General features: G+C 45.3%; 51 protein-coding genes. 30 read left to right on the top strand and 21 right to left on the bottom strand.

The genetic code is table 11. From position 1 onward, the window contains the following. The first annotated feature begins 379 nt into the window (after positions 1 to 379). Positions 380 to 787: a hypothetical protein gene (locus JHD45_RS20585; RefSeq protein ID WP_199478387.1), complete on the top strand. Its 408-nt coding sequence runs from the start codon at positions 380 to 382 to the stop codon at positions 785 to 787. A gap of 1,048 nt (positions 788 to 1,835) precedes the next feature. On the opposite strand, the gene JHD45_RS20580 is transcribed toward JHD45_RS20585, so the two are convergent. The 3 genes from JHD45_RS20580 to JHD45_RS20570 all read right to left on the bottom strand — a co-directional run bounded on the left by JHD45_RS20580 (position 1,836) and on the right by JHD45_RS20570 (position 5,270). After that, complete coding sequence (locus JHD45_RS20580) at positions 1,836 to 2,834, bottom strand: DUF2955 domain-containing protein (protein ID WP_199478386.1); 999 nt, start codon at positions 2,832 to 2,834, stop codon at positions 1,836 to 1,838. Continuing rightward, entirely contained in the window at positions 2,834 to 3,739 is a 906-nt protein-coding gene (locus tag JHD45_RS20575; RefSeq protein WP_199478385.1) for an efflux RND transporter periplasmic adaptor subunit, read from the bottom strand. The genes JHD45_RS20580 and JHD45_RS20575 overlap by 1 nt, the downstream gene beginning before the upstream one ends. Positions 3,740 to 3,851: 112 nt before the next feature. Beyond that, a complete protein-coding gene (locus JHD45_RS20570; RefSeq protein WP_199478384.1) occupies positions 3,852 to 5,270 on the bottom strand; it encodes a coniferyl aldehyde dehydrogenase in 1,419 nt (472 codons plus the stop codon). A gap of 116 nt (positions 5,271 to 5,386) precedes the next feature. On the opposite strand from JHD45_RS20570, the gene JHD45_RS20565 reads away from it, so the two are divergent. From JHD45_RS20565 to dnaJ, 6 genes are all read left to right on the top strand, one after another. Continuing rightward, positions 5,387 to 6,274: a LysR family transcriptional regulator gene (locus JHD45_RS20565; RefSeq protein ID WP_199478383.1), complete on the top strand. Its 888-nt coding sequence runs from the start codon at positions 5,387 to 5,389 to the stop codon at positions 6,272 to 6,274. Between the two features lie 162 nt (positions 6,275 to 6,436). After that, on the top strand, positions 6,437 to 7,270 hold the full coding sequence (locus JHD45_RS20560) for an oxidoreductase (RefSeq protein ID WP_199478382.1): 834 nt from the start codon (positions 6,437 to 6,439) through the stop codon (positions 7,268 to 7,270). Between the two features lie 9 nt (positions 7,271 to 7,279). After that, a complete protein-coding gene (locus tag JHD45_RS20555) occupies positions 7,280 to 7,867 on the top strand; it encodes a TetR/AcrR family transcriptional regulator (protein ID WP_199478380.1) in 588 nt (195 codons plus the stop codon). 247 nt (positions 7,868 to 8,114) lie between these two features. Then, complete coding sequence (gene grpE, locus JHD45_RS20550) at positions 8,115 to 8,693, top strand: nucleotide exchange factor GrpE (protein ID WP_199478379.1); 579 nt, start codon at positions 8,115 to 8,117, stop codon at positions 8,691 to 8,693. 100 nt (positions 8,694 to 8,793) lie between these two features. Beyond that, positions 8,794 to 10,725 carry a molecular chaperone DnaK gene (gene dnaK, locus JHD45_RS20545; protein ID WP_199478377.1) on the top strand — a complete coding sequence of 644 codons (1,932 nt, stop codon included), beginning with the start codon at positions 8,794 to 8,796 and terminating at the stop codon, positions 10,723 to 10,725. Positions 10,726 to 10,945: 220 nt separating this feature from the next. Further along, entirely contained in the window at positions 10,946 to 12,073 is a 1,128-nt protein-coding gene (gene dnaJ, locus JHD45_RS20540; RefSeq protein ID WP_199478376.1) for a molecular chaperone DnaJ, read from the top strand. 131 nt (positions 12,074 to 12,204) lie between these two features. Here the strand turns inward: dnaJ and JHD45_RS20535 are convergent, their stop codons facing one another. Next, a complete protein-coding gene (locus tag JHD45_RS20535; RefSeq protein WP_199478375.1) occupies positions 12,205 to 12,816 on the bottom strand; it encodes a uridine kinase family protein in 612 nt (203 codons plus the stop codon). 424 nt (positions 12,817 to 13,240) lie between these two features. Between JHD45_RS20535 and JHD45_RS20530 the strand changes: the two genes are divergently transcribed. The 6 genes from JHD45_RS20530 (at position 13,241) to gcvA (ending at position 19,021) form a co-directional block, all read left to right on the top strand. After that, complete coding sequence (locus JHD45_RS20530; protein ID WP_233407971.1) at positions 13,241 to 13,774, top strand: uridine kinase; 534 nt, start codon at positions 13,241 to 13,243, stop codon at positions 13,772 to 13,774. Positions 13,775 to 13,823: 49 nt separating this feature from the next. Next, the gene (locus JHD45_RS20525; protein ID WP_199478373.1) at positions 13,824 to 14,153 is read left to right on the top strand and encodes a DUF3392 family protein; all 330 of its coding nucleotides are present in this window, start codon (positions 13,824 to 13,826) and stop codon (positions 14,151 to 14,153) included. Between the two features lie 260 nt (positions 14,154 to 14,413). Next, positions 14,414 to 15,787, top strand: a complete 1,374-nt coding sequence (locus JHD45_RS20520; protein WP_199478372.1) for a glyceraldehyde-3-phosphate dehydrogenase — start codon at positions 14,414 to 14,416, stop codon at positions 15,785 to 15,787. A gap of 163 nt (positions 15,788 to 15,950) precedes the next feature. Continuing rightward, positions 15,951 to 16,820, top strand: a complete 870-nt coding sequence (locus tag JHD45_RS20515) for a DUF2167 domain-containing protein (RefSeq protein WP_199478371.1) — start codon at positions 15,951 to 15,953, stop codon at positions 16,818 to 16,820. Positions 16,821 to 16,832: 12 nt separating this feature from the next. After that, positions 16,833 to 17,540, top strand: a complete 708-nt coding sequence (locus tag JHD45_RS20510; protein WP_199478369.1) for a site-2 protease family protein — start codon at positions 16,833 to 16,835, stop codon at positions 17,538 to 17,540. 536 nt (positions 17,541 to 18,076) lie between these two features. Next, positions 18,077 to 19,021 carry a transcriptional regulator GcvA gene (gene gcvA / locus JHD45_RS20505; protein ID WP_199478368.1) on the top strand — a complete coding sequence of 315 codons (945 nt, stop codon included), beginning with the start codon at positions 18,077 to 18,079 and terminating at the stop codon, positions 19,019 to 19,021. 126 nt (positions 19,022 to 19,147) lie between these two features. Here gcvA and glpD read toward each other — a convergent pair whose 3' ends face one another. Both glpD and JHD45_RS20495 read right to left on the bottom strand, forming a co-directional pair. After that, on the bottom strand, positions 19,148 to 20,647 hold the full coding sequence (gene glpD / locus JHD45_RS20500) for a glycerol-3-phosphate dehydrogenase (RefSeq protein ID WP_199478366.1): 1,500 nt from the start codon (positions 20,645 to 20,647) through the stop codon (positions 19,148 to 19,150). A 275-nt stretch (positions 20,648 to 20,922) separates the two neighbouring features. Next, entirely contained in the window at positions 20,923 to 21,696 is a 774-nt protein-coding gene (locus JHD45_RS20495; protein WP_199478364.1) for a DeoR/GlpR family transcriptional regulator, read from the bottom strand. A gap of 322 nt (positions 21,697 to 22,018) precedes the next feature. Here JHD45_RS20495 and JHD45_RS20490 point away from each other — a divergent pair, with 322 nt between their 5' ends. After that, positions 22,019 to 22,321 carry a hypothetical protein gene (locus JHD45_RS20490; protein ID WP_199478361.1) on the top strand — a complete coding sequence of 101 codons (303 nt, stop codon included), beginning with the start codon at positions 22,019 to 22,021 and terminating at the stop codon, positions 22,319 to 22,321. Between the two features lie 88 nt (positions 22,322 to 22,409). Here JHD45_RS20490 and JHD45_RS20485 read toward each other — a convergent pair whose 3' ends face one another. The 3 genes from JHD45_RS20485 to JHD45_RS20475 form a co-directional block, all read right to left on the bottom strand. Further along, positions 22,410 to 22,925, bottom strand: a complete 516-nt coding sequence (locus tag JHD45_RS20485; RefSeq protein WP_199478359.1) for a DUF501 domain-containing protein — start codon at positions 22,923 to 22,925, stop codon at positions 22,410 to 22,412. A gap of 40 nt (positions 22,926 to 22,965) precedes the next feature. Then, entirely contained in the window at positions 22,966 to 23,376 is a 411-nt protein-coding gene (locus JHD45_RS20480) for an energy transducer TonB (RefSeq protein WP_199478357.1), read from the bottom strand. 315 nt (positions 23,377 to 23,691) lie between these two features. Then, positions 23,692 to 25,113: a PLP-dependent aminotransferase family protein gene (locus JHD45_RS20475; protein ID WP_199478355.1), complete on the bottom strand. Its 1,422-nt coding sequence runs from the start codon at positions 25,111 to 25,113 to the stop codon at positions 23,692 to 23,694. A 241-nt stretch (positions 25,114 to 25,354) separates the two neighbouring features. Between JHD45_RS20475 and JHD45_RS20470 the strand changes: the two genes are divergently transcribed. The 8 genes from JHD45_RS20470 to JHD45_RS20435 all read left to right on the top strand — a co-directional run bounded on the left by JHD45_RS20470 (position 25,355) and on the right by JHD45_RS20435 (position 33,293). Further along, positions 25,355 to 27,334 carry a methyl-accepting chemotaxis protein gene (locus tag JHD45_RS20470; protein WP_199478354.1) on the top strand — a complete coding sequence of 660 codons (1,980 nt, stop codon included), beginning with the start codon at positions 25,355 to 25,357 and terminating at the stop codon, positions 27,332 to 27,334. Between the two features lie 123 nt (positions 27,335 to 27,457). Beyond that, complete coding sequence (locus JHD45_RS20465) at positions 27,458 to 27,937, top strand: peroxiredoxin (protein WP_199478352.1); 480 nt, start codon at positions 27,458 to 27,460, stop codon at positions 27,935 to 27,937. Positions 27,938 to 28,264: 327 nt separating this feature from the next. Beyond that, a complete protein-coding gene (locus JHD45_RS20460; protein ID WP_199478351.1) occupies positions 28,265 to 29,278 on the top strand; it encodes an amidohydrolase family protein in 1,014 nt (337 codons plus the stop codon). A gap of 32 nt (positions 29,279 to 29,310) precedes the next feature. Further along, positions 29,311 to 29,988, top strand: a complete 678-nt coding sequence (locus JHD45_RS20455) for a 4-carboxy-4-hydroxy-2-oxoadipate aldolase/oxaloacetate decarboxylase (RefSeq protein ID WP_199478349.1) — start codon at positions 29,311 to 29,313, stop codon at positions 29,986 to 29,988. Further along, the gene (locus JHD45_RS20450) at positions 29,981 to 31,069 is read left to right on the top strand and encodes a 4-oxalomesaconate tautomerase (RefSeq protein WP_199478347.1); all 1,089 of its coding nucleotides are present in this window, start codon (positions 29,981 to 29,983) and stop codon (positions 31,067 to 31,069) included. The genes JHD45_RS20455 and JHD45_RS20450 overlap by 8 nt, the downstream gene beginning before the upstream one ends. A 56-nt stretch (positions 31,070 to 31,125) precedes the next feature. After that, positions 31,126 to 32,001 (top strand): amidohydrolase family protein, encoded by an 876-nt coding sequence (locus JHD45_RS20445; protein ID WP_233407970.1) that lies wholly within the window; start codon positions 31,126 to 31,128, stop codon positions 31,999 to 32,001. A 78-nt stretch (positions 32,002 to 32,079) separates the two neighbouring features. Beyond that, positions 32,080 to 32,442, top strand: a complete 363-nt coding sequence (locus tag JHD45_RS20440; protein ID WP_199478345.1) for a protocatechuate 4,5-dioxygenase subunit alpha — start codon at positions 32,080 to 32,082, stop codon at positions 32,440 to 32,442. Then, on the top strand, positions 32,442 to 33,293 hold the full coding sequence (locus JHD45_RS20435; protein ID WP_199478343.1) for a class III extradiol dioxygenase family protein: 852 nt from the start codon (positions 32,442 to 32,444) through the stop codon (positions 33,291 to 33,293). The genes JHD45_RS20440 and JHD45_RS20435 overlap by 1 nt, the downstream gene beginning before the upstream one ends. Positions 33,294 to 33,440: 147 nt before the next feature. On the opposite strand, the gene JHD45_RS20430 is transcribed toward JHD45_RS20435, so the two are convergent. Beyond that, positions 33,441 to 34,760, bottom strand: coding sequence for a methyl-accepting chemotaxis protein (locus JHD45_RS20430; protein ID WP_199478341.1), 1,320 nt, complete (start codon positions 34,758 to 34,760; stop codon positions 33,441 to 33,443). Between the two features lie 301 nt (positions 34,761 to 35,061). Between JHD45_RS20430 and JHD45_RS20425 the strand changes: the two genes are divergently transcribed. Beyond that, positions 35,062 to 35,625 (top strand): methylated-DNA--[protein]-cysteine S-methyltransferase, encoded by a 564-nt coding sequence (locus JHD45_RS20425; protein WP_199478339.1) that lies wholly within the window; start codon positions 35,062 to 35,064, stop codon positions 35,623 to 35,625. On the opposite strand, the gene JHD45_RS20420 is transcribed toward JHD45_RS20425, so the two are convergent. Next, the gene (locus JHD45_RS20420; protein ID WP_199478338.1) at positions 35,600 to 36,553 is read right to left on the bottom strand and encodes a LysR family transcriptional regulator; all 954 of its coding nucleotides are present in this window, start codon (positions 36,551 to 36,553) and stop codon (positions 35,600 to 35,602) included. The two genes, JHD45_RS20425 and JHD45_RS20420, sit on opposite strands and share 26 nt — an antisense overlap. A 201-nt stretch (positions 36,554 to 36,754) precedes the next feature. Between JHD45_RS20420 and JHD45_RS20415 the strand changes: the two genes are divergently transcribed. Together JHD45_RS20415 and oadA are read left to right on the top strand one after the other, a co-directional pair. Continuing rightward, positions 36,755 to 38,170: an acetyl-CoA carboxylase biotin carboxylase subunit gene (locus tag JHD45_RS20415; RefSeq protein ID WP_199478337.1), complete on the top strand. Its 1,416-nt coding sequence runs from the start codon at positions 36,755 to 36,757 to the stop codon at positions 38,168 to 38,170. A gap of 18 nt (positions 38,171 to 38,188) precedes the next feature. Continuing rightward, a complete protein-coding gene (gene oadA / locus JHD45_RS20410; RefSeq protein ID WP_199478336.1) occupies positions 38,189 to 40,000 on the top strand; it encodes a sodium-extruding oxaloacetate decarboxylase subunit alpha in 1,812 nt (603 codons plus the stop codon). Positions 40,001 to 40,164: 164 nt separating this feature from the next. On the opposite strand, the gene JHD45_RS20405 is transcribed toward oadA, so the two are convergent. From JHD45_RS20405 to JHD45_RS20395, 3 genes are all read right to left on the bottom strand, one after another. Then, complete coding sequence (locus tag JHD45_RS20405) at positions 40,165 to 41,154, bottom strand: aldo/keto reductase (protein WP_199478335.1); 990 nt, start codon at positions 41,152 to 41,154, stop codon at positions 40,165 to 40,167. 114 nt (positions 41,155 to 41,268) lie between these two features. After that, positions 41,269 to 42,216, bottom strand: coding sequence for a Gfo/Idh/MocA family oxidoreductase (locus tag JHD45_RS20400; protein ID WP_067019142.1), 948 nt, complete (start codon positions 42,214 to 42,216; stop codon positions 41,269 to 41,271). 268 nt (positions 42,217 to 42,484) lie between these two features. Next, a complete protein-coding gene (locus tag JHD45_RS20395) occupies positions 42,485 to 43,702 on the bottom strand; it encodes a LysR family transcriptional regulator (protein WP_199478334.1) in 1,218 nt (405 codons plus the stop codon). 241 nt (positions 43,703 to 43,943) lie between these two features. Between JHD45_RS20395 and JHD45_RS20390 the strand changes: the two genes are divergently transcribed. The 3 genes from JHD45_RS20390 (at position 43,944) to aroQ (ending at position 46,315) form a co-directional block, all read left to right on the top strand. After that, positions 43,944 to 44,798, top strand: a complete 855-nt coding sequence (locus JHD45_RS20390) for a shikimate dehydrogenase family protein (protein WP_199478333.1) — start codon at positions 43,944 to 43,946, stop codon at positions 44,796 to 44,798. Between the two features lie 109 nt (positions 44,799 to 44,907). After that, a complete protein-coding gene (locus tag JHD45_RS20385; RefSeq protein ID WP_199478332.1) occupies positions 44,908 to 45,840 on the top strand; it encodes an AEC family transporter in 933 nt (310 codons plus the stop codon). A 19-nt stretch (positions 45,841 to 45,859) separates the two neighbouring features. Next, entirely contained in the window at positions 45,860 to 46,315 is a 456-nt protein-coding gene (gene aroQ / locus JHD45_RS20380) for a type II 3-dehydroquinate dehydratase (protein WP_199478330.1), read from the top strand. A 124-nt stretch (positions 46,316 to 46,439) separates the two neighbouring features. Here the strand turns inward: aroQ and JHD45_RS20375 are convergent, their stop codons facing one another. The 5 genes from JHD45_RS20375 to JHD45_RS20355 all read right to left on the bottom strand — a co-directional run bounded on the left by JHD45_RS20375 (position 46,440) and on the right by JHD45_RS20355 (position 52,715). Beyond that, a complete protein-coding gene (locus tag JHD45_RS20375; RefSeq protein WP_199478328.1) occupies positions 46,440 to 47,948 on the bottom strand; it encodes a tripartite tricarboxylate transporter permease in 1,509 nt (502 codons plus the stop codon). A 7-nt stretch (positions 47,949 to 47,955) separates the two neighbouring features. After that, positions 47,956 to 48,459 (bottom strand): tripartite tricarboxylate transporter TctB family protein, encoded by a 504-nt coding sequence (locus JHD45_RS20370; protein WP_199478326.1) that lies wholly within the window; start codon positions 48,457 to 48,459, stop codon positions 47,956 to 47,958. Positions 48,460 to 48,563: 104 nt separating this feature from the next. Beyond that, on the bottom strand, positions 48,564 to 49,556 hold the full coding sequence (locus tag JHD45_RS20365; protein WP_199478324.1) for a tripartite tricarboxylate transporter substrate binding protein: 993 nt from the start codon (positions 49,554 to 49,556) through the stop codon (positions 48,564 to 48,566). Positions 49,557 to 49,906: 350 nt separating this feature from the next. Next, complete coding sequence (pepQ, locus tag JHD45_RS20360) at positions 49,907 to 51,199, bottom strand: Xaa-Pro dipeptidase (protein ID WP_199478322.1); 1,293 nt, start codon at positions 51,197 to 51,199, stop codon at positions 49,907 to 49,909. 484 nt (positions 51,200 to 51,683) lie between these two features. Next, the gene (locus JHD45_RS20355; RefSeq protein WP_233407969.1) at positions 51,684 to 52,715 is read right to left on the bottom strand and encodes an AraC family transcriptional regulator; all 1,032 of its coding nucleotides are present in this window, start codon (positions 52,713 to 52,715) and stop codon (positions 51,684 to 51,686) included. A 263-nt stretch (positions 52,716 to 52,978) separates the two neighbouring features. On the opposite strand from JHD45_RS20355, the gene JHD45_RS20350 reads away from it, so the two are divergent. Beyond that, positions 52,979 to 53,635, top strand: a complete 657-nt coding sequence (locus JHD45_RS20350) for a cytochrome b/b6 domain-containing protein (RefSeq protein ID WP_199478320.1) — start codon at positions 52,979 to 52,981, stop codon at positions 53,633 to 53,635. Positions 53,636 to 53,757: 122 nt separating this feature from the next. Beyond that, positions 53,758 to 54,513 (top strand): histidine utilization repressor, encoded by a 756-nt coding sequence (hutC, locus tag JHD45_RS20345; RefSeq protein ID WP_233407968.1) that lies wholly within the window; start codon positions 53,758 to 53,760, stop codon positions 54,511 to 54,513. On the opposite strand, the gene JHD45_RS20340 is transcribed toward hutC, so the two are convergent. Both JHD45_RS20340 and JHD45_RS20335 read right to left on the bottom strand, forming a co-directional pair. After that, entirely contained in the window at positions 54,514 to 55,113 is a 600-nt protein-coding gene (locus tag JHD45_RS20340; protein WP_199478319.1) for a HutD family protein, read from the bottom strand. Continuing rightward, complete coding sequence (locus JHD45_RS20335) at positions 55,103 to 56,527, bottom strand: formimidoylglutamate deiminase (RefSeq protein ID WP_199478318.1); 1,425 nt, start codon at positions 56,525 to 56,527, stop codon at positions 55,103 to 55,105. Before JHD45_RS20335 ends, JHD45_RS20340 begins: the two co-directional genes overlap by 11 nt. Between the last annotated feature and the right edge of the window lie 63 nt (positions 56,528 to 56,590).

The following is a 56,590-nucleotide window of genomic DNA, read 5'->3' as shown; positions in this document are numbered from 1 at the left end:
AGGTGCCTTTCCTTACGCCATGATGGGATTGTTAGGTTTGACTCTAATTATGATATTTCCTGATATCGCTATATGGCTACCAAGCCTTTCAAAAAATTAAATACGACTTTAGACGACCTACTAGGTCGTCTAAAGAGTCAAAAAATGTACTTATATAGCGCTAAAGAAGTCAGGCGAGCGACTTCTTATCAAATTAGACAAAGTATTGCATCCTTTCTGACCCTGTACTCAAGTGCAAAAGGAGGAGTTGTTCATGAGGGGGTTAAAAGGCTCTCAAAAGGTAATCAAATAGCCATTAGTGTTATCTATTAGGAAGAGGTTTTTAAAAATTATGCTTTTGTTCTGTATCTCCAGCTTTCTATGGACTATTGGCTGTGGTTTGTCTGTTTTTTTTGTACTGCTTGTTGTAGGCGTCGAAGCGACAGACGAAAATATGAAGTTGATTGTGTATGGAATGATTGTTTATATCTTAGTACTCCAAACATTTTTCATTTTAATGCTTCGCTATTTTAATTGGGCTCGTTGGTTAATGGTTGGTGTGAGTTTTCTTTCTATTATTCTGATGATCTTTGCTATTATCAAATTTAGTAGTTTAAATCCTGACATATATTATCCTTCTATATACTATCTTGGCAGTGTGAATCTTATAGCAGTCACTTGGTCATGCTTTTATTTTTCTTCTTCTTTATGGGGCAAGTTTATCCGACGACAAGCTGCTAAGTACCAAGCTGTACACGGTTACGATCCTATTCAATGGCGAAAGGATAACCCTAGAAGGCTGTTCTGATAGTAAACGTTTTATTAATATGCAAGGGTGATGTTGCGAGGAAATGATGTTTTTATACAGTGTCACAGCCGTGTTATGGACAGTAAGTTGCGTTATGGTTATACCATCCCTCTTTGCTATATCTCACTTAGAACTCACGGATGATTCTATTTCATGGCTTATGTTTGGAATGATTTTTTATGTCGTTATTCTTCAAGCGCTAAATATTTTGATGCTTAGATACTTTAGATGGGCGCGACGGACAATGGCGACTCTTAGTTTTCTTTCTGTTATTCTAATGGTATTTGCTATTATCAATTTTACGGGGCTAAACGCAGCTGTACATTATATGACTTACGCCAACCTTATCGCTGCTGCATGGTCATACTTTTATTTTTCTTCTTCTTTATGCGTCAAATTACTTAAAATTCATGCTCAAAAATACCAATCTATCCATGGCAATGATCCTATTCAATGGCGAAAGGATAATCCTAGAAGGCTGTTCTGAGAGTTAACGTGTTATTAAAATGTAAGGGTGATGCTGCGAGGGCGTTATGTTTTTATTCTGTACCACTGGTGTGTTATGGAGCTTGAGTTGCCCTTTATCGATTATTTTTGTCATACTTACTTCAGGCGTTGAAGCCACAGAGGAGAATGTGGAGTTTATCGCATATGGAATACTTTTTTATATGTTGATTCTCCAAACATTAAATATCTTAATGCTTCGTTACTTTAGGTGGCCTCGATGGTTCATGGTCGGTTTTAGTTGTCTTTCTATTATTCTTATGATCTCTGCCATCATCAATTTCAGGCGGCTAAATCCCGACATATATTATCCCTCTATATACTATGTGGCTAGTGTGAACCTTATTGCAGTCGTTTGGTCTGGCTTTTATTACTCTTCCTCTTTATGTGTAAGGTTTATACGCAAGCAAGCAGCGAAATACCAAGCTGTGCACGGCTATGACCCTATCCAGTGGCGAAAGGATAATCCTAGAAGGCTGTTCTGACGATAGGATAAGTGGCTGACATTCACTTAAGAATTGCCACCGTAAAAAGGTGGCTTTGCTTAGGTTGAAGTCTGTGATTTTTTACCTTGCCCAAGGCGGTTTAGCCAATGGGCCAACGCATAAATGATTAGTAAGGCGATGATCAGTTCCACGGCACGTAGGGCAATCGAATGTAAGCCAAAATCGTTACCGTTTTTTGCCACATAAAGTTGATAGGGAATCAAAAAGCCCATTAACGCGTCCGCGTGAATCGCTCTGTCTCCCGCTTCAGAATAGTGACTCCAGTATAAAATCAAATACACCAATAGGAAGGAGACAACAAAATAGGTGTATACATCCACCTCGGTACCGGAATAGATCAGTGAAGCGATGACCGCTAAGCTGCAGCCTCCGACTTGGGCGAGAATCTTTTCAATCGCATGTTGTTTCATGTGCGCGTGCGTTGGTTGCATGGCAGAGGTGATCAAAGGAACGAGGCAAAATACGGCGCTGGTGACTTCATTGATCATGATGAAGGCCAAGCCGCCCCCGACCAATATCAGCATTTTTAGGCGATCTGTTCCATAGACGGGTTGGGGCACAACGACGGGCTTGGGAGGTTTTGCTTTTACTGGCATCAGATGATTGACCAAACTGGCGACTAATGCGGCTAAAAAAGCGCTTAGCACCACGTCGCGAATAATGTTCGGAATGGCTAAAATGTACCCAGAGCTGTTGCTATAGGTGGTAATAAAAATGATCATGAATAAAGGCAAGGTGGCCATGCGAATCCGTAGGTTGTTATCCGCATGACGGCGCACATGATCAAAATACACGATGCAGCAAGTCCAGATAATAAAGGGGTGGTCAGCAAAGAGCTGGTTTACAAACACGGCCCCCACTGCCGCCGCCACAGAAGGCATTAAACGTTGTAATAGATGTGTTAGATGTTTAGAAAAACTGGTGGTCGCCACGACAATGGCGAAGAGCACCACATAGACGCTGACATTTAAATGCAGCATTTTACTCAGCATCAAGCACAGTACAATGATTAGTGTTTTACGAATCAGCTCGTACATTAATAGACGTACCTCATCCAGCTCAACATCGTCATCCAAATATCGGAAATATGATTCTTATCACGCACCATGACACTGGCTCGGCTACCTGCTACCAGCGGAGAGGGCGCATGATCTACCTGAATGCGTACGCGGATTTGTTGTTGTGGGCGAATCCAACGGGTTTCACTATCGACTTGTGCAAGTGAAGTGGCGCTTTCTGCTCCCGCTAATATCGCTGGGTCAATGGAGCTAATATGGCCGTGAAACACGCGATCGGGATAGGCATCAAAGACAATGTTGACTTCACGATTGGGGGTTAAAACGGGTAAACCTTTTTCGGTAAAATCGGCGGCGAGCCAGAATTTTTTCCGGTTAATAATGTGTACCAGCGTTGAAGATGGCGTGACATACATGCCAACTTGATAGGCTAAATTCGTCACTACGCCAGGTTCAGCGGTGATAATCTTGGTATGGTCTAGATTACGTTGTGCTATCTGTAAAGTGGCTTGTGCCGCTTGCACGTTAGCCGCCGCGCTTTGCTCGTTGGCTGTGGCTTCATCCAATTTTTCTTTGCTGGTCAAAGAGGATTTATTCAAGGTTGCTATTCGTTTTAAGTACAGCTTAGTTTGCTGCCATTGGCTTTGTGCTTGATGTAGGTTGGCTCGAGCTTTGTTGACAGCCAGCTGATATTGGCTGGGATCTAGTTGAAATAAGGTTTGTCCAGCGCTAACTGTTTCGCCTTCTTTTACCAAGACTTTTTCAATGTTGCCTGAGACTTGAGGAGATAAATTTAAGATCGAGGTTTTAACTCTGGCCAGCGTGGTGAAAGGGATATCGTTATCACTGATTACCAAAAAGACGCTGAAACCAATCGCTAATATCAGGACAAAAGAGGTTAGATAAGCATAAATATCGCGTTTCATATAAGGGCCTGTGTGAAATAAAAATCCCCTCGCATGTTGGCTATACCGTAAACAGGCGAGGGGGATTACGCTGGGTATGACGTCAAGCGCCAGCGTCTACCATTGCTTGATGTTAGCTATTAAAGAACGCTTCTAGGTCAGCCATCTTATCTGCGTATGGGGCCCGTAAACGTAAGTTTGACGTGCCTTGTTCGCTTTGCGTGACGACTGGTTTCGCATGGGAAAATTGGCGAAAACCATGAATGCCGTGATACGCGCCCATACCTGAGGGTCCTACACCGCCGAATGGCAGTTCATCAATGGAAACGTGGGTCATGACATCGTTAATGACTAAGGCGCCGGAGGTTGTTTGCTGGGCAAATCTCTCTTGGGCTGCGGTGTCTTCATTAAAGTAATAGGCTGCCAAAGGTCTTGGATGCGCATTGATGTAGTGAACGGCATCGCTTTCTTCTTGATAAAGACGAACTGGCAACAGTGGGCCAAAGATCTCTTCTTGCATAATGGCCATGTCGTCGGTCGCACCAAGTACTAAATGCGGTGCGATTTTGCGGCTATTCGCATCGTATGCGGGCTCATTTTCTGCTCCTAGATTGACCACTTCGGCGCCTTTTTGGCGGGCATCTTCCAGCAAATTCACCAAGCGTTGATAATGACGCTCATTAATAATGGCAGTGTAATCAGGGTTTTGCTGAATGGTTGGGAAAGTGCGTGCCATAAAGTCGATAGACAAATCTTTGAATGCCTGACGCTGATCTTCATGCAGTAAAACATAGTCTGGTGACAAGCAAATTTGCCCAGAGTTAAAGGTTTTAATGGTCAGTGTGCGCTCTACGGCTTTGGTTAGGTCTGCTTGCTTCGCTACCATCACAGGGGATTTACCCCCTAATTCTAGGGTGACAGGCACTAAGTTTTCCGCTGCGGCGCGCATAACGTGTTTGCCCACTGCAGTGCTGCCGGTGAACACCAAATGATCGAAGGGTAAGCCACTAAACGCTTGACCCACATCGGCGTCCCCTAATACGACGGTTAACTCGTCATAGCTAAAGTAACGGCCTACCAATTCAGCCAGTAACTCAGAGGTCTTGGGGGTTAATTCAGACGGTTTGAGCATGGCGGTATTACCCGCGGCAAAAATACCGGCTAAAGGGCCAAAGGCTAGATTGATTGGAAAGTTCCATGGGCTGATGACGCCAATGACACCTAAGGGTTGAAATTGAATTTCTGTGCGCATTTCTGGGTCGGGTGCCGTGGTTTGCTCTGCTTGCATCCAGCGGTCTAGGTTGTCGATGGCATGCTGTAACAGGCCGCAGCTAGTGGCTAGGTCTGCAATAGTGGTTTGGTAAGCGCTGCGATGACCAAAGTCTTCATTCATCGCATTAACCAGTGCTTTATGGTTGTCGCGAATCAGCTTTAAGCTACGTTGTAAGCGGTCTTTACGCAACTGAGCGGACGCTGGGCCTGCGTTTAATTGTTGACGTTTCATACTGTTAAGAACCGTCTCAAGCTCGCTTTTGATTGTATCTTTTGACATACATCCCCCTTCATTTGGGTTGCTTGTTTTCGATGGGGGCATGGTAGAGGTGATTGTGGTCTAAGGGGTAACAATGTTATTTTGCATGGGGTATAAATAAATTTATGGGGTGATAAATGTCATTACCGAGAATGCGAACCTTTATGGAGGTGTTTCGTCAACGTTCGATCAGTGGTGCAGCGCGCTCATTGAATTTAACGCAGCCTGCCGTGTCACAACATATTGCAGGCTTGGAAGTCGCTATTGGTCGGCCTTTGTTTGAGCGTTCACCCACCGGGGTTGAGCCCACGTCCGCTGCCGTCGAGTTGGCGATGGATATCGGTGACAAACTGGATGCCGTTGAAGCCGCTTTGGCCTCGGCGCGAGCCCGATCCATGGACATTTCTGGTGTGCTGCAAATTGTTGGTCATGCGGATTTTATGGCTGAAATTCTCAGTGAGCGGTTATTGCCTTTGTTAGAGGATGGCGTGAAAGTGCGTATGCACACGGGCAATGGCAATATGGTGTCCAGTATGTTGCTAGAAGGTCACTGTGATTTGGGTATTTCAGCACACCCTGTGATAGATAGTCGCCTAAAGAGCGAACGGATTTATACCAGTCGAGTATTGCCTGTCGCCTCACCACAGGTTGCTGCGCGTTTAACATCGGCCTCGGACTTCGCCACTGCCATACGCGCGGAGCCTTTATTGGCCTACAACTTGGAGTTGTCCTTGGTGGATTCATGGTTGCAGAAAAACCATATTAGTATCGAAGGATTGGTGCCAGCGATGGTTGGCCAAGACTTACGTGCCCAGCGTAAGTTACTGTCTCAAGGGTTTGGCTGGTCGGTCATGCCAGAGTTTTTATGCCAAGAGCAAATTCTCAGCGGTCAATTAATGGAAATTCCCTCTCCCGTTGGGACGCGTGATATTCAATATTTTTTAATCTGGCTACCCAGTGCTTTACGCCAAGTGCGTGTCGCGCACGCAAGACAAGCTCTACTTACGCCACTGCGAGAATCGTAATTACCCAGTCGCTTAGGCAAATCTCTAAGGTGTAGGAGCGGCTTATGGATCATAAAATGTTGATCAACGTAAATGTTTAGTCAATTAACATTTTTTGATTTATTTTATAAACTAAACGTTTAGTATCTAAATTATCCATGGCGCAAATATGAGGTCTTGCTAATGATTAATACTGACAAGAAAGTTTGGTTTATTACTGGCGCTTCTCGAGGACTGGGCAAAGAGATGGTCGTGGCGGCTCTGGAAGCCGGTGACTCGGTCGTTGCTGGTGTTCGTAATATAACCAAGGCCAATGACTTACCTAAGAATGATCAATTGAGAGTCGTTCAGCTTGATGTGACGCAACAGGCGCAAGCGCAAAAGGCGGTTGAAGCCGCTATGAATTACTTTGGTCGCATTGATGTGGTGGTCAATAATGCGGGATATGGTCTCCTCGGCGCGGTGGAAGAAACTTCCGCTGAGCAAGTTCGCGATATCTTTGCCACCAATGTTGAAGGCCCACTCAATATTATCAGAGCAGCTTTACCTATCCTGCGACAGCAAGGTAGCGGGCACATTATCAATATTTCCTCTCTTGGGGGCTTTGCTGCCTCCGCTGGTAATGGAGTTTATGGTGCATCAAAGTTTGCGATTGAAGGTATATCGGAAGCCCTCGAAAAAGAAGTTAAGCACTGCGGTATTAAGGTAACCCTTATCGAGCCTGGCATGTTTAGAACGGAGTTTTTGAGTGGAAAGTCTATTCAATTCGCGGCAAAACAATTCATTGAATACGACCGTGTCATTAATCGAAACAGAGCCAAAGAAGCCCATGGTTCTCAATTAGGAGACCCTAAAAAAGCCGCTGCCGTTATAAGAAAGGTTGTATCCTTAGCTTCTCCACCATTAAGGCTTCCACTGGGTGAAGATGCCGTTAAAAGAGTTCGAGATAAGCTTAACTACGTTGAGCAAGAGCTTGAGTTATACCGTTCGATGAGTTTATCGACAAATATTGAGTAGAGTTTATATATGAATAAAAGTGACACGCCTAATCGTGGGCGCCCCCGAAGTGAACAAGCAAGACAAGCCATTTTAACCGCAACATTGGCGCTTACTCGCCATGAAACCTTGCGAAGTATCACGGCCGATGCCATCGCTAAAGAGGCGGGGGTAAGTAAGGCGACGCTCTATAAATGGTGGCCAAATAAGGTGGCAATATGTCTTGATGCGTTTTCTGAACTTATGGCAAAAGAAGTCACCATACCAAACCATCATTCTGTTCGTCTGGATTTTATCGAAGAACTACAAGCAATGATCCGTTTCTATTTATCGGATCAAGGGCGCCTTTTCAGAGAATTCATTGCAGAAAGCCAATATGACCGCCAGATACAGCAGGAATTTCGAACACGATTTCTAGAAGGGAGACGAAAAGCCTGCAAAGTGATTTGGGAGCGGGCGGTTCAGCGCGGTGAAGTCAATGAACAAATCGATGTCGACATCGCGATGGATCTTATCTATGGACCGGCTATTTTTCGGCTGTTTACCAATCATGCTCCCCTTAATCACTCAATAGCAGAGCAAATAGTCAATGCTGTGTTTTATGGAATTAAACGCTAGGATAGTAGCCCAATAGCCATGTCTTGCTTATAACCCATTGAATAAAATCTATTTTTCCATATCACGTTAATGGCATATGTTTGGCTTATCCATTCTATGGTTTGTCGGTGGTTTTGCCTTATTTTGGCTTTTGCTCCAATGACCGTAAATTCCCCCTAAATTTATACGGTCTTGGTGTTGAAAGGTTAGAAGCTGGCCCCATATACCCAGCACAGAGAAAGAATTGTTTCTGTTATTTGGAGTAAATATGAGTGATCAGCAAAAAAATCCTAATCTAGAAGCGGAGCAAGATTTGAAAAGCGAAGCGCAAAACGAAACAGTAGAAGAACTTTTAGAGCCTGAAGCTGAGGTGTTTGAAACCGAGCCAGCAAACGACGAGCTTGCCAAAGCACTTGAAGAGGTCGCGCAATACAAAGAAGCGGCTCTCCGTGCTCAAGCAGATGCCCAAAACGTGCGTCGCCGTGCTGAGCAAGATGTAGAAAAAGCACATAAGTTTGGTGTGGAAAAATTTGCTAAAGCCATTGTGAATGTGGCAGACAACCTAGAACGTGCTTTGGCGTCTGCGCCAGCATCAGGTGAGCCTGACCCTGTTCGCGAAGGGGTTGAGTTGACGTTGAAAGACTTGCTTGAAACCCTCGCCCGTTTTGAGGTGAAGATGGTTGACCCACATGGTGAACCCTTCAACCCTGAATTGCACCAGGCGATGACTATGGTGCCAAATCCCGACCTTGAGCCCAACACAGTAATGGATGTTGTGCAAAAAGGTTACACGCTTCACGGCCGCTTACTTCGTCCAGCGATGGTCGTTGTTTCAAGCGCAGCATAAAGACCGTCATTTTTTTGACACTGATCGGTTGAAAAGCTCAGAAGCGTACCCAAATACAGAATTATCATCGTCATAAACGAATTTATTGGAGATACAGACCATGGGTAAAATCATTGGTATTGACTTAGGTACAACAAACTCTTGTGTTGCCGTATTAGATGGCGACAAATCTCGTGTTATTGAAAATGCTGAAGGCGACCGCACCACACCTTCCATCGTTGCTTTCACTGAAGACGGCGAAACCCTAGTAGGTCAATCTGCTAAACGTCAAGCTGTTACTAACCCTACAAACACTTTGTTCGCGGTTAAGCGTCTGATTGGTCGTCGCTTTGACGATAAAGTCGTGCAAAAAGACATCTCTATGGTGCCTTACAAAATCATCAGCGCTGACAATGGCGACGCTTGGGTTGAAGTAAAAGGCGATAAGAAAGCGCCACCACAAATCTCTGCTGAAGTTCTTAAAAAAATGAAGAAAACAGCGGAAGACTACCTAGGAGAGAAGGTCACTGAAGCGGTTATCACAGTGCCTGCTTACTTTAATGACTCTCAGCGTCAAGCAACAAAAGACGCCGGTAAAATTGCGGGTCTTGAAGTAAAACGTATTATCAACGAGCCAACCGCCGCTGCATTGGCATACGGCCTAGATAAAAGCTCTGGCGATTCTACTATCGCGGTTTATGACCTTGGTGGTGGTACATTCGATATTTCTATCATCGAAATCGCCGATGTGGATGGTGAGAAACAATTCGAAGTATTGTCTACCAACGGTGATACGTTCCTAGGTGGTGAAGACTTCGATATGCGCGTTATCGAATACTTGGCCGCTGAATTTAAGAAACAGTCTGGTATCGATTTACACAACGATCCGTTAGCGCTACAACGTTTGAAAGAAGCGGGTGAGAAAGCGAAAGTTGAGTTGTCTTCTTCTTCTCAAACAGAAGTGAACTTACCTTACATCACAGCGGATGCCTCTGGTCCTAAACACTTGAACGTGAAATTAACGCGTTCTAAGTTGGAGTCTTTGGTAGAAGATTTGGTGTTGAACTCTCTTGAGCCTTGCCGCCAAGCCCTTAAAGATGCCGATCTTTCTGCTTCTGACATCGACGAAGTTATCTTGGTGGGTGGTCAAACTCGTATGCCTTTGGTGCAAGCGAAAGTAACTGAGTTTTTTGGAAAAGAGCCACGTAAAGATGTGAACCCAGACGAAGCCGTTGCTATTGGTGCCTCTATCCAAGGTGCGGTATTGGCTGGTGATGTGAAAGACGTTCTTCTTCTAGACGTAACGCCTCTGTCTCTTGGTATCGAGACAATGGGTGGGGTGATGACGATTCTGATCGAGAAGAACACAACGATCCCGACGAAGAAATCACAAACCTTCTCGACTGCTGAGGATAACCAGAACGCAGTAACGATCCATGCGTTGCAAGGTGAGCGTAAACAAGCGGCTCAAAACAAATCTCTAGGTCGTTTTGACTTGGCGGATATTCCACCTGCACCACGCGGTGTGCCTCAAATCGAAGTAAGCTTCGATATTGATGCCAACGGTATCTTGAGCGTTTCTGCGAAAGACAAAGCAACCGGTAAAGAGCAGTCTATCGTCATCAAAGCCTCTTCTGGTTTGAGCGATGAAGAAGTAGAAAAAATGGTTCAGGATGCGGAAGCAAACGCGGAAGAAGATCGCAAGTTCGAAGAACTTGTACAAGTTCGCAACACTGCTGATGGCATGATCCATGCAACTCGTAAAACCTTAGCAGATGCTGGCGATAAAGCGACTGCAGAAGAGAAAGAAGCAATTGAGAAAGCGATCACCGAATTGGAAGAAGCGCTGACTTCTAATGATAAAGAGAAGATCGAAGAGAAAACCAATGCGTTGACTCAAGCGTCTGGCACTTTGGCTCAGAAAATGTATGCCGAAGCTGAAGCAGCTCAAGCGGGCGGTGCCAAACCAGGTGCTGACGACGCTGCTTCTAGCAAAACTCAGGACGATGCTGTTGATGCAGAGTTCGAAGAAGTAAAAGAAGAGAAAAAATAAGCCGTAACGCTTGTTTTTGTTGCCTTACTTCTAAGGTACATATGGCGGAACACGGTTTTAGGACCGTGTTTTGCTATTTGTAGCCCTCTAAAGTAATGGCAAATGATAGAAAGTATTGACCACTCAGATTTTTTGCATTCAGGCTTTGATGAGAGACGACTCATGAGGTTTGAATCAAGACTTTTATTACTAAGATTATTTGTATTCAGGAATGCCAGCGATGAGCAAAAGAGACTATTACGACGTTCTTGGGGTAGCCAGAGGCGCGGATAAGAAAGACATCAAAAAAGCTTATCGCTCCCTTGCGAATAAGTATCACCCTGATAAGAATCCAGACAATCCTGAGGCGCTGGATAAATTTAAAGAAGTAGCCGAAGCATACGAAGTTTTATCTTCCGATGAAAAACGCGAAGCTTATGATCGCTTTGGTCATGACGGTGTTAACGGTCAGGCTGGTGGCTTTGGTGGTGCTGGTGCAGGTGGTTTTAGCGATATCTTTGGTGATGTGTTTGGCGATATCTTTGGCGGCGGAGGTGGTGGCGGTCAAAGTCGTACACGCCGTGGTTCTGATTTACGCTACACCTTAGAGTTAGATCTAGAGCAGGCGGTTTGGGGGTGTGAAGAAAAAATCCGCATACCAACGCTTGTTAACTGTAAAACCTGTGATGGTTCTGGCGCGAAGAAAGGGTCTAAACCAAAAACCTGTGGCACCTGTGGTGGTGCGGGTCAAGTTCGCATGTCACAAGGCTTTTTCTCTGTTCAACAAACCTGTCCAGAGTGTCACGGTGCGGGTCAAGTCATTAGCGATCCGTGTCCTGACTGCCATGGTCAGGGTCGTGTTCAAGAGTACAAAACGCTCAATGTTAAGATTCCTGCGGGCGTGGATACGGGGGATCGTATTCGTTTGTCAGGCGAAGGGGAAGCTGGAGCCAACGGTGGACCAGCAGGGGATTTATTTGTTCAAGTATCGGTAAAACCTCACCGTATCTTTGAGCGCGATGGTGCGAACTTGTACTGTGAAGTGCCTATTAGCTTTACCACTGCCGCGCTGGGTGGCGAAATCGATGTGCCGACATTAGATGGTCGTGTGCGCTTAAAAGTCACGCCAGAGTGCCAAAGTGGTAAGTTGTTCCGTCTTCGTAACAAAGGCGTGAAACCTGTGCGTGGTGGTCCAGTGGGCGATTTGATTTGTAAGGTGGCGGTAGAAACGCCCGTGAATCTAACATCTCGCCAGAAAGAGCTGTTGACCGAATTAGCCGAAAGCATGGGGGAAGGAACGGATCATTCTCCGAAACAGAAGAGCTGGTTTGATGGAGTGAAGCGTTTCTTTGATGATATAAAAAAGTAATCTCCGATACACATAAGTCGCTGTAAGCATACAGCGGCCAATGTGTATTATCGCATAGTAACAATGTGCGAAAGAACGATTAAAAAAGGCATCATTTTAGATGCCTTTTTTATTGGGCTTGTCAGCGTGTTCTAATTGGCGCCTTTCTTATTGAGCAGGGAGTCAATGTAGCTGCTAAGAAGATTGGCTGCATTGGTGAAGCTCTTATTATTTGGGATGATAAAATCGGCTTTCTCGCGAATATCCAAGGTTTTGAGGGAGGCTTGGCGTACGTGGCGCATGTATCGACTGGTGACTTCGTTGACATTGCGAGCTCGTTCAGCGATATCTCGCTTTAAGCGGCGTACAATGGCAATGTCCATATCGGTATCGACAAACAGTAGATAGTCTACTGCATCGCGAATGGCGGCGTCTTGGAACATCATATGTCCTTCTACGAGAACAACATCCGTTGGTGCTAAGTTACGATAGCCAACACGCTTGTGTTGTGAGTGATCGTACACTGGAATTTCATTAGGTTGCTGCTTGTTTTTGCAGTTATGAATGGCAAGGATGATACTTTCTAAATCTAAAGAGCTTAAATCATCAAAGTTGTAGACGTCTGGGTCAATGCTGCCGCAGCCATTGTAAAAGCTGTCTTGGCAAAGGACGGTAATGCGATCTTCTTTGCCTTCGGCCAAAAGAGAACATAGTCGACTTTTGCCACTGCCAGAAATGCCTGTTACGCCAATAACAAGTGCCATGTGTAATGTACCTCAATAATGTCTCGTAATCGTCTCTAAAATATTCTAAGTTGAATGTCTTAAAGGTGTTTGTTATGCCATTTTTTATTGCGTCTTGAGCGGGGAGAGAGATGCAATTTTTGCGCATTTTAGCAGATGTTCTGTAGTGTTGTCTGCTAGGTTATTGACGCTGAAAAGGATTCGCCCAGTGGTGTTTTATGGCGATCAAATTTTTGAATGGTTTTGTATATTTTATGTTATGAAAGCGATAATTTATGTGTGATGAAGACACAAAACCACACAAGGAATGACCACCTACAAAATAGAATTAAAGGTACAATAGAATAGAGTGGTTTTTGTTGGTGGCCGAGTCTATTCATCGGCAGATTTAGATAGGTGTGAAGTGATGCGTTTGTGCTGGATTTCTAGGGTATTAGGCTGTGTTATGATGCTTGGTTTAGGCTCGTCAGCTGTATTTGCTGATGCTGCCTCAGAGCTTGAGAAACAGGCAACACCTCAGAATGGTGGGGCTGAGTTGTTTGGTCTCAAGGTGAACGATTTAAGTAAAAAAACGCTGGAGAAGCAGTTATCAAAAATGGGCTTACAGCCTTATCCTTCCTATAAAAAAGATGTGGTGTCTTACAGTCTTGGCCCAAAAGGTATTTTAGGGATTAAAGAACTGGATATCACCTTTAATGATTACGATTACATTCGTCACGCCAACTTGGCTGGGGTGGTTGAGAATACCCATGAGCGTCAGAAGCTGGGTGAGTTTCTGGAAAAAAAGTATGGCGAACCCAATGTCGGTTTTATCAAAAACGGCTATGGGCGTGCGAGGTGGTACTTTAAAGATGGCACTTATATCGAGCTGCATAACACGACATTTGATGTGTCGATCAGTTATGTCGATGAAGACCCTAAGGTACCATCAGAGTCCGGTACTATTGACGTCGAAGCCTTGTCAAAGCAAACTCAGTAAATTATTAAACGGGCCTTTGTATAAGGCCGCTTTTATCTGAGCTCTTGTCATGTTTCTGTTAGATTTGAATTTGCGTTTAGCGTATTTCCTGCAGCCTTACCTGCATTCTATCTCAGTTGCTCTGGTGGCAACTTGTCTGGTGATTTACGGTGATAAAGTCAATGGCTTTTTAAAAAGAGCAGTTGCCTCTTGGGTCTTTGTGGCTCGGGTGGCAGCGTTTATTTTGATGTGTGCCTTTGGCTATGGTTTATTAGCTTTGTGGAGTCAACCTTTGGTGTTTTGGTTGATTACGAGAATTGACCTAACCTATCGTCCTGTTGTGTTGTTTGCTTGCTTTTGTTTATTGGGCATTTTGGCGGAGCGAAAGCGTCAGTTATAAAAAATAACATGAAATTTTCTCTCTTTTTTGGTTATCAAATTACGGAATTATCCTGTCATTTTCAGTCTTCTCTCCGTGAATGGCTTGTGAATGTAGTAAAGTTTCTAAGTGTCTGTTGTTTTCTCGTTATTTCCATTAAAAATTGAGTTAAATATCGGATTTTAAAGGGATTTCGTTGCCTTTTTACAATTTGTTTTTAGACGAAAGCGACGGTAGACTGCCCCCAATTCGACTCAATAGTGTCTTCTGGGGAGCCTGATATGACAAACACTTGGTTACAATCTCTTGCGCTGGTGGAATCCATGATTCCGCTTTTGGGTAAACTTGGCCGCGAACACTCAGTCAAGGTCCAATTGGCTGGTCAGACATTAATGGCGGATTCCGTCACAGGTCTGATGGGCATTTTTGACAAGCACCCAGAATTGGATCTGACGCAGGTGTATCAAGTGCTGGAACAAGCCTTGGCAAGCCCTTCAAAGCAACGCGTATTGGCATTAGAAGCTTTGCTGGCTGAGGCCGATGTTAACTCTATTTTGTCAGCGCCGTCGTCAGAAGGGGAAACGACTCCCGTCGTACTGTATGGCTTTGGTCGTATTGGCCGCTTGTTGGCTCGCCGTATGTGTGCACTAGGTCATACCACTCCTGGTATGTACTTGGCGGCCATTGTGGTTCGTAAGGCCTGTGATAACGACCTTGCCAAACGCGCCAGCTTACTCAAATACGATTCCGTCCATGGTACCTATGATGGTTTGGTTAAAGTGGATGAAGCGAACCAAAGTCTGATCATCAATGGGCAAGTGGTGAAAGTGATTTATGCGTCTGATCCTGCTCAAGTGGATTATGCCTCTCATGGTATTAAGCGTGCTTTGTTGGTTGATAATACTGGCCGCTGGCGTGATCGTGATGGCTTGAATGTTCATTTACAACGTCCAGGTATTGAGCGTGTTGTGTTGACCGCCCCTGGTAAAGAAATGAAAAACATCGTATTTGGCGTCAATGATGGGGATCTTACGCAAACGGATCGTATTGTGTCAGCGGCGTCTTGTACGACCAACGCGATTACGCCGATTCTCTCAGTATTAGAGAAAAAATTTGGCATTGAATCTGGTCATGTGGAAACTGTGCATGCTTACACCAATGATCAAAACCTGATTGATAATATCCACAAAGGTGACCGTCGTGGTCGTGCCGCTGGCATGAATATGGTGATGACCGAAACAGGTGCAGCAAAAGCAGTATCTAAAGCGATTCCTTCATTGGAAGGCAAGCTAAGCGGCAGTGCTATTCGTGTCCCCGTTATTAATGTGTCGATTGCTGTTTTAAGTTTAACCTTAAAAGAAGCTACGTCGGTCGAAGTGATTAATCAACTCTTACAAAACGCTTCTAGTTCCGCAGAGTTAAGCGGTCAGATTGGTTTCAGTGCCGAAGCGGATGCTGTTAGTTCTGACTTTATTGGTTCTGAACAGGCGGGTATTTTGGACTCTTTGTCGACGAAAGTACGCGGTAACCAAGCCACTCTATATGTTTGGTACGATAACGAATACGGTTACAGCTGCCAAGTGGTGCGTTTGATGGAAAAGTTATCACAGGCTCAGTTGATAACTGAGCAAGTCCGCGAAGAGCAAGCGGCATAAGAATGGAATGACCGGATACACAGCAATGTGTATTGTGTGCGGCGACCCTTCGGGTCGCCGTTTTTTTTGTTTTAGTTTCGGGAAAAATACTAACGATTGCTTTGTAAACCTTGTATCATCCGCTTTTATTTTTTATTAACTTGATAAAGGGACGATTTCAAGAATGAAAAGCCTCATTATGTTATGGCTAGCCTGTATTTCTTTTTACACCTTCGCTGCTGAGTCGGACAATGACAATATGACCGCTGAGCAGTTTTTGCAGCAGCTCCATCCCCAGTCTGGTCATATTACACTTGCGAATGGCGTCGCAGAGCTAAATTTAACAGATAAATTTGAATATCTTTCACCTGAGAGTGCTGAGCGTTTATTGGTCGATGGCTGGGGCAATCCACCTGGTAATAAAACCTTGGGCATGCTGATTCCTACTGATACCAACCCTCTTAGCAATAATGGCTGGGGAGTAGTGATCACCTATCAAAAAGATGGTCATGTCAAAGACTCTGATGCCAATGAGATCGACTATAACGAACTTCTGCAAAAAATGAAGAAAGAAACACAGTCAGAGAGTGAAGAGCGGGTGAAACAGGGTTATAGTTCCATTGAGCTAGTTGGTTGGGCGCAACCGCCTCGCTATGATCAATCAACCCATAAATTTTATTGGGCGGAAGACTTTAAGACAGGTGCGTCTCGTGAAGATTCGCTCAATTACAAAATTCGTGTTTTGGGACGCGAAGGGGTGTTGGTACTGAATGTGATTGGCGGTATGAGCCAGCTTCATGACATCGAAAAAGAAACCCCAGCTTTGCTCGCGGTAACGAATTTTACGAAAGGCAATCGTTATGCGGACTTTAACAGTAAGACCGATCATGTGGCGGAATATGGACTTGCGGCGTTGGTTGCTGGTGGCGTGGCAGCGAAAATGGGTTTGTTTGCAAAACTGTTAGCGTTACTTATCGCCTTTAAAAAGGTCATTATTATCGGTGTGGCTGCATTTGGTGGCGTAATCATGAAGCTATTTCGCCGTAAAAAATAGGTTCTATGAATCATGATAAAACTGTTTTTGCTTCTCTTTAGTGCCGCCAAATTTGGCAAGCTCTTAACAATGGGCGGCACCATGTTGTTTTCCATGTTGGCTTATTCGTGGATATTTGGTTGGCGCTATGCCGTTGGGTTTGTGCTGCTGATTTTGTTTCATGAATTAGGGCATTATATGGCCGCGCGTCAGCGCGGTCTCAACGTTGGGGTTCCAACCTTTATTCCTTTTGTTGGTGCTTGGATTCAGATGAAAGAGCAGCCAACCAATGTGGAAACGGAAGCCTATATTGCCTTTGCTGGGCCCGTTATTGGGACGCTGGCTGCCATGGGGTGTTACTGGTTGGCTCGGGAGAGTGGTAGTCAGCTGATGCTGGCGCTCGCTTACGCAGGCTGTATGATTAATTTGTTTAACCTGATCCCCTTATCCCCTCTAGACGGTGGGCGAATTACTGCCATCATTTCACCTAAAATGTGGCTATTGGGGTTGCCGTTATTGGTCGGACTGTTTTTTTATAATCACAGTCCGATGTTGATATTGATTGTTATTCTGGCTTACCCTCAAATTAAGCAGGCCATTTGGCCTAATCCGAATGCCGTTCCCCAAGGGTATTACGAGGCCAGCTTTAATGAACGGACAAATTACGCCGTACTCTATTTGGGGTTGGTGGTATTCCTATCGGTAATGACCTATCTATTGCATACTAGTTTGGCAGGATAAATAGGCTGATATTTGCCTATCGATATTGGCCACTTTCTAAAGGTTTTCTTTGTGCTATCCAGCACCCCTTAGCAAGCAAAAAAAACCGGACATGAAGTCCGGCTTAAACAAAAGTAACTAGCAGTTCCAAACAAAATACCTCTGTGGGGAAGTATTGTGTCCTCTCAAATTCCAACTGTGGGAGTGGTCTTTGAGCTGGTCATCAACATAGTAAGGGCTACGTTGAAAGATCTAGATCAGGTCGCTGTTCAACCTAAGAGATAAGGCTTATTTTAGGTTTTTTGCCAGGTCTTTCAAACGATATAATCTGATCAATTGCATTAGAATAGCTAATCCAAATGATCCCTCGCCTGCAAAGTTTGTTATGATCTCTATATTGCTTAGCGTGCCAACTTTTTCTGTGACATCTTGATTTGTGGGGCATGTCAGAGCAAACGAGCATGCATTTTCACTAAAGTGTCATCATGTTTTGCTAAGAGGTTTTGGGTGTTGATTGTATTTTGCAGTAGTCACAATAGCTCAACAGAGGACAAGCTATGAAGCCAATTCCATTATATGGCTTAGAAACGTTTGCGATTGCCGCGCGTCACTTGAGCTTTACCAAAGCGGCCCAAGAAATGCACCTGACACAAGGCGCCGTGAGTCAGCAGATTCGTCAGTTAGAAGAGCGTTTGGGGCTCACCTTGTTTATTCGTTACCATCGTCGTTTAGAGTTGACCGTGGCGGGGGCGCGTCTTGCTGTGCACATTAATCACAGTTTTGCTCAGATCCAAGCCCTAATTTCTGAACTAAAAGAGGAGGAGACATCGAATATTTTGACCGTATCTGTCATGCCTTCTTTTGCAACGAAATGGTTGATTCCTCGTCTTGGCAGTTTGCAGAGACAGTACCCAGATTTACAGTTACGGATTCAGGCGAATGATCGAGAGGTCAATTTTCAGCGAGATCGCATTGATGTGGCGATTGTGCACAGTCATATTCATGGTCGCAATAGTTATATTGTACCTTTAATGAGAGATCAGGTTTTTCCCGTGTGCAGTGCCTCATTTGCCCAAGAGCAGGGGTTGATCGAGCCCAATCAGCTGGCAGCAATGGCATTGCTTAATGATGATTCCGAATGGCGTTTTTCCAGCCCATACGCGGAATGGGAAAAATGGTTGCAATTGGCCAATGCTAGGGGAGTAAAACCGTCGAGAGGCATCAGTTTTAATCGTGGGGATTTAGCGGTGCAAGCAGCCATTGCGGGTCAAGGCGTTGCGTTGGGGCGTACCCCGTTGGTAATGGATGACATACAGCAAGGCCGTTTGGTTAAACCCTTTTCTGAGGTATTAGATGAAGGGCATCGTTATTTGTTTGCCTGCCCTGATGTCCAGCGCCATCGAGAACCAGTACAACAATTACTGGCTTGGCTGGTTAGTGAGTGTTATCGCTATTCGCCAAAAGACTGTTTAACCCTGCCTGATGCTTTGCCGCATTTTTGAATCTATACCTATAGCCTTATATTCGTTATAGAAAATAGGGGGCTAAAAAAACCGATGAAAGACAGTGTGTCTCTCATCGGTTTTTTTAAGTAGGTGCTTTTATTAAAGAGGGCAAAACACGGATGTTTATGCCGCGATAGCCAATGATTTCTCTATGTATTCTTGAAGTGCTTTGACTTCGTTTTGCGACATTTCTAGGCCAAGCTTTGTGCGACGCCAGAGAATATCTTCAGCACTATGGGCCCATTCGTGTTTGATCAAATAGTCGACTTCTACCTGATACAACTCGTTGCCAAAACAGTGTCCTAGCTCTGCTTCGTTGCTGACCTTTTCCAACATGAGGTGCGTGAGGGTGCCATAGCTGTTGGCGAAGCGTTGTGCATTGTGTGCACTAATAAAAGGGTACTGTCTTTGGAGTTGGATGCCAAATGCGTCAAGAGGCATGCCTAAATCGCCGCCTGGCAGTGGCTTACTGTGTGTCCAAGGGGCGCCCATGTTATCAAAGTAAGGGGTTAATTTACGCATAGCCGATAGGGCTAATTGGCGATAGGTGGTGATTTTGCCGCCAAAAATACTGAGTAAAGGCGCTTTGCTTTCTTCATCTTCTAGGTGCAAGGTGTAATCACGGGTCACCGCAGAAGGGTTGTCTGATTCGTCTTCTAACAATGGACGAACACCGGAGTAGCTCCAAACAATGTCATCGGGGGTTAGTTGTTTTTTAAAGTGATCGTTTGCTACGCTGAGAATGTAACTTGTTTCTTCTGCAGAAATCGCTACTTTATCTGGGTCGCCTTTGTACTCCACGTCCGTTGTACCAATGAGGGTGTAATGTTCACGGTATGGGATAGCAAAGACAATGCGTTTGTCGACGTTTTGCATGATAAAAGCATTGGATTCTTTGTAAAGTCGTGGTACCACAATGTGGCTGCCTTTGATCATGCGGATACCATAGGGCGCTTTGCGTTCCATCTTGGTTTCGATGAAAGAAGAGACCCATGGGCCAGCGGCGTTAACCAGTGCCGTGGCGGTTACTTCTGTGATCTGATGGGTGAGCTGGTCTTCTAGTTCAATGCGCCATAGGCCATGGTCGCGTTTGGCGGCATTGCAGCGGGTTCTGGCAAAAATACTGGCACCGTTTTGTTGTGCGCTCAGCGCGTTGATAACGACTAAGCGAGCATCATCCACCCAGCAATCTGAATACTCAAACCCTTGCGTGATGTCGGCTTTTAGCGGACTGTCAGCGTTGTATTTCACGCCACGAGAGCCTGCAAGGGCTTCACGTTTGCCAAGATTGTCATACAAAAATAAGCCGATTCGAATCAACCAGGCAGGGCGTAAATGGGGACGATGGGGCATTTGGAAACGCATTGGAGTAACAAGGTGCGGCGCAACTTTAAGCAATACTTCTCGCTCGTTAAGTGCTTCGCGTACAAGTCGGAATTCATAATGTTCTAAATAGCGCAAACCACCATGGATTAATTTGCTGCTTGACGATGATGTTGCATGAGCGAGATCGCCCATTTCACATAAGCCAACTTTAAGTCCGCGTCCAGAGGCATCGGCTGCGATGCCTGTGCCGTTGATGCCACCACCAACAACAAATAAATCATAATGTACTTGAGTCATGGTGCTCCCCGCTTAACCTTACTCGTTTTTGAGTGATATGTTTTTCGTGTCTGTTGTTTTATGTTCATATGAAAATTTTTATGTTCGAAAACGAACATTCAAGACCTCATAATAGACCTCATGGTAACCAATGACAAGGTTTGAATATTAAAATCTGATGAAAAAACAGACAAACGCGGCTTAAGGCGGTTAGGAGCGGCATTGATGCAAGGTGCTTGGAAGGTGATAGAAACGCCTTACATCTGCCAACGGTAGAGAGATTCTTGATCGATCTGTTATTCCTGGGTTGCACAAAGTTCCAAACGAACTTTGTGCGCTTTCATGATGGTGAGCAGGCTTTTGGGCGGTTGCTCATTGGTGAACAATCTGTCCACTTGGGTGAGGCTGCCCAATCTCACCATGGCGTTACGACCAAATTTATTGGCATCAGCGGCTAAAAAGACATGGCGTGAGTTGGCTATTATGCTTTGGGCCACTCGCACTTCTTGGTAGTCATAGTCTAGTAAGGAACCATCGTTTACATCAATACCACTGATGCCAATGATGCCGTAATCCACTCTAAATTGATTGATAAAATCAATGGTGGCTTCTCCCATTATTCCGCCATCCCGCGAGCGTACTCGGCCTCCTGCGATGATGACGGTAAAATCTTCTTTGCCGCTGAGTATGGTGGCCACATTGATGTTGTTCGTGATGATTTGTAAGCCTTGATGTTTCAAAAGGGCGCGAGCAACGGTTTCCGTTGTTGTACCGATGTTAATAAAGAGAGAGGCGTGGTCAGGAATTTCTGCGGCAATACGATTGGCGATTTGCTCTTTGGCTGAGTGCTGTAGGATTTGTCGTGTGGCGTAGGCAACGTTAGTGGTACTGGAATCGTAACTGGCGCCACCATGATGACGACGAATCCGTTCGGATTGCGCTAATACATTGATGTCTCTACGAATCGTTTGTGGAGTGACGTTAAAATGACTGGCCAATTCATCAATCGTTACATAGCCTTTTTCTTTTGCCAGAGCGACGATTTTATCTTGGCGAGTTTGTTGGGCCATTGACGTTTTCTCCTTATAAAAAAGCCATTTGTTTGCTTGCGGGGCAAGACACATTGTTGTTGATTGTTATGGTTGACTATGAAGGTTAACAATAGCAAAAAATGTGCGCTAATAAGTGGATTTTGTGTGGTCTTTCATGAATTTATAAGAGCTAATCAGGTGTTTATAAAAATAGTAGAGGGTACCGAGGAGGGGATTTTGTCGTGCTGACGGGAGTGGCGTGATTTTTTTTACGATTTGAAACAGCCATTCCCTTGTATCCCTCTCTACTTATGACTAAGTTAAAGATTGATTAGGTTTCTTATGAAAGGATTTTACAACGATGTCAAAACAATTCGCCGAAGTGCAGCAAGATGATTTTATGAAATTTGGCGGTGAGCGTCCTAGCTATTTGCAGATAGAAGACTCTCTTATGGAATTAGGGGGGCATGGTGTGAATGGTAACGCATTTAAAAACGAAATGGTGAAATTAGCTGGCTGGACGGGTGGGGCGTTAACGACTTATGCCCAGCGTCCTGCTGTGGCGGTGAATGCCTTTAATCGAATTCGTAAAGTGTTACCAGAAGTGTCGACGCCAGAAGAGCTTAGAGAAGCATTAGTCCAACTGAAAAAAAATAGTCTTTGAGCATGAGCTAGAAAAAAACCGCTTTAAGCGGCTTTTTTGCATGTTTTTACGACCATTTTTTAGGGAGAGCTTTTACTAAGCAAAGACGTTATTCTGCGTCGGCAACGGCTCGAATATTATATTCGTCATCAAGAATGCGACCTATTACATTATTGCCTGCTAGGTGGTGAGCGTATTGCATGTGTAGACAGCGTACTTGATCCCAATTGGCAATCCCACCAATGCCTAATTTTTCAAACAGAGGCTTGAATCCTTTTTCCTCGATGATGGCTTTGTGTTCTGAGCTCATTACTTCCCAGCGGCGGGCAATATAGTCTTGATGGGACTGGTGATAGGCTTCACGCAGCGCGACGTCTTCTTTGATCCGCTGTTCTAACTCTTTTACCACACCTTGGCTCTCTATTTTGGCCAGCGCTTTGTCTATGGCTTTGCTTGATAGCCAGTATAGGGTGGGGAATGGTTGGTCAAACACCCAGGTTTCCATTTCAAGTACTTGAGGAATGCCGCTTGGAGAATGATGGGCGATGGCTCTAATGCCACTAGGTGTCCTGCCAAGTTGGCTGGTAATAATGTCGATATCGTGCTGAGTAAGGGTGTTTGTCATAGGAATAAAGGGATAGCGATAAAGGATACAAGAGCCTACATTAGGCGATGAATGATGGGAAGCTGGCGGCGAATTTCTGAATCCATTCGGCAGCAGCTTCATTATAATTAAGACGTCTACCTTGGGTTTTTGCTTGACGGCGATAATGTTCTATCTGAGACAATTGCTCGACCATGCGCACGCAATAACACTCGTCTTTAATGGGGAACTCAATGGCCACACGGTATTCCCCCACTTCTCGATCACACCATACAATGCGACCTGTCACGCAAAAGTTAGGGTCAATTTCTTCTAAAGTGACGCGCACAGATCGACCGCACTCATAGTACTGAGAGGCGAGACAGGTTATACCGACAAATCCTAACTTCTCTTCTGTACTCACAGGGAAGGGTTGATCCTCTATAAGAGTGATCTCCAAAGGTAGGTCTTTCGGGTGTGCAACAAATTCCATCGCAACGAGCCAGCTTATTCAGATAATCTTGTTATCGACCAAAGGGTCAGGGAGTTTAAAAATTACGCGAATTGTACGCTTTTTGTTCTCGCTGTACAGACGAATTTTAAGATAGCAGACCTTATATTCATAAACTTAACTTATATAGAAAGATTTGCTGCTCCATCAACTTAAAGGCTATGTTATTTTTTTCTATTTACCTGATAAAAATAGGTAAATTTATTGTAAATATCTAACGGGAGTCAACGTCAGCGTGAAGCTCGAATAAGGAGACCCCGTCTGTAGTGACAGAGGGTGACAGTATGCTTACTCCCTTTAGCATCCATTTTGTACTTGTTGGCAAGCCAGTTTTCCCAGTTGTTTTAATGCCTCATGCGTGCTGGTGTTCCATGTTAAGGCATAGTTGAGGCGAAAGTGATGTGGATACTGACCGGTTAGGCTAAAGGCCAACCCAGGGAGCATGCCAATGCCAATACTCAATGCTTGCGTATGCAGAGTCATGGCATTGATGTCAGGAGGCAGTGTCACCCAGAGTAAGAAACCGCCCGTTGGGGTGGAAGTACTGGTTCCTATCGGAAAGTGCTGCTTGATAGTGGCTTGGTAACGGATCAGGTTGTCATGATAGGCGGCTCGGGTTCTACGTAAATGTCGATCATAGGCACCATTTTCTAAAAAATTGGCAATGGCGGTTTGTGTGAGAGTTGGTACAGCGAGCGATTGAATATAAGCAAGGTGTTCGATTTGCGCTTGATGTTTTCCTGCTACCAACCAACCAACCCGAAAGCCTGGCGCGATGCTTTTCGAGAAGGAGCTGCAATAAATCACAGAATTTGTTTGATCATCTGCCTTGAGAGCGTGCTCTCGGCGATTATTGTAGTTCAGTTCCCCGTATACATCGTCTTCTATTAAGGTGAACTGATGCTTGTCAGCCAGTGTGAGTAGGTGTTGTCTCGCCGTGTGATTAAGTGTGGCGCCAGTTGGGTTTTGATTATCTGGTGTCACAATGCAGGCTTTGATTGGCCATTGCTGAAGCGCTTGTTCTAGCGCATTGAGATTGATGCCATGTCGGCTATCACAGGGAATTTCAATGGCTTTCATTTGTAATACTTCAATGACTTGCAGAACACCATGATACGTCGGGCTTTCAATGGCAATGGTATCGCCTGCTTTTGCAATGGCTTGTAGTGACAGCATTAAGCCATTCTGGCAGCCCATGGTGATGGTTATGTCGTCTGGCTGCAGCTGGCATCCTGTATCAAGCATGCGAATGGCAATTTGGCGGCGTAAGCTCAATGACCCTGGTGTAAAGGCGTAGGCGGCACAAATTTCAGGCTCTAAGCGCATCAGGCGCCCAACGGAGCGTTGTAACTGACGAATGGGTAAAAATGGGGATTGCGGTATGGCCGCCGCAAACTGAACGATATCCGCCCCTTGTGAGGCATGTAATAAACGGTGCAACAAGGCATGTATACTGCCATCGTTTTCAATGGGCTTAAGCATATTGTGAGGGGAGCTAGAGGGAATATGATCTTGTACAAAATAGCCTTTTTGTGGGCGAGCTTTAATAATCCCTCTGTCTTCTAATAGACTATAGGCTTGCAGGACGGTAGCCACACTGATATTGAGTTGTTTACTTAATTTTCGGACCGACGGTATTTTTTTCCCTGATAAGAAAATGCCGTCACGGACCTGTCTCTCCACTTGATTGGCAATTTTCTCGTATAAGGGGTGTTCCATAATATTATCGTCATACTCGGTCACTATTAATTGAATAATCTAGCAGATTGAAAGGCCGAATGAAATTGATTGCCATCTATCATATTCGCTTGGATGTTAACAGCCTGTATGAGCTGTATTCCCTCTTTATCACATAAGATTACATAATGTAAAATGCCGTTGACAAAACATAACTAATGAGTCAGTTTTATCTCACTTCCTTGAGAAATGACGCATCCATATAAATGCTTAGAGGTCAATTATGTCGTTATCTGTTGTTCAAAGGATCTTGGTAGGCTTTGGTGGATTGTTAGCCTTACTGTTAATTGTTGCAGCGGCCGGTTTCATAGGATTAGAGAAGGTTGAGAGTGGGCTAGAAAAAGCAACGGGCAATATTGCCAACATTAATAAAATAAGTAATCAAATAAACCAAAACCTTGCCAAAGCGGATACCACGGTTTTGCAATATTTGTTGAGTCGTTCGCCGGATACGTTAAAGCGACTAAAAGTGTCGTTTGAAGAAAGTAAGAAAAAAATTCAAACGCTATTTACCAACACTTCGGAGCAAGTACAAGATTATCCCAAGCTGGCTAAAATACTAGAAAAATCAAAAGCAGAAGTGACTGCCTTTTATCAGTTTACTGATATGGCGTTTAAAAATCATGAGCGCATGTTGCAATTACAAGCGAAAATTCCAGATGGTAAGTTTGATTTAAAAGATGACCTTTCCTATTTGATAGATAACCTGAATAGAATAAAAAAGAATCACCCAAATGAACAAAAAGGATTTGCAGCGTCTTATTTGGTCGATCAGTTTGAAAGTTTAAAAGCGACTATGAGTGATTATTTTGATTCAACCAATCTAAAGGACATGCTTGGCCTGAAACAAACGATGGCGCAAAACTTTTCTAGTATGGGGCAGAACCTTACCTATTTGGCTGACAGTGATACCAACGACTCCGTCAAACAAGTGAAGCAAGAGGTGTTGGGCGACAACAGTGTTGTTGATAATTATTATAACTTCATCAGCTTGGATCAACAGTCTGAAAGTATTGCCAGTAAGCTGGTGGACAAGATGGACGCGATCAGTGGTTTATCGAAACAAACGGTTGAAATGACGGAATTGCTTCGTGAAGAAGCGAAAAACTCGGCCAAGCAGGCAGCTTACTTCTCTAAAGTGTTTATGGCCATCGTTGTGTTAGTGTCGGTATTGATTGCGGTGCTGATCACCCTATGGGTAAGCCGTAGTATTCGTAAGCCATTGGCAAGTGTTATGTTGGTACTAGGGAAAATCACCGATGGAGACTTTACGCAACGTTGTCAGGTCTCGAGTAAAGATGAGTTTGGGGAGTTATCCGGTTGGGTTAATCAATTGGTGACGAAGCTTCAAAGTGTGATGCAAGATGTTAATAAGGCGTCAAACGATGTGGCGGACTCGGCAGAGAGAAATGTTCGCCTTGCAGGCGAAACGAAGACACTGATGAATACACAAAGTGACCGCTCCTCCAGCATTGCCACAGCGATGACGGAAATGCTGGCGACGGTTCAGGATGTTGCAAAAAATGCCGAAATTACCCTAAACCAGGTGCAAGAAGTGGATACGCTGGCGGTCGAAAGCCGCAGTAAAATGAGCTCAAATATCCATGAAATTGAGCAGCTGGTGGCGCAATTGGAGTCATCCGAAGGCGTTGTTAATGAGCTGGATGAGCATTCGAAAAACATTGGAAAGATTTTAGAGGTGATTCAGGACATTGCTGAGCAAACCAACTTATTAGCACTGAATGCTGCTATTGAAGCCGCACGTGCAGGGGAGCAAGGTCGAGGTTTTGCGGTTGTAGCTGATGAAGTACGTTCTCTGGCGAACCGTACTCACGCCTCAACGGAGGAGATCCAAAGCGTTATTAATTTGTTGCAAGGTGGGGTATCGAAAACGGTGGCCGCCATGCAAGAAAGCAAGGATAAAGCCTATTCTAGCGTAAAAGAGACGCGAACGGTTGGCGAAGCATTAGACACCTTGCAAACACGGATGGTAGAGGTGAGAGATTTGAGTACGCAAATTGCCACGGCTGCAGAGCAGCAATCACTAGTAGCACAGGATATAAATAAAAGCGTGCATGAAATCTCAGCAATGTCTGAGGAGGCGACTAAGAGTGCGGATTTAAGTGAGAAAGACAGTGAGCAGTTGTTTGACTTATCGTCTAATACTAAGCGACTGTTGTCTCAGTTTAAAGTCGTAGCGTAATTCAAATGCACGGCTGATTTTCGTCATTTACCAAATTGGGAAAGATTTTTCTGAGGCGGTGTAATGCGTCTTGCTGTTTATTTGTTGTAGGATAGCGTTCGTTAATTCTTTGTGGAGAAAAGCATGGCAATTCAAATCGGTGATATGTTACCCCATGGCCAGTTCCAAGTAATGGGCAAAGAAGGTCCAGAAAATATAGATGTGACGGAGTTCTTCTCGGGCAAAAGAGTGTTGATGTTTGCTGTACCAGGTGCGTTTACTCCAACCTGTAGTGCTAGCCATTTGCCAGGTTATGTTGTGCATTATGATGCAATAAAAGAAAAAGGCATTGATGAGATTGTTTGTCTTTCTGTAAACGATGTGTTTGTTATGAATGCTTGGGGAAAAGCCAATAATGCTGAACATCTGGTGATGGCGGCAGATGGCTTAGCTGAGCTGACTTGCTCGCTGGGTTTAGAATTGGATATCTCATCGGCGAAAATGGGAATTCGTAGTCGTCGTTATGCCATGTTAGTCGACAATGGCATTGTACAGCAGCTTTGGTTGGATGAGCCGGGTGAGTATAAAGTGAGCTCCGCTGAATACGTGTTATCTCAATTATAAGCAAGTGTTTAGACGGCGATAGAAGCGTCTATACCACTCACATCATTGAAAAAAACCGCTTCATGAGTAAGCGGTTTTTTTATGTCTGGTTGTTGGGTAGTGCGGTGACTTTTGATAGGTACTATGTGTGATCCGCTCAGTATTAGAAAAATGCAAATTAACGCTATATCAAAATGCAATACTATTGTGTTCAAATTGAAATAGCCAAAGGCGCTCCAGAGCGAAATACTCTTCGTTAAGTGATGCATTGGTTCAAATGGCTGAAGGATGGCTTCATCACAGCGAATCAATGCTTGTTATCTTAATATAAGAAAAGAGAAGAGTAGCATGATTATAGATTGCCATGGACACTACACCACCACACCTCCTGGCGTTGGTGCTTATCGAGATAAGCAAAAAGAGCAAGTCGCGAAAGATCCGGCTTTTGTTGGCGAAAAAGGTAAGGTGGTCGTCTCTGACGATGAGATCCGTGAGAGTATCATTAATAATCAGCTTCGCTTGCAAAAAGAGCGTGGCACAGATCTGACGATTTTTTCACCGCGTGCTAGCTGGATGGGCCATCACATTGGCAATGAATACACTAGTCAATATTGGACTGAGCACCAGAACGATTTAATTCGTCGTGTTTGTGACCTTTTCCCTGACAACTTTGCGCCAGTGGCACAATTGCCTCAGTCTCCGGGAGTGGATCCAGCGAAGTCGGTCGGTGAAATTGTGCGCACGGTAGAGCAAATGGGCTTTATTGGCATCAACCTGAATCCAGATCCAAGCGGCGGTTATTGGCAAGACAAATCCTTAGCAGATCGTTCCTTTTACCCCATCTACGAAAAAATGTGTGAATATGGCATTCCCGCTATGATCCACGTCAGTGCTGCTTGTAATGATTGTTTTCATACTACAGGTTCTCACTATTTAGGTGCCGATACCACAGGTTTTCAACAGCTGATGATGTCGGATGTTTTCAAAGACTTTCCAGATCTAAAAATTATTATTCCACATGGTGGCGGTGCTGTGCCTTACCACTGGGGACGCTTCCGTGGCATGGCGCAAGATCAAGGGTTTGATCTGGCGGAACGGGTATTGAATAACATCTATTTTGATACTTGTGTTTACCATCAGCGTGGGATCGATCTTTTGTTAGACATTATTCCAACGAAAAATATCTTATTCGCTTCGGAAATGATCGGTGCTGTGCGCGGTATTGACCCAGAAAGCGGTCACTATTATGACGATACTAAGCGTTATATTGATAACAACACTGTGTTGAGTGCGGCACAGAAACAAGAAATTTTTGAAGGCAATGCGCGTCGCGTCTATAGCCGTTTAGCAATTAATGGCTAGTCATCGTAATCCGAACAGATGAGGAGAAGATCATGCGAAATAATATTGTAGTGCAGCATATTGAGCGTGCAGACCAAGAAGTGATTGACGGTTTGGCAGAATGCGGCGTGGCGACGATTCATGAAGCGCAAGGGCGTGTGGGGTTGTTAGCCCATTATATGCGTCCTATTCAACAGGATGTGTCAGTGGCTGGGTCTGCCGTGACGATTTCCGGCGCAGCGGGAGATAACTGGATGATGCACGTTGCGATTGAGCAATGCCAAAAAGGAGACATCATGGTATTCGCGCCAACATCGCCGTCTAATCATGGCTTTTTTGGCGATCTATTGGCTACATCTGCACAATCTCGTGGTGTGGTGGGCTTGATTATTGAGGGTGGGGTTCGTGACACACGAGATCTACGCAAAATGAAATTTCCTGTTTGGTCCAAGGCCATTTTTTCAGAAGGGACGATCAAAGAAACCGTTGGCTCGGTCAACGTTCCCATGGTCTGCGCTGATGCCTTGGTGAACCCTGGTGATGTAATTGTTGCTGACGATGATGGTGTGGTAGTGGTGCGACGTGAAAGTGCAGCGCAAGTGCTAGAGCTGGCACGCAAGCGTATGGCAAATGAAGAGGCTAAACGTGTTCGCATGGCCAATGGTGAACTGGGATTGGATATTTATGAAATGCGCCCTCGTTTAAAAGAAAAGGGTTTGAAATATGTCTAAGGCAGCCAATCTCATAGACAGCGCGCCTTGCATGTGGATGCGAGGAGGCACGTCAAAAGGCGGCTATTTTTTAGCCTCTGATTTACCAGAAGAAACCGCCGCTCGCGACCAGTTTCTACTTCGAATGATGGGCTCGCCAGATGATCGTCAGATTGATGGCATGGGGGGCGCGGATCCCCTTAGCTCCAAAGTGGCAGTGGTGAAACCGTCCCAGCGAGATGATGCGGATGTGGATTATTTGTTCTTGCAGGTCTTTGTTGATCAGGCCATCGTCACAGATGCACAAAACTGTGGCAACCTGCTTGCTGGGGTTGGGCCATTTGCCATTGAACGAGGCTTAGTTGCTCCTCAAGAAGGTGAGACGACAGTTCGCATCTTTATGGAAAATACGGGGCAGGTCGCGACAGCACAAGTGTCTGTGAAAGAAGGAAAGGTGTGCTACCAAGGTCGAGCGAGAATCGATGGTGTACCTGGTTTTTCTGCCGCTGTGCCTATTACTTTTAACGATACGGCAGGTTCTAGCTGTGGGGCGTTATTACCGACTGGCAATGTGGTCGATGTGGTCGATGGCATTGAACTCACCTGCATTGATAACGGTATGCCCGTTGTGGTGATGCGCGCCTCGGATATGGGGATTACTGGTAGTGAAACACGGGAAGAGCTGGAAGCGAACGAAGCCCTGCGCACTAAGCTCGAATCGATTCGCTTACAAGTGGGCCCAATGATGAATTTAGGCGATGTAAAAGACAAATCGGTACCGAAGATGACAATGGTCAGCGCGCCAATGAATGGGGGCGCGATTTCCACTCGGACATTTATCCCTCATCGTTGTCACGCGTCGATTGGTGTCCTTGGCGCGGTGAGCGTCGCCACTGCCGCTGTGCTGAAAGGTTCTCCGGCAAATGACGTGGCGACCTATGAGTCAGGGTCGACTATGTCCTTGGATGTGGAGCATCCGATTGGTTCCATGACTGTGATTTTACATCAGCAAGACAATGGCGAAGTGAGCTCTGCTGCGATTTTACGCACAGCCAGAAAATTGTTCGATGGGCAGGTGTTTGCCCATGACAACGGTTTATAAAGAGTAGCGCCCTGTAATGAAAAGCCTTAAACAAATATTAAAATAGGTAACAGATCATGATGGATAAAGATTACATTCCTTTTCATCCTAACCCAAGTAAGCCGAACTTTCGTGTGCCTGAAGGTTCGGTAGACGCCCATTGTCACGTGTTTGGTCCAGCGGATAAATTTCCTTATCACCCAAAACGCAAATATACCCCGTGTGATGCATCGAAAGAACAGTTATTCGCGTTACGGGATCATTTGGGATTTTCCCGCAATGTAATTGTTCAGGCATCGTGTCATAGTACGGATAACTCTGCCTTGATTGATGCGCTTAATTCAGCCGGAGAGTTGGCGCGAGGTGTAGCATTCGTGGATGACAGCATCACCGAGGAAGAGCTGAAAGTGATGCATGAAGCGGGTGTTCGCGGCGTACGCTTTAACTTTGTAAAACGCTTAGTAGACAGTACACCTAAAGAGGTTTTCTTTGCAATTGCAGATAAAATCCGACCTTTAGGTTGGCATATTGTTGTCTACTTTGAGGCTGCGGACCTTGAAGAACTGATTCCTTTCTTAAAGGAGTTAAATACCACCATTGTAGTCGATCATATGGGGACGCCAAAAGTTGCTAATGGTGTGGATCATCCGGATTTCCAGCGTTTTGTGAACTTCATGGCAGACAACGATAATGTTTGGTGTAAGGTGAGCTGCCCTGAGCGTTTAACGCAACATGCCCCGGATTACTCTGATGTCTACCCATTCGCCCGTACCTTGGTAGAGAAATTTCCAAATCGTGTGTTATGGGGAACCGATTGGCCTCACCCAAATATGAAAGTGGAAGCGCCGAACGACGGGCATTTGGTGGATGTTATTCCTCACATCGCGCCCACCAAAGAGCTACAACAGGCCTTGTTAGTGGACAATCCAATGGCGCTTTATTGGGCAGAATGATTCCCAGGGGTGAGTAAGGCGTGCTTTGTCGTGTGGATGGATAAAGCACATAACAGAATAACAAGAGGTGTGAATATCATGGCAGTAAAAGATTCAACTCAGCCTGTCCCAGGAACTTACCTGTTTGATGGCAAAATGGCCAAGAAAGGCTACGGGCTGAACAAAATGTGCTACTCCTTTAATGAGCAAACGGCTCGTGATGAGTTTAATAAAGACCCTGATGCTTACTGTGCTAAGTTTGGTTTGACTGAAAAACAGATCAAAGCCATTCATGATCGCGATATCATTGGTTTGCTTCAAGAAGGTGGCAGTATCTATTACGTGGCGAAGTTTGCCGGTCTTCTTAAGCTGAATATGCAAGATATCGGGGCCATTCAAACGGGGTTAAGTTTGGATGAGTTTAAGGCGTTGCTGGTTAAAAATGGCTCAGGAGAAGCATAATGGCGAATATTATTGGCGCAGTGACCACCTCTCATATTCCAGCCATTGCCAATGCAATGGCAAATAAGCAAGAAGATACGCCCTATTGGAAGCCTTTTTTTGATGGTTATCCACCTGTACGTAAGTGGTTAAACGAAAAGCAACCAGATGTGATTGTCTTGTTTTATAACGATCATGGTCTTGAGTTTTTTATCGACAAAAAGCCGACGTTTGCCATTGGGGTGGCGGATGAATACCATAATTCCGACGAAGGGTGGGGCATTGCAACCATCCCTCCAGTGACGGGTGAATCAGAATTATCCTGGCATATTGCTAATAGTCTGGTGGAAGACGGTTTTGATATGACGATCTGCCAAGAAATGAAGGTTGATCACGGTTTGACCGTTCCTTTGAGCCTGATGTGGCCGGGTAATAATTATGGGCATGTGAAAGTGATTCCTGTGTGTATCAATTGTGAGCAACATCCGATGCCTCAGCCGTGGCGTTGTTTTGAATTAGGTAAAGCGATTGGTAAAGCCATTGAATCTTATGATGAGGACATCACTGTTGCCATATTTGGTACAGGCGGTTTGTCTCACCAGTTAGATGGAGAACGAGCAGGTATTATCAATCGAGAGTTTGATATTGAATGCATGGACAAACTGGTCAGTGACCCAGAGTCGTTAACCAAGTACAGCAATTTAGACTTGGTTAAGATCGGTGGGGCGCAAACCGTTGAGCTCAATATGTGGATTGCCATGCGTGGAGCGCTACGAGGTAAAGTCACCGAGCTCCATAGAAATTATCATGCCCCGATATCCAATACAGGATCAGGCGTGCTTTTATTAGAACACGAGATGCCTAGCAAATAGGGACGTTCTCGCGCTCTAATAAATAAGCATGCATGATGGAAAGTGCGACTAAAAGCACAATGAAGCAAGATGCGATAGGTCGAATAGACTTATCGCATCTTTTTTAGCGTGTTTTTCTTTGGTGAGTGTGAAACCGTAAGGTCACAACTACCGTGATGTATCAAGCAATCGGCTAACAGTACTGGATACATGTTCTGCCCCTTTGAGGATTTCGTCGATAATCCCCGCCGCTTCATTAATCAGTTGAGCATTCTCCTCTGAGCGACCATTTACCTCACTCATGCTGGCTTTGGCTTGGCGAGTCAGGACGCTGTTCTGTGCCACCATCTCTTCGATTTCTACCGTCGATTTACTGGTTCGAGATGCTAGGGTCCGCACCTCATCAGCCACTACCGCAAAGCCCCTGCCATGCTCTCCTGCTCGAGCCGCCTCAATGGCCGCGTTAAGAGCCAATAAGTTGGTCTGGTCGGCGATCGAACCAATGGTGGTGACAATTTTAGCAATACTTTCGGATTGCTTGTTTAGCTGCTCAATTAGCTCTGTCGAGGTGTCGACATCCTTAATAATTTGGTTGGATGTATCAACGGTACGTTTGAGTATTTTCGCTCCATTCTCTGAGACTTGAGCCGTTTCTACCGACGTTGCGTGTGCGACTTCAGCCGCATGTTGTATGGCCATTTGCTCGTTGACTCTGTCGGTAATGTCGGTCGCAATTTTAATCACCTTAGTCACATTACCATCGTCATCAAAAACAGGGTTATAAGTCGCTTCTAACCAAACAGACTGTCCTTGTTTGTTAATGCGCTCGAATTGACCTGAGTTAAAATGGCCTTGACTCAAAGATGACCAAAAATTGGGGTGAGTATCATAAAATTTATCGTTACAAAAGATGCGGTGTTTTTTCCCTGTAATCTCTTTTAGTGAATAGCCCATAGTTCTAAGAAAGTTGTCATTGGCCGTCAATATGGTGCCATCTGTCGTGAACTCAATCAAAGCGGATGAGACGTTCAAAGAGGCAATGATCGCTTTTTGATCATCTGCTTCATTTTTCTTTTGTGTCACATCAGTGGCAATTTTCACCACTTTTGTGACCTTGCCATCAACTGTGACGGGAAAGTAAGTGGCCTCTAGCCAGATTGTTTGGCCTCCTTTGGTGAGTCGCCTAAAGGTGCTCTGATGGCTTTTTCCACTGTTCAGTTTTTCCCAAAACTCTTTGTATTCGGGGCTTGATGTGAATTTTTTGGTACAGAACATGGCGTGTTTCTTACCGACAATTTCATCTAAACCGTAGCCTACGGATTTAAGAAAAAGGTCGTTCGCGTTGAGTATAGTGCCATCGGGAGCGAAACTAATGGTCGCGCAGTATCGGCTCATCGCATCTAAAAATGCCGAACCTTCAGCGGCGATTTTCTGCGTTTCAAAGAGTGCTTCCTGTTTTTGTTGTTTGCTCTTGCTATTGAAAATCATAGTATCACCTTCTTTAGGTTTGCATGGCTGTACTGCGTCTTGTAGGCTAATTCCTACACTCAGTTTACGTGTTTCGACCTTTTTTTCAGTTAACTAACGTAGGACATTTGTTATTAGTGTGATGGAGAAGTGTAAAGAGATTTTTCTCTCTTCACTGTTACGCGTGAAACGGGAAAAAAGATTGGTTTTGTGGCTATCGTTTAAAAAACCAATCTTATGGCTTCGCTTAGGCGGGTAATGTTATGGATACTGTATAATCCTGTGGCAAGATGATTTATCACAAGTGAACGAGAGGTCGCCAATGCGAACCATGGCTGTCAAAGAAGAGCAATTTTTCTATGTTATCGAACAAACATCCTTGGGCCACTGTTTATTATTAGCAAGTGATAAGGGATTACGCAATGTGAGTTTTGCTGATGATATGTCTGCTTTGCAACAGGAGTTGCATCTTACTTTGCCGAGTGCAGCATTGAAAAATGTTGGACAGTATCAAGAAGGATCTACCATCGGGCCGTATTCCGCTTGGTTTGATTGTCTTCTGGATTACTTTAGTGAGAAGGGAAACTCAAGAGACAGTTCAATTCAGCATTTACCTTTAGATATCCAGGGGACGATCTTCCAAAGACAAGTATGGCAAGCCTTAAAAACCATTCCTTACGGGCAAACGCAAACTTATAGTGAGTTGGCTGAACGAGTCGGCCGGCCCAATGCTGTCAGGGCGGTTGCTAATGCTTGTGGAGCAAATCGTCTGGCGGTGTTGATTCCGTGCCACCGCATTGTGCGTAAAGGCGGAAATCTTGGTGGCTATCGTTGGGGAATAGAACGTAAAAAACAGCTGCTCAATCGAGAGTTATCTTACGCTTAAACATCTGCTCAAACTGCCCTATATTCTGCTGTACATAGTCAATAAAAGACCGCATGGTGGGCGTTGGATGTTGCCCTTGTGGGCTGACCAAACACCAGGATCGACGTAACGGGAAATCCTTCATGGGTAATTCTACTAAACTTTTCAGTTTTAATTCGGCCAGTATTCCAAAGCGCGGTAAAACCGCGACGCCTAAGCCTGCCATTACCGCATGTTTAATAGCTTCGTTGGAACCGATTTCCATTTGATGGGTAAAGCGAACGCGCTGCTTTTGACAATGTAATTCCAATGCTAAACGGCTGCCTGAGCCCGTTTCGCGTAGCAATAGGGTCTGTTCTAAAAACTTTGCCAAAGTGATCTCTTTTTCTTGCAACAAGGGGTGGTTAGGCGGGACAACGGGTACTAGCTCATTGTCCAAAAAAGGCAGGCTCAACATGGGCTTATCGTTAGGTACCATGCCCATAATGGTCAGTTCGTCGCGATTTTTTTCGAAGCGTGCAATGGCTTCGGTTCGATTGACCACTTTCAGTGAAACCGTCACGTTAGGATGAAGGCTGGTATAGGCACGTAATAAGTGTGGGACTATGTATTGGGAGGTGGTTACCGCGACTAATTTTAGTTCCCCAGAGACTAAGCCGGTGTCGTTCATCAGATCATTTTGAAAACGTTCAACTTCATCAAACACAGAAAGGGTGCATTGTGCCAAGCGTTTGGCGATGGCAGTACTGTATAGCTGGCGACCTACGTATTCAAATAGCGGTTGCTCAATGGCCTGTTCTAGTTGTCGAATTTGGTTACTGACTGCTGGCTGGCTTAAGCCAAGCATGTCCCCAGCACGGCTATAACTGTTCAGCTCATAGACGCACTTGAAAACTTGTAACTGTCTAAAGGTAAGTCGACTGGCGAGATAATGGACGTTGGATGACATGCTTGCTCCCATTTTATTGTTATCTATCACGTATACCTTATAGATAAGGCCTGAAATATCAATTTTTACTTTGGTTATTCTTTGAGTAGTCTAGTGATTCAGAGGCCTTTGCACGGTGACTCTGTTTGCTGAATCTAGACTCGTCTTGGTTTCGCCCACAACGTTTTACTCAGATCTCATATAACAAGAAAGGAGAGATCCATGTTGAAGAAAGTGTTGATTGCCAACCGTGGAGAAATAGCGGTTCGCATAATACGTGCGTGTTCAGAGGCAGGTATTCGCTCTGTGGCGATTTTTACTGAGCCAGATCGTTATGCTTTGCATGCTAAGCGTGCTGATGAGTCTTACTCACTAGGGGATGATCCATTAGCGGGGTATTTAGACCCATTACGACTTGTCAATTTAGCCGTCGAAACCGGCTGTGACGCCATTCACCCAGGTTATGGCTTTTTGTCTGAAAATGCTCACTTTGCGCAGTTGTGTGAACAAAAGGGCATTGTCTTTATTGGGCCAAAATCCAGTGTCATTCATAAAATGGGCGATAAAACTCAAGCCCGTGATAGTATGCGCGCCGCTGGTATTCCAATTACCCCTGGCTCAGAGGGTAATCTGGCCGACTTGGAAGAGGCTTTGTCTTTAGCGGGTAAAATCGGCTATCCAGTTATGATTAAGGCGACATCAGGAGGGGGCGGTCGAGGTATTCGTCGTTGTGATACGCCTGAAGAACTAAAAAGCCAATACCCACGAGTGATATCAGAAGCCACTAAAGCGTTTGGGTCGGCTGAGGTCTTTCTGGAAAAATGCATTGTCGATCCTTGTCATATTGAAGTGCAAATTTTAGCCGATTCCCAAGGCAATGTGATCCACCTTTTTGAACGTGACTGTTCCATCCAACGACGCAATCAAAAATTGATTGAGATCGCTCCCAGCCCACAACTTACCCCAGAACAGCGCCAGTATATTGGTAATCTCGCCGTCAAAGCCGCCAAGGCGGTGGGTTACGAAAACGCGGGAACGGTTGAGTTTTTGCTATCGGGTAATGAAGTCTACTTTATGGAAATGAATACTCGAGTGCAGGTGGAACATACCATTACCGAGCAAATTACAGGGGTGGATATTGTCCGTGAGCAGTTACGGATTGCTGCTGGGTTGCCCTTGAGTTTTCGCCAAGAAGACATTCATTTCCGAGGTTTTGCGATGCAATTTCGCATCAATGCAGAAGATCCTAAAAATGATTTTTTGCCAAGCTTTGGGCGTATTACCCACTACTATGCGCCGGGTGGTCCAGGGGTGCGCGTGGATACGGCGATTTATACTGGTTATGAAATCCCCCCTTACTTCGATTCCATGTGTTTGAAGTTGGTGGTTTGGGCACTCACTTGGGAAGAAATGATTGCCCGTGGTCGTCGTGCGATAGACGATATGCGTCTGCACGGGATTAAAACCACGTCGAATTATTATCAAGAAATACTCAAGCACCCAGATTTTGTCAAAGGCCAGTTTAATACAGGCTTTGTGCCAGCCCATCCAGAGTTACTAAATTATTCCGTCAAACGTCACCCTAGCGACATTGCACTGGTATTAGCCGCTGCCATTGCTGCACACGTTGGTCGATAATCCGCAGGAGGAAGGAAAATGAGTCAAGTAAAAAAAACAAAAATCGAAGTCACTGACGTCACGCTGCGTGATGCACACCAATCTCTCATTGCCACTCGCATGCGCACAGAAGACATGCTGCCAATTTGTGAAAAGCTTGATCAAGTGGGCTTTTGGTCTTTGGAAGTTTGGGGTGGGGCGACCTTTGATGCGTGTGTGCGATTTTTAAAAGAAGATCCATGGGAGCGTCTGCGTCAGTTACGGGCAGCACTGCCAAATACTCGCTTACAAATGTTGTTAAGAGGGCAAAACCTACTAGGTTACCGTCATTACGCCGATGATGTGGTCGAAGCCTTCGTACAAAAATCAGCAGACAATGGCATTGATGTGTTTCGTGTTTTTGATGCGCTTAATGATCTGCGTAATATTGAAACTGCCATGAAAGCAGTCAAAAAAGCCGGTAAACATGCGCAAGGGACTATTTGTTATACGACCAGCCCAGTACACACTTCGGCGCTGTTTGTAGAACAAGCTAAAGCCATGCAAGGGATGGGGGCGGATTCCATTGCAATTAAAGACATGGCTGGCTTGTTGACGCCTTATGCAACTTACGAATTGGTTAAAGCGATTAAAGATGCAGTCGATCTGCCATTGGTTGTACACAGCCATTCAACGTCAGGCCTAGCGCCTTTGTGCCAGTTAAAAGCGGTGGAAGCAGGGGCAGACCGAATTGACACGGCTATTTCTTCTTTTGCGGGTGGTACCAGCCACCCAGCGACAGAATCCCAAGTCGCAGCGTTGAAAGGCACTGATTACGACACGGGATTGGATCTTGTTTTACTGTCAGAGATTGCTGACTATTTCCGTGAAGTTCGGAAAAAGTACCACCAGTTTGAAAGCGAATTTACCCGTGAAGACGTGTCTGTGCAGATCAACCAAGTACCAGGCGGCATGATGTCTAACTTAGCGAACCAGCTAAAAGAGCAAAATGCATTAGATAAAATTCGTGATGTCTTTAATGAAATTCCTCGGGTGCGGGAAGATCTTGGCTTTCCACCTTTGGTGACTCCGACGTCGCAAATTGTAGGGACTCAAGCGGTCTACAATATCCTGGCAGGACAGCGCTATAAAACCATCACCAATGAAGTGAAACGGTATTTGCTAGGCGGCTATGGTAAACCCCCTGCGCCAGTGAATGCGAGTGTTCAGAAAAAGGCCGTGGGCAATGAGCAAGTTAACGAAGCTCGTCCAGCGGATGCGTTAGCGCCTGAGTTATATAAGTTACGCAAAAAGATTGGTGATTTGGCCAAAAATGAAGAGGACGTGCTAACGTTTGCCATGTTCCCAGAACTGGGGCGTGAGTTCTTACAGCAACGCGCCGATGGCACATTGCAGCCCGAAGTGCTTCTACCGCCAGAACAGGCGGGCAATGCGGCATCGTCTGGTGGGCTTGCCACGGAATTTAAAATCGACGTTCATGGTGAAGTCTACGATGTGGCGATTACCGGCGTGGGTGACTTTGGGGTAGGTAAGCGCAAGCTGTACCTTTCTCTTGATGGCATGCCAGAAGAAGTGGTGTTTGAGTCGTTGAATGAGTATGTTTCAGAAGGCAGCAGTGGTCGTTCGAAAGCCACAGAGCCAGGTCATGTCAGCGCGGCCATGCCGGGTAACATCATTGATGTGCTGGTGGCGGAAGGGGACACCGTAAATGCGGGTCAGGCTGTACTGGTGACGGAAGCCATGAAGATGGAAACCGAAGTTCATGCCAATGTGGCTGGGACAGTGAAAGCGGTGCATGTCAAAAAAGGTGACCGTGTTACTCCTGGGGAAACGCTTATTGAGATTGTTTAGATTACAGACCCAGACCCCCTCCCAACCTCCTCCTCAATGAGGGGGCGTAGTAAACAGTTCTTACCCGCTCTGATTAGGTGGAGGTGTAGTGGTCAACCCCTTTGGCAGGGAGAGGATCTTAAACGTTCCCTCCCCTTTTTAAGGGGAGGGCTAGGGAGGGGTAATTATTGGGTAGCGAATTCTTCTGTATCGATATCCGCTTGCAGGGCTGGGCTATAGCGAGGGCCAAATACGGTATTTTGGTTAATCATCTCATCAAGCTGCTGCATTTGTTTGCTATCAAGGTTAATGCTACCCGCATCAAAGTTGTCTTGCATATGATGAGCAAAGCGGGTGCCTGGAATCGGAATAATGTGTTCACCCTTCATGCAAGTCCACGCAAGGGCCAGTTGGGCGGGGGTGCAGCCAATGCCTTTCGCCATGGCGAGGAAACCTTGCAATAGCTCGATATTTTTTGGGTAGTTCTCTGGGCTGAAGCGAGGCATCTTGGTGCGAATGTCGTTTTCTACCAGTTGTGATATGTCGGTAAGTTCTCCGCATAAGTAACCACGGGCCAAGGGGCTAAAGGCAACGAAAACAATATCGAGGGCTTTTGTGGTGTCTAGAACAGCGATCTCTGCGTTACGAGACCAAAGAGAGTATTCTGTCTGAACGGCCGTGAGAGGGTGCTCTTTATGGGCTTTTTTAATAGTATCAGCAGACACTTCCGATAAACCAATGCCACCGATTTTTCCTTCTTTAACTAAATCACCAAGTGCACCAACGCTTTCTTCAACAGGGACATTAGGATCTAAACGATGTAAATAATATAGGTCTATGTAATCAGTTTGTAGGCGCTTTAGGCTCTCTTCACATTGTTTGCGAAGGACGTCAGGGCGACCATTGATAGCACGTTTACCGTCGACACTGGCCATACCGCATTTGCTGGCAAGGAAAAATTCATCCCGGCGATCCTTTAAGGCTTTGCCTACCAGCGTTTCATTTTTTCCAGCACCATATAGGGTAGCGGTATCAAAGTGGCGATAACCCATTTCAAAGGCTGCTTGCAGGGCTTTTATGCCGTCTTCTTCTGGTAATGATGTTCCATAACCGTGGGAAAGGTTCATACAACCTAGGCCAATACTAGGGTTCATTAAGTGTGGGTGCTTCGACATTCCTTACCTCTCTGTTCGTCACTAATGGCACTATGTTGAGTTTTAATTTAGCGCTTTAGTATACAAATAAAAACAGGGAGCGATGGCTCCCTGTTGTAAAAACGCACTTTATCCTTACTCTTCAAGGCATTTTTCAAGGCGATAAAGGGTTTCCATGGCCTCAATGGCTTGGGTGACGCACGCATTAGGGGCGCGGCCTTCTTCAATAGCAGAGATAAATTCGCGATCTTGCAGCTCGATTCCGTTGTTGGAAACGGCGACACCGCTTAAGTCGATCTTATTATCGTTACCATCAAAGAGGTCATCGTAACGAGCGATATAGGTGCCATTGTCGCAAATATAACGGAAGAAGGTACCAAATGGACCATCATTGTTAAAAGATAAAGACAGGGTACAAATGGCGCCATTAGGCACTTTCATGCCAATGCTCATGTCCATGGCAATACCAAGCTTAGGATGGATTGGACCTTGCAATGCTTGTACTTTGCTGGCTGTTTCGCCTGTTTGATATTGGAATAAATCCACCGTATGGCAGGCATGGTGCCACAAAAGATGGTCTGTCCAAGAGCGTTCTTTACCTAAGGCGTTTTTGTTAGATCGACGGAAGAAATAGGTTTGCACATCCATTTGTTGGACATTTAATTCGCCAGCATCGATTTTGTTACGAATCCACTGATGAGACGGATTAAAGCGACGAGTGTGTCCTGCCATGGCAACAAGACCGGATTTTTTCTGAGCTTCAACCACTTTGCGAGCATCTTCAATGCTGTCTGCCATAGGGATTTCGGACATGACGTGTTTGCCTGCTTCCAAACATTGAATGGTTTGTGAAGCGTGTAATTGGGTTGGCGTGGCTAAAATGACCGCGTCGACATCCTCTCTGGCTAAGCTTTCTGCTAAGTCGGTTGTGTAGTGAGGGACGCCACGCTCTTCGGCGAAGGCTTTGATGGCGTCGATTTTCGTACCGACAACAGAAACGACTTCAGATCCTTCTATGGCAGCGATGGCGTCCATGTGTTTCATGCCAAAAGCACCGGAAGCACCTGCGATACAAATTCTCATATTCTACTCCTGACTTGCGAGTCGTTGTATTGTGATTTTAAACGATCGTGTAAAGGTCTCCGTATATTAAAAAAAGAGACGATTTGGAGATCCGCTGTTTCGTTAGTTTTTTGCTTTGTCTGACTTTGCTTGCGCTATCAGGCAATGATTTTAGAGTAAAACTCCGTCCCTTTTACTTATCCCAATCAATTTAACATTCAGCGTTGTGATGGGATAATCAAATAACCGCATGAGGTATTCAATTTTTGCAATGCATTAGTGGGTGACATTAGCGGAATGCTTCGCACACGTCTCTCAACATGCTTAAGAAATGTGACTGAGTTGTGGTGGGAAGCCAGTTTTTTCTAAGACAAAGGCCAATGGGTCGGCGTGTATGTTCTAGTGGATAGGGGAGGATTTTTAATAAGCCGATATTGATTTCTCGCTCCATCTGATGGGCAGAAATAAGCGTCAGTCGGTCACTTTCGAGCAGTACTTCGCGGGTCAGAATCTGCGAACTGGACTCCACAAAACGAGTGGGGAGGGCCACATTAGCGTCTTGAAAAATGTGTTCAAACGCTTGCCTTGTGGGCGTACCTTGTGCCGGAACCACCCAAGCATACTGAGCCAGCTCCTCGGCCGTGACTTGGTTGCCACGACGAAATAATGGATGATCTTGTTTGGCAATAATGGACAGTGGCGGTGACCATAGCTCTTCTTGAACCACATCGTCGGCGGGAAGCGGGTAACGCAAAGCCCCCAAAATCATATCGATGTCACCCTGACGAAGATGATGAAGTAAGTCATTATAGGGGCCTTCGGTAATATTGACATTCACATCTGGGTGACGCTCATTAAAACGCAAAATGGATTTTGGCAAGATGGTGGTGCGTGCTAATGGCATGCTACCAACGGCAATGGTGCTGACATCTCGACATTGTATGGTATTGATTTCATATATCCCCTGACGCAACTCACTGAACGCCAGTTTGCTCGCTTTAGATAAATGGCGTGCGGCTCGGGTAGCATGGATGCCTAGGCTGTTTCTTTCAAATAAAATGACCGTTAGCAGTCGTTCTAAATCTCGTGCTGCCCGGTGCACGGAAGATTGAGAGACCCCTAGGTTACGGCTGGCAATACTAAAGTTTTGTGCTTCGCAAACGGCAACCAGTGCTTTTAGTTGAGTCGTGCTGATCAGCGCCAGCATGTGCTTTGGATCGGCTTCTTTGATATTGTTTTCTTTTGCGATATCAATGAGAGCCATGAGTATGTGATCCACAGCTCTTGACACTCGATCATTCCAAACTTTGCCGCAATCCGTTGGATACATGCCATCAGAGTGACGCTCGAATAACGCGGCCCCCAGTTGACTCTCAAGTTTCGCGATGGCTTGGGTTATCGCAGGTTGGGATAAAAAAATGTAATCAGAAGCACGCGTGATACTTTTGTACTCGGTCACCGCCAGGAAGACACGTAAGTGTCGTAAGTTTGGGATAGGCATTTCCATACATTCATCACAGGCTATCAGGATTAGATGCAATTACTATATCAAAAATGAATAGCAAAGATACACAAAGATAAATGACCTTACACCAGGTTGTTATCGTAACGATCAGTTTTTGATTCTTAACGATACCGAAATTTTCATGATTCACCTGCGCTGCTTAGTATATGATTTTACTATCGTTATCGATGGTTAGAGAGTCGCTTTCTTTCTGTTTATAGAATCGCTTTATTAAGGTAAATATATGATAAATCTTGGTCTCATCGGGCAAGCCATTGCCGCATCTCGCGCTCCCTCCTTACACATGATGCTGGGGGAATTGCATCAGCTACCGGTTGATTATCAATTACAGGTGCCAGAAGACAGTACAGCGCAAGCCTTTCGAGCAAAACTGGCTGAGATTCAAGCAAAGGGCTTTGTCGGAACCAATGTGACCTTTCCTTACAAGCAAATTGCCATCGACAGTGCCGACGAAGTCAATGAGGCAGTAAGAAAAGTGGGGGCGAGCAACACTTTATTACTAAAAGATGGCAGGGTGTGCGCTTTTAATACCGATTACACTGGGTTTATTCGCGGTTATCAAGGGCGTTTAGGAGCACTGCCAGCAGGCCAAGTGTTGATGATTGGCGCGGGAGGCGTCGGGCGAGCAATTGGCTTTGCCTTATTTGACGTGGGGGCGACGGAATTGCTGGTGACCGACTTAAGTGAAGAAAGCGCCTGCTCTTTGGTTAAGGCGCTTAATGAGTCTGGCTATAAAGCACGTTACGTCGCTATAGAGGACGCCTCTACCGCCGCAGCGCAAGTGGATGGCTTGGTGAACTGTACGCCAGTTGGTCACCATAAGACACCGGGATTGCCGCTTGAGGCTAACGCCATTGGTGGGCAAAAATGGGCATTTGATGCCGTTTATACACCAATGGATACTGAGTTTTTAGTCGAAGCTCATCGTAAGGGGTTACAAATTGTTTCGGGCTTTGATTTATTTTTTTACCAAGGGATCGATGCGTTTGAAATCTTCACTGGTATAAAAGTGACGGATGTGATGCCTGTATGGCATCAGTTTAGAGAAACCTTCAATGTTACCAGCGAGTTAATTTAAAGAGCTTAACAATCAGGCCATCACCACAGTCTGCTTATCAAACCCGTGGAAAGTTGGTTATTATGCTTGTCTTTATGATCGCGCCACTAGCCTATAAGGAATGTGGATTATGGATGCTGTGTTAAACATTACTGCGCCAATTTTCTTTTTGATTTTGCTTGGCTATCTTGTGGTGCGATTTGAGCTATTGCCCGCCTTGTCGCTGCCTGGCTTGAGTCGCTTTGTTTTGTATTTGGCGCTACCGGCGTTAGTGTTCACTAAGTTATTAAATATGGATCTGGCGAAATCCATTAATATTAGTTATATGGCAGTGTACGCAGGGAGTGGTTTGATCACATTAACCACCACTATTTTTGTCTGTCGTTGGTTTTTTAAGGACAACTGGGTCTCATCTGGAGTAAGAGGGCTGGGGGCGACCATGCCAAACAGCGCCTTTATTGGCTTTCCCGTGTTATTGCAATTTTTCCATCATCCGCCAACACAAGCCTTTGCCATGAGCATTATGGTAGAAAACATTATCTTGATGCCGCTAGGACTGATTTTTATTGAAGCGCTGTATGGCAAAAATAGCATGGACGGTAGTCGAGTTGTGTTACCCATTCTCAAGCGGGTGATTTCGAATCCGATTATTTTATCGGTGTGTGCCGGACTGATTGGCTCATCGATTGGTTTTTCTTTGCCAGTATTTTTGTCCCGTGGGTTGGATATGTTGGCACTTGCTTCCGCGCCTGTGGCATTGATTGTCATCGGCGGTTCTTTGGTTGGAGTGTCGGTCAAAGGAAGTCTTAAGCAAATTGCCTTGGTAGCAACAGGGAAATTGATCTTTTTTCCATTAGTGGTGATGATGCTGCTATCACTGACCCCGAACTTACCGAGCGAATTGAAAACCGCCGTGATTGTATTTTCTGCCGTTTCTATGTTTAGCATTTATCCTATTATTGGCGATAAATACGGTGAGCGCAGTTTTTGCGCCAGTACTTTATTGATCACGACGGTGGCTTCCTTTTTCACATTAAGTATTATCTTACGTTATTTTGTTTAATTGACTGGGAGTAACAGCGATGTCGACCATCATGGTGTTGAATGGACCAAACTTGAATCTACTAGGTAGCCGTGAGCCAGCGCAATATGGTTACGAAACCTTGGCTGATGTGGAAGTCATGTGTCGAGATGCGGCGAGTGCGTTAGGTCATGACATCGATTTTCGTCAATCGAACCATGAAGGGGTTTTAATTGACTATATTCATGAGGCGGGACGACGCATTAAAGAAGGGGATGTGCTTGGTGTGGTGTTTAACCCTGGTGCTTATACTCATACTTCCATTGCCTTACATGATGCGATTAAAGGCGCAGAAGTACCTGTGATTGAGGTGCATATATCCAATGTGCATGCTCGGGAGGCATTTCGTCATCATTCTTATATTTCGCCCGTGGCAGCAGGCATTGTCGTCGGCATGGGAGTGCAGGGGTATGTGTTGGGCATCCAAGGGCTGGTTCATAAGATGAAGCAGGCCTAAGGCGTGGCTTGGTCTGTTTAATCTACAACTTGGTCTGTTTAATCTACAAATAGTATGGACGTACCGTGCACTAATTGTTCTGTGAATATAAGTGCGGGTACGCCCAAATAGCCGATAATCAAGTTTATGGTTTTTTACGAAATAATCTTGGCTTGAGCATTTTTGTCCAAATCGGCGTTTGCGTGAAGAAAATCAACACAATGGCTAAGAAGAGGACGGTAGACAGCGGGCTTGTGAAAATATGAGCAAAGAATGGACCCAAATCCCCACGTTCACTTAAGATAGCGCGGCGCCAATTTTGGTCTGTTAGTGAACTCAAAATTACCCCTAGAATCACTGGGCCTACAGGGAAACGGTAAAGGCGCATAAAATAGCCTAATATACCGAAGGCCAGCATCCACCAGATATCGACAATCGAATTGTTGATGGCGTAAGACCCAACGATCGACAGTAAGAAAATAATCGGAATTAAAATACCTTTTGGACACTCGACAATCTTAGAAAAAATCTTAATGCCTGTTAGGCCAAAGATCAGTACAAAGATATTCGATAGGGTTAAATTGCCCACGGTGAACCAAAACATATGGGGCTGTTCAGTCAATAATAACGGACCTGGATTTAAACCGTGGATAAATAGGGCGCCGATAAAGACCGCCGTTACAGCATCTCCTGGGATACCTAATGTCAGCATGGGAATATACGCCCCACCTACGGCGGCGTTGTTTGCCGATTCCGGCGCGATTAATCCCTCTTTTGCTCCTTCCCCAAAGGGCACTTTGGGGTTTTTAGTAATACGTTTTGCATGGTCATAGGCCATTAATGCGGCAATATCGCCCCCTGTGCCAGGTAGGGCGCCAATGATAACGCCTAACAAGGAACTTTGTAGACTTAAGGGTAGGTATTTTTTAAGGTCTGACAATTTTGGTAGGATGCGATTAATCTTTTGTTTGACCACCATTTTGTCCATATAGTGCAGTTGATGCAGTGCTTCTCCTACACCAAACATGCCGATCATTACCGCTACAGGATTGATACCATTCCAGAGGTCCACATCGCCAAAGGTAAAACGCTCTTGTGCGGTCATCGGATCCAGCCCTACCGTACCGACCAACAAGCCAAGTGCGCCAGCAAAAATTCCCTTGGCTAAGCTACCACCAGATAACGAGCCAACCAAGGTGATGCCGAGAATGCCCAGCATCATATAATCCCGAGGCTGGAAGGTGATGGCAAACTTACTGACGGTTGGTGCCGCAAGGGCAAGCACAATGATGCCAACAAAACCACCGATCACTGACATGACGGTCGATAAACCTATGGCTTCACCCGCTAGGCCTTTCTGAGCGAGCGGATAGCCATCCAGTGCGGTTGCAATAGCAGAAGGGGCACCTGGGATATTCAGCAAAATCGCGGTTCGAGAACCGCCATACACGCCGCCCATGTATACACCGACCATCAGGCAAAGGGCGTTATTCACGTCCCATGAAAAGGTAAAAGAGATAAGAATGGAGACGGCCATGGTCACAGAAAGGCCTGGAATGGCACCAATATAAATCCCTAAAAATGTCCCTAATGCTGTGAGTCCAAATAATTCAGGTGATACCCATGAGGTAGCGAAATAGCTTAAAGCATCCATTGTGTGATTAGCTCCACAGTGACTTGATGACAGCGATGATTCGATCTTCTGGGACAATACCTTCGGGAAGAACGACTTGGAAAATCAGTCGGAATACAATATACACCACGATGAGCGTAATAAGAGACAAGGCAAAGGTATAGAAAGGGCTCCGTCGATGCAGTATTTGTATACAAATAAACAGAAAAGCAAAACTGGTTAAGGTAAAGCCGACACTATCTAGCAATACGGCGTATATCAGGATAATGGCCATAATAATGGCAACAACGGGTGGTAAGCAGTGGTAAAAAAAACGCATGCCTTCTGCTTTAGGGGCTTTTAGCGTTTTCACAAAAATAAAGCAAGATGATAACAGCATCGCGAAAGACGCAGCCATAGGGAAGGCCCCAGCTGAGCTCATGGAGGAGAAGCCAGCGATTTTGTAAGCTTGCCAAAAGACAAATACACTAAAAATAACCAATAACAAGGCAAAGATTAATTCGCCTGGCTTACGTAGGGACGGACTGGACATATAGACTCCAGGTTATGCCAATACAAGGAGAGTCGTGCAAGAGCGACTCTCCTGTTAGATGATGAGTGAGATCGTCAGCGTGATACCTCACCTCGTTCGCAGTATTAAGGTTTTGGAATATCGAATTTAGCAGGGGATATTTTCGCGACTCCGCCATCGTATGCTAACCAAGAGGAGGTTGAGCGATAGGAATCCAAGAAGGTTCTCGCTTTTTGACCACTGATATTCAAAATACTGTAACCACGTTTATCCATAAGTTTAACAAAGTCAGGATTCAACGCGGCTTTGTGGAACGCGTTTTGTAGTTTTTCAACTGCTACCTTAGGTGTACCTTTTTTCACGAACACGCCAAAAAAAGGCCCCCAAGGCAGATATTTTTTCATTCCTGGCAAGGTGTCTGTCACGGGTTTTATGTTGGGAAGTAATTTATTTGGCTCGTTATCGATCAGCCCAATGACTTTCATGCGACCTGCTTTCACTTGCTCAATGGCTGCACCTAATACGGCAGGCATGACATCTATAGCGCCACTTTGAATCGCGGTTAACGCTGGGCCGTCACCATTGTAAGGAATACTGATGTAACTCATCTTAGTTTGAGATTTGAGCATGGCAAGCACGAGTGACGTCATTCCTCCTTTGCCTGTTGAGCCTATCTTTACTTGATCTGGGTGGTTATGAAGATAGTCCAGAAATTCTTCCATGTTGTTATAAGGTGCGTTGTTATTGGCAACAATGATTGGTGTGCCACGGGCTAAGATATCAATGGGGATCATGTCGCTGTAATCGATATTCCCTAAGCCTAAGACTTTATACATCTGTGGGTTTTCTGCCCCCATAAGCAGAGTGTAACCATCGGCGCGTTTAGCATAAACATACTTGGTGGCAATCGCCCCCACGCCACCTGTTTTGTTGGTGAGAATAATGTCTGTACCAAGGAATTTTTCGACATGAGGCGTTATGGAACGCATGACTGTATCCGTTGAGCCGCCAGCTCCCCATTGGATAATGCCTTGAATGTCTTTGTCTGGGTAGGCTGCAAAACTTGCCGCTGAGGATAGCGAGAGGGCCGTGAGTAGGGTAAGTACTGTTTTTTTCATGGTGTCTCCGGTTAGCCTTATGCAAAATAAATGAGCTAAGGTCAAAACGTTTATTATTATTTTTATTTACCCAAATGGGGCAAATAATCGGCAACGTGGATTACTTTAGCTTACGAGTCGTGAATGAGAAAAGAGTTTATCGATTCCAAAACCAACGAATTTTATACTATTTTAGTTATGGATAATCGATAAACTCCCACATTTTTAGTAGAAAATTCATCATAATCGCATCAGAAGATGTCATTTACTGCGATTTGCAGTGGTTCCAATCCCTTTGGCTAACGACCACAAGCGAGACTATTACTGATGCTCCAGAATCGCATCGCTTGTGGTTTATAAGGTTTAATGATCTACGCTTCGTATTCAGAAAAGGCTTGTCGGGTTAAGTTAACCGACACTTCGTCTTTGACAACGATGTTGTCCTCAATACGAATACCACCGTAGGGAATGAATTGTTTAATGAGTGCCATATCACACCCGTGCTGTGGTATCTCAGCCTGCATTTTGTCCAACAGCATGGGGATAAAATATAGACCGGGTTCGATGGTGAGCACCATGTTTTCCTCTAATGTACGAGTCAGCCTTAAGAAAGGCGCATTCGCATCAGGTTCACGACGTGTGCCTAACACATCCTGATGAAAGCCGCCTACATCGTGCACCTGTAACCCTAACAAATGTCCAAGGCCATGGGGGAAGAAGGTTTGTGTAATGCCTTTTGCGATTTGTTCGTCCACACTCAATGAGCAAATTTTATGGTCATGGAGAATACCAGCGATGGTTCGCAGTGCCCCTTGGTGGAGTTCAGGATAGGATGTACCAGACAAGGCTTTTTTTGCCATCTCTTGCTCTGCACTGTCCAGACTTTTGACCAAAGCTCGGAACTCATCGTCTTGTTTGGTAAAGGTGCGTGTTATATCACTGGCATAACCGTGCTCCGTGGCGCCAGCATCAATCAGCAAGGTTAGTGGATTGGCGCTACGATCAAAGTCCTTGTGTTCATAATGCAGCACCGAAGCATGTTCGTTGACGCCTATAATGCTAGGGTAAGGTTCTTGGTTGGCGGTTTGTTGGCTGGCTTGTAAATAGGCCAAATGAATTTCAAATTCACTCAAGCCATTTAAAAAGGCATCCCTTGCGGCAAGGTGACCTTTTGCACCACGGACGCTAGCACGTTGAATAGCGGCTATTTCATAAGGGGTTTTCACCGCTTTGGCAAAATCCACATAGGTATTGAAACCTGGGATAACATGAGCAAAATCTTGTGGTTCGGGGCCAAGCCAGGCACATTTTTCTGGTAAACCTTGGAACCATTTATCGTCACGACGGGCGGGGGTAATGTCCCAGCTATCCTGCCACTCACCAGCGGGAACGGGATTTGGTGCGTGCCAAAAATCATCACGAACCGGCCACACAATACGCGGTTTTTTACCTGCTTCAATAATGAGATAGGTTTCCGCGCTTAAGGTAAATGGAAGCCATTGTTGGGCACCTGAGTAACTATGAAAAGGCGCTGTATGGTCGTCTTGGAAGTAATATTGTTTATGACCTGACGCCAGTACTACGGCATCACATTGGAAGTGTGTTAAGGCGGCTTCATAGCGTTGTTGTAATACAGTGAGATGGTCCTGATAGAGAGTTGTCATCGTAATCGGCTCTTATTCGTTTAAAGGTATTTGCTACGTATGCTTAAAGCGTAATGCTCGCTACCCTTGATCCATCAAGAATGCTCAGCATCATGTGTTGGGGGCGTTAGTAATGAGCATACTCTAAAGGAATAGGGCACTTCTATCTAGAACCGCAAAAAAGTCCCGAATATGGGCATGGTACAGGGGAAGGGCTCTATTGTTGATTAGACCGAAGTTTTGCCCACAGTTTGGTTTTTTCAACCTGTTTATAGACAACACCTGCGATTAAAAAACTTGAGGAAACGGCCAAAAAACCTAATAGCCAACTATTATTTATATGGAAAAGATGTTTAAAAATGTAGAAAAAGGCAATCGTAAGTATTAACTCAAATGCGCGGTCTATAAACCAGAGCTGGTGGTCAGAGATCATCATTTTTCATCCTTAAAGTGAGTAGATATTAGACTTCTTCATTTTCGATTTTACCCTTAACGAATAAAAAAGCTACTTGATTGGTAAACATACCTTTGTAACGTACTCTTTTGGGCTGTTGGTTTGGCCTGGTCCTATTTCGTAGACCTCTACGCTCGGGTGCTTTTTATCCGGTCGATGGCCTTGTAAGCGCATCATGTTGTGGATCACATGCCATGCCAAAGATAAGTGCTGATAGCTACCATGGTAGAGTAATTGCAGGTATGTCCCGTTAAGGGTGATCCGTTCTGGGTGCAGGTCGCAGGGTTCTACATTTTGTACTAATACCCCCAGAACGCCTTCAAAGTCATGATGAATCGGGTCGGCTTTGGTATAGAGGGTAAATCGATGACCCGTTGTTGGGTTTTGTGGACCAAGAGCCGTGAATAAATCGTGAAAGCCCTGTTCTATTTTTTGTGAGATGGATTGATCTTTTGCCGTAAAGGGGCGAGTAACCGCATCGAAATGACCAAGTTGCTTGGTTTCTAAAAATGTGTAAGAAGGGTCTGCAAACTCGTAATCCGTGCGTTGGCTGTATTGAACCAAATGGGCGTTTAATCGTAATAGGGACAGCTCAAGGTCTTTGTTAGCACGAATTTTTAGTAGGGCCGTTTTGTAACGCAATAGAAAAGGGACGCTTCCCGTGAGTTGCAGGTTAATTCCCGTATGGGAGCCTTGTTTAGTAAGGTCGATACTAAGAAACACATCCTTTGGATAAAACGCATTGGCCTCGATAACGGCATGACAGTAGCTGGCGCTGGGGCGAGCCGGTTTCATGAGAATATACCCTTCTTTAATGAGTTTACCTTTCCAACTTAAGCATGAGGGTAATAGGGTGGTTTCTCCAGCGTGGGAGTAGTCATAATGCACTTTTGTGTTCGGCTCAAAGAGCAGCCAAGGTATCCATTGTGGCCAGTTGCTTAGATCTTTTAGGTTTTCTGATACGATATCAAAAGGCAGGTCAATAACGAGGTTTTGCCTAGCAAAAAAACGGCGTTTAAAAAGATAGCAGTAGATGATGATCAGACAGACCAAAACAATAATAAAGAGAAAGCCTAGCAACATGGTGTCACTCCTTGTTATGTGGCGTTGTTATGTCATGTTAATAAAGAAAAGAGAAAAAGCGTCTAAGCTTAATAGGCAAATAAATACCATGAGTGGAATGAACTTATGGCGGTTTTTTTGTCTACTATGAATATATTTAGCAGGGTGATGGTGCTTGCCAATACCTCAATCAAGATACGCCCGTTAAACTGCCTTCGTTAAAAATAGTCTGATGATGTATTTTTAGCGAACGAATGCGGTTATTGCATAGGAAAAAAACAAACATGAAATCTGAATTAGTATGGGATTGGCCGATTCGAGTCAGTCATTGGTTGATGGCGCTTTTGTTTACGGGATTGATCATAACTGGCAATGAAGGAGGTGACTGGCTCAAATACCATTTTTATATGGGGTATAGTTTGTCAGCGTTAATCGTAGCCCGTGTTTTATATGGCATTTGGGGATCTCATTATGCGCGTTTTGGACAGTTTGTACGCTCTCCTAAGGTGGTCTTCTCTTATTTGAAAGGATTGCTTACCGGACATCATGAGCACTATGCGGGCCATAATCCGATTGGCGCATTAATGGTGGTCGTATTATTTCTTGGGTTGAGCCTCCAATGGTTGACGGGACTGTTTACCAGTGATCAGATCTTTTGGTTTGGCCCTTTCAATGGTTATGCTTCCGATGATTGGCTAGATCGTATTTCAACCATTCACCATACATTACCTAATATTTTATTGGCATTAGTCGCCTTACACATCTTGGCAGTTTTGTTCCATGAAATTCATCTTAAGGAACGGTTATTTCTCGCCATGCTGCACGGCAAAAAGAAAGGTCTAACGGGGCCTGTGCAAGTACAGACGCCTCGCTTGGGTATCGTTCTGTCACTGGTCATCGGGCTTGCTTGGTTGGCTGTATTATGGATGATGCCGATATAATCGTCGGTATTGTCACAAGAAGAAATGCGCATGTTAGCTTTAATTGTCTATACAAGTCTATTGTTTGATGCTTGAGCGTCGCGATATAATAGCACTTCATTCATCAGCAAACGGATATTCCATTGTCAGAAGACACTCTATCAATGCTTGCGCATTTATTTGATGATATGCCCGATGCGTCACAGCCCATTTATGCCAAACTAAAGCAGGCTATCACCCAAAAAATCAGTCATGGTCAGTGGCAAGTGAATCAGCGCGTCCCATCCGAGGCGGAATGGGTGAAAGCCCTGGGGGTGAGCAGGATGACGGTGAATCGTGCATTGCGGGAATTAACCGCTGAAGGGATATTGGTTCGTCATCAGGGCCTTGGAACATTCGTGGCAGAAAAGAAAGCCCATTCTGCTTTGTTTGAAGTGCATAACATTGCCGAAGAGATTATTGCTCGTGGTCACCAGCACCGTTCAGAGTTATTGGTGCTGGAATCTGCTAAGGCCAATGTGGAAGAAGCTATGATGCTGGGGGTGCGCACCAATCATGGTATTTTTCGTTCCGTGGTGATCCATTATGAAGACGATCTGCCGATTCAAATCGAAGAGCGCATCGTGAATGCCAGTCGCGCACCCGATTATGATAAGCAGGACTTTTCCAAACATACCTCCTATGAATACCTAATGACTACTGCTCCCATGACGGAAGGAGAGCATTTGGTCGAAGCGGTGTTACCAACCCCAACGGAGTGCGAACGTTTGCAGATTTCGCCTACCGAGCCATGCTTACAGATTAATCGTCGTACTTGGGCGGGAGACGATATCATTACCGTGGCGCGCTTGCTGCACCCGGGGTCCCGCTTCCAGCTGTTTGGTCACTTTGGACGTTAATTAAACGTCCAAAATAGTGATAAAAATGCCGTGCCCCTGCGTCAATGTTAGATGTATGTCTTTTGATAACAGCATTATGCTGTGTGCCTTTAGCAGCAAGAGGTCGCCATTATCTTTTTCAACGACACTGTCCTCAGAGGCATAAATACCGCAAAACACAGTATGCTCGTCAGTTGGCAATGCTATGGAGTAAGGGGCTTTAACCACCTCCACATTGGCTTGGGTGTCGGCTTCTCGCACCATAATATTGAGGTCTTCAATAGCCCCCTTGATCAGTGTTGCGTGGGTTTTATCACCTCCCGCAAAACGTGCTATACCAAGTGGCTGAGTCAGGCGATGAGAATAGGGCGGCGTGTTGACTCTCTGGTGAGTTAACATCATTCCCTCACCAGAGAGCAACACCAAGGTGCGATGCAACCCGCTGAAGTCAGAAAACACACCATCTTCTACAACTGAGGCTTGGCTGATACGAAAACGTAGGCCGTTCCTATCTTCATGACGTTGAATCTCTAACGTTTCGCCAAGACCATTTTTCCATGGCATGCGTTGGTAATCGCTCTGTGAAAGAATCTGGTAAGGCAACCGAGTGTTAGGCGTCATACATCACCTTTTTAATGACTTGAATAAAGGCCAGACGGCTGTTTTCTTCTTGCTGGTGGTGGAAGTTTTTAATGATGTGGTTGCCTGCTACGAAGACGTCTTTAACAAGGTTTTCATTGCTGGCAAACAGCCAGCGATTGAGCAGATCTTTGGGTTCACTTGCCGCCATAAAAGGGTGAGACTCGTCGAGTACCATAAAATCAGCCCGGTTACCTTTTGTTAATCCCAATGACACATCACAGGCTTGATTGCCGCCCCGTAAAGCTTGTAGGTAAAGGTTATCGCCAACGCGGGTTTGATCTGCGCGATACAAGCGGTTGCGCTGTTGGTCGCGTAGACGCTGTCCGTATTCATAGGTTCGCAGCTCTTCGACAATTGATAGGCTCACATGGCTGTCAGAGCCGATGCCCCAACGGCCATTGTCTTGTTCAAAGGCGACGCCAGGAAAAATACCATCCCCTAAATTCGCCTCCGTTGTCGGACACAATCCAACGACGGCTTGGCTTTTGGCAATGGCGTGACGCTCGCTCTCGGTTAAATGGGTGGCATGAACCAAACACCAACGCTCATTTAGACCAATTTCGTTATGTAGCCATTCCACAGGTCGCTGACCACTATAAGCCAAGCTGTCTTGGACTTCTTTTTGTTGCTCTGCAATATGAATATGGATTGGGCATGTGTCGCGATACGACGCATTAAGGGTGTGGAGTACCGTCTCAATTTGAGGCTTAGTCACAGCTCGCAATGAATGAAAACAGACGCCCAATTTATGATGTGGGTGATTGTTAAGCTTAGACTGGCAAGCCTGATGCAGCTTGAGATACGACTCTGTCGAGTTGATAAACCGCGCTTGGCCTGCATTGGGCGCCTGACCACCAAAGCCAGAATGGGAATAGAGTACTGGCAGTAGTGTTAACCCCATGCCTGAGTCGTCCGCCGCCGCAATAAGCTGGTTCGCCATTTCACCCACTTGATCATAGTGCTTTCCACCCAAACCATGGTGTAAATAGTGGAATTCGCCCACTTGGGTGTAGCCCGCCTTTAGCATATCAATATAAAGCTGAGTCGCGATGACGCGCGCGTCGTCAGGCGTCAGTTTCTGCACGATTTTGTACATTAAATCGCGCCAACTCCAAAAGCTATCGTTGGGATTAAGGCAGACCTCCGCCGCCCCTGCCATTACCCGCTGAAAGGCATGAGAATGCAGGTTGGCGATTGTTGGTAGGACGGGGCCTGTCAGTCTCTGACAGCCTGTCGTTGGTGTACTGTCACAGTCAAATGAGAGGAATTGACCGTTTTTGATAGAAAAAAGCACATTATTTTCCCAACCAGAAGGCAATAGCACCCGTTCAGCAAAATAGGTTTGGGGAAGGCTCCTGTTATCAAAGAGATCCGTCTGGTTGTGGTTGGGCATAATCAATTCCTGAGTTGGACAGGGTTACAGTGTGGTTGACAAGTATGAGTGTAATGGAAAATA

The sequence above is a fragment of the Marinomonas spartinae genome (assembly GCF_016461715.1).
Lineage (GTDB): Bacteria > Pseudomonadota > Gammaproteobacteria > Pseudomonadales > Marinomonadaceae > Marinomonas > Marinomonas spartinae_A.
This window is presented reverse-complemented; position numbering and strand designations above follow the sequence as displayed.

Excerpts from the sequence above, each read along its gene's own strand:
- JHD45_RS20580 (WP_199478386.1), bottom strand. The coding sequence starts at position 2,834 with ATGTACGAGCTGATTCGTAAAACACTAATCATTGTACTGTGCTTGATG.
- JHD45_RS20575 (WP_199478385.1), bottom strand. The coding sequence starts at position 3,739 with ATGAAACGCGATATTTATGCTTATCTAACCTCTTTTGTCCTGATATTA.
- JHD45_RS20570 (WP_199478384.1), bottom strand. The coding sequence starts at position 5,270 with ATGTCAAAAGATACAATCAAAAGCGAGCTTGAGACGGTTCTTAACAGT.
- JHD45_RS20565 (WP_199478383.1), top strand. The coding sequence starts at position 5,387 with ATGTCATTACCGAGAATGCGAACCTTTATGGAGGTGTTTCGTCAACGT.
- JHD45_RS20560 (WP_199478382.1), top strand. The coding sequence starts at position 6,437 with ATGATTAATACTGACAAGAAAGTTTGGTTTATTACTGGCGCTTCTCGA.
- JHD45_RS20555 (WP_199478380.1), top strand. The coding sequence starts at position 7,280 with ATGAATAAAAGTGACACGCCTAATCGTGGGCGCCCCCGAAGTGAACAA.
- grpE (WP_199478379.1), top strand. The coding sequence starts at position 8,115 with ATGAGTGATCAGCAAAAAAATCCTAATCTAGAAGCGGAGCAAGATTTG.
- dnaK (WP_199478377.1), top strand. The coding sequence starts at position 8,794 with ATGGGTAAAATCATTGGTATTGACTTAGGTACAACAAACTCTTGTGTT.
- dnaJ (WP_199478376.1), top strand. The coding sequence starts at position 10,946 with ATGAGCAAAAGAGACTATTACGACGTTCTTGGGGTAGCCAGAGGCGCG.
- JHD45_RS20535 (WP_199478375.1), bottom strand. The coding sequence starts at position 12,816 with ATGGCACTTGTTATTGGCGTAACAGGCATTTCTGGCAGTGGCAAAAGT.
- JHD45_RS20530 (WP_233407971.1), top strand. The coding sequence starts at position 13,241 with ATGATGCTTGGTTTAGGCTCGTCAGCTGTATTTGCTGATGCTGCCTCA.
- JHD45_RS20525 (WP_199478373.1), top strand. The coding sequence starts at position 13,824 with ATGTTTCTGTTAGATTTGAATTTGCGTTTAGCGTATTTCCTGCAGCCT.
- JHD45_RS20520 (WP_199478372.1), top strand. The coding sequence starts at position 14,414 with ATGACAAACACTTGGTTACAATCTCTTGCGCTGGTGGAATCCATGATT.
- JHD45_RS20515 (WP_199478371.1), top strand. The coding sequence starts at position 15,951 with ATGAAAAGCCTCATTATGTTATGGCTAGCCTGTATTTCTTTTTACACC.
- JHD45_RS20510 (WP_199478369.1), top strand. The coding sequence starts at position 16,833 with ATGATAAAACTGTTTTTGCTTCTCTTTAGTGCCGCCAAATTTGGCAAG.
- gcvA (WP_199478368.1), top strand. The coding sequence starts at position 18,077 with ATGAAGCCAATTCCATTATATGGCTTAGAAACGTTTGCGATTGCCGCG.
- glpD (WP_199478366.1), bottom strand. The coding sequence starts at position 20,647 with ATGACTCAAGTACATTATGATTTATTTGTTGTTGGTGGTGGCATCAAC.
- JHD45_RS20495 (WP_199478364.1), bottom strand. The coding sequence starts at position 21,696 with ATGGCCCAACAAACTCGCCAAGATAAAATCGTCGCTCTGGCAAAAGAA.
- JHD45_RS20490 (WP_199478361.1), top strand. The coding sequence starts at position 22,019 with ATGTCAAAACAATTCGCCGAAGTGCAGCAAGATGATTTTATGAAATTT.
- JHD45_RS20485 (WP_199478359.1), bottom strand. The coding sequence starts at position 22,925 with ATGACAAACACCCTTACTCAGCACGATATCGACATTATTACCAGCCAA.
- JHD45_RS20480 (WP_199478357.1), bottom strand. The coding sequence starts at position 23,376 with ATGGAATTTGTTGCACACCCGAAAGACCTACCTTTGGAGATCACTCTT.
- JHD45_RS20475 (WP_199478355.1), bottom strand. The coding sequence starts at position 25,113 with ATGGAACACCCCTTATACGAGAAAATTGCCAATCAAGTGGAGAGACAG.
- JHD45_RS20470 (WP_199478354.1), top strand. The coding sequence starts at position 25,355 with ATGTCGTTATCTGTTGTTCAAAGGATCTTGGTAGGCTTTGGTGGATTG.
- JHD45_RS20465 (WP_199478352.1), top strand. The coding sequence starts at position 27,458 with ATGGCAATTCAAATCGGTGATATGTTACCCCATGGCCAGTTCCAAGTA.
- JHD45_RS20460 (WP_199478351.1), top strand. The coding sequence starts at position 28,265 with ATGATTATAGATTGCCATGGACACTACACCACCACACCTCCTGGCGTT.
- JHD45_RS20455 (WP_199478349.1), top strand. The coding sequence starts at position 29,311 with ATGCGAAATAATATTGTAGTGCAGCATATTGAGCGTGCAGACCAAGAA.
- JHD45_RS20450 (WP_199478347.1), top strand. The coding sequence starts at position 29,981 with ATGTCTAAGGCAGCCAATCTCATAGACAGCGCGCCTTGCATGTGGATG.
- JHD45_RS20445 (WP_233407970.1), top strand. The coding sequence starts at position 31,126 with ATGATGGATAAAGATTACATTCCTTTTCATCCTAACCCAAGTAAGCCG.
- JHD45_RS20440 (WP_199478345.1), top strand. The coding sequence starts at position 32,080 with ATGGCAGTAAAAGATTCAACTCAGCCTGTCCCAGGAACTTACCTGTTT.
- JHD45_RS20435 (WP_199478343.1), top strand. The coding sequence starts at position 32,442 with ATGGCGAATATTATTGGCGCAGTGACCACCTCTCATATTCCAGCCATT.
- JHD45_RS20430 (WP_199478341.1), bottom strand. The coding sequence starts at position 34,760 with ATGATTTTCAATAGCAAGAGCAAACAACAAAAACAGGAAGCACTCTTT.
- JHD45_RS20425 (WP_199478339.1), top strand. The coding sequence starts at position 35,062 with ATGCGAACCATGGCTGTCAAAGAAGAGCAATTTTTCTATGTTATCGAA.
- JHD45_RS20420 (WP_199478338.1), bottom strand. The coding sequence starts at position 36,553 with ATGTCATCCAACGTCCATTATCTCGCCAGTCGACTTACCTTTAGACAG.
- JHD45_RS20415 (WP_199478337.1), top strand. The coding sequence starts at position 36,755 with ATGTTGAAGAAAGTGTTGATTGCCAACCGTGGAGAAATAGCGGTTCGC.
- oadA (WP_199478336.1), top strand. The coding sequence starts at position 38,189 with ATGAGTCAAGTAAAAAAAACAAAAATCGAAGTCACTGACGTCACGCTG.
- JHD45_RS20405 (WP_199478335.1), bottom strand. The coding sequence starts at position 41,154 with ATGTCGAAGCACCCACACTTAATGAACCCTAGTATTGGCCTAGGTTGT.
- JHD45_RS20400 (WP_067019142.1), bottom strand. The coding sequence starts at position 42,216 with ATGAGAATTTGTATCGCAGGTGCTTCCGGTGCTTTTGGCATGAAACAC.
- JHD45_RS20395 (WP_199478334.1), bottom strand. The coding sequence starts at position 43,702 with ATGGAAATGCCTATCCCAAACTTACGACACTTACGTGTCTTCCTGGCG.
- JHD45_RS20390 (WP_199478333.1), top strand. The coding sequence starts at position 43,944 with ATGATAAATCTTGGTCTCATCGGGCAAGCCATTGCCGCATCTCGCGCT.
- JHD45_RS20385 (WP_199478332.1), top strand. The coding sequence starts at position 44,908 with ATGGATGCTGTGTTAAACATTACTGCGCCAATTTTCTTTTTGATTTTG.
- aroQ (WP_199478330.1), top strand. The coding sequence starts at position 45,860 with ATGTCGACCATCATGGTGTTGAATGGACCAAACTTGAATCTACTAGGT.
- JHD45_RS20375 (WP_199478328.1), bottom strand. The coding sequence starts at position 47,948 with ATGGATGCTTTAAGCTATTTCGCTACCTCATGGGTATCACCTGAATTA.
- JHD45_RS20370 (WP_199478326.1), bottom strand. The coding sequence starts at position 48,459 with ATGTCCAGTCCGTCCCTACGTAAGCCAGGCGAATTAATCTTTGCCTTG.
- JHD45_RS20365 (WP_199478324.1), bottom strand. The coding sequence starts at position 49,556 with ATGAAAAAAACAGTACTTACCCTACTCACGGCCCTCTCGCTATCCTCA.
- pepQ (WP_199478322.1), bottom strand. The coding sequence starts at position 51,199 with ATGACAACTCTCTATCAGGACCATCTCACTGTATTACAACAACGCTAT.
- JHD45_RS20355 (WP_233407969.1), bottom strand. The coding sequence starts at position 52,715 with ATGTTGCTAGGCTTTCTCTTTATTATTGTTTTGGTCTGTCTGATCATC.
- JHD45_RS20350 (WP_199478320.1), top strand. The coding sequence starts at position 52,979 with ATGAAATCTGAATTAGTATGGGATTGGCCGATTCGAGTCAGTCATTGG.
- JHD45_RS20340 (WP_199478319.1), bottom strand. The coding sequence starts at position 55,113 with ATGACGCCTAACACTCGGTTGCCTTACCAGATTCTTTCACAGAGCGAT.
- JHD45_RS20335 (WP_199478318.1), bottom strand. The coding sequence starts at position 56,527 with ATGCCCAACCACAACCAGACGGATCTCTTTGATAACAGGAGCCTTCCC.